This window comes from Deinococcus aestuarii (genome assembly GCF_018863415.1).
GTDB classification, from domain to species: Bacteria; Deinococcota; Deinococci; order Deinococcales; family Deinococcaceae; genus Deinococcus; species Deinococcus aestuarii.
The window spans coordinates 1-56477 of record NZ_JAHKSN010000014.1 but is presented as its reverse complement, the minus strand read 5'-3'; the positions used below and the strand labels follow the sequence as shown (position 1 = coordinate 56477).

Below are 56477 nucleotides of genomic sequence, written 5' to 3'. Positions count from 1 at the left end.
TCGACCCCCGCACCGGCGCACGCCGCGCCGCCGGCACCCTCGCCAACAGCGGCACCCGCAGCTTCACCCCGCCGGGCAGCGGTCGCGGCCAGGACTGGGTGCTCGTCCTCGACTAGCCCAGGCCGGAAAGGGGGGGCATCCATCCGCTGCCCCCGGGGGGTCACCGCCCCTGCGCGCCGGGTGAAAAGCCAGGACGCCGAACACCAGGACCCCGGGGCGAGGTGCCCGTGGAGCCGCCCAGTGCCCTCCCGAGCGCTCTTCCGGCGCCTCACACCCGCTTAACGGGCCCACGCGTGGCCCGGGTGACCAGCCAGAACACCAGCAGGAAAGAAGGCGACATTCACGCTGACGACCAGACCGACCGCCAGGGCAGGGCTCGGGCGCCAGCGTGAGGCCGCGGCGGACCCGAACGGCGCCCCCGCCGTGGGCGTTCGCTCCCTTCAGGAGCAGGGTGGGGACGACTCCCCGTGAGGTGGTCATGGGGGTCCTCCTCCCTCACGGGTCCCGGCGCCGCAGGGCTTCGCGCACGTCCACGTTGGAGACGACCTCCTCGGCGGTGAAGACCGCCCAGGGCCGCCCCTGGTCGAGCCAGATCGCGGCGGCCTCCCTGGGCAGCGTCACCCCGCCGAGCCTTGCCCACGAGAGGTTCTGGTTGATCCACAGCGTCTTTTCCCGGCTCTGTCCATCGTGGTACCGCATCGACTCGAAGAGATGGGGCCGTCCCGTGGCGGGGTCGAACCTCACCACGTACGTCTCGCGCGCCTCGCCGAAGGGCACGCTCAGCAGGGCCGTCTCGTCGTCCACCGCCGCCCACCTCACGCGCGGATCGGTGAGGTAGACGCCCGGCATCCAGATCGTCTCCGACCACATCCCCAGGTTCGCCCCCTGCGCCCCCTTGGGGTCACCGATGCTCGACGGGAACGGCGGGGGCATCTCCTGGCGGCTCACCCCCTCCAGGTACGACTCGTTCACGCGCAGGACCGGCAGGCCGAACCACGTCGCCTCGATGGAATGGCGGTAGTTGCGCCCGGCCTCGTGGATGAAGCGGAAGCGGGCGGGGAAGGCGGGGCCGCCGGGGACGGGTCGCAGGGTCGCGCGCCCGGTGATGACGGCGGAGGTGATCACCGGGACGCGCCCGCCGTAGGTCTGGCGGTAGAAGCGTTCCACGGGGACGGGCAGCCCGGCGGGGAGGGGCACCGTCTCGGGCGTACCCACGGCAGGCGGGTAGGCGGGGAAGGGCCGGGGCTGGACCTGCAAGCCCAGCCGACCCAGCGCGACCACACCGGCGAGGAGCCCTGCACTCCACAGCAGGGGTCGCCAGCCGGGCCGGGCTCGGGCCACGGTTCGGCCCCGTAGAGGGGGGGTGACGCGAAGGTGTCCGGTCTTCATCTGGCCTCCTGGGTCGGCCTGCACCGGGTCCCAGCCGGGTCGTGAGAGCCCCCCGGCGCATGCCGACCGCTCCCTCATGTCTCGCGCGAGGCACCCGGCGGGGTCGCCGTCCATGGGCTCGTGTGCCCCGAATCCTGGGGCCCGTCCGTTACCTGGGCGTTACCGTCAGAGCCGTCAACCCCCAAGGTGGAAATGAAGACGATCAGAAGGATACAGATGGGGTCCGCTCGAACGCGGCGACCGTCAGTCTCCGCCCCCCACCCGCAGCAGGTATTCGCCGGGCGGGAGGGTGGAGGCCGTCAAGAGCTGCACGTCGGTGCCCTGGCCGAGCGTGACCGGGTTGCTGGCGAAGCTCACGCCCAGCCCGGCGGGCAGGGGGCCGCCCCATTCTGTACCTCCAGGCTCAGTTGGGCCTCGCCGGTCGTGGCCGCGCCCTTCCGGACGTTCACGCGGAGTTTGGCGAACTGCCCCTGCGCGACCTCCACGAGGTTGGGCGAGGCGCTCGGCGTGAGGAGGTTGCCGGTGGTGCCTGGCCCGACCCGAGAAGCGCGCCGAGTTCGAGGGAGGCTGCGACGGGCCCGAGGGGTTGACATGAGGCGTTGCTCGTCAGACTCTGGGCGACCGCGGTCACACCCCCAAATACCGCTGCACCGCGTGTGCTGGGGTGTCTTGGGTCAGGCCTCCCTCGACCACCCGGCCCTTTTGCATCACGTAGTAGCGGTCCGCGAAGGCCCAGGCGAAATCGAGGTACTGCTCGACGAGCAGCACGGCCACCCGCAGTTCCCGGCGGACGCGGGTCAGCGCCGCCTCGATCTCCCCCACGATGCTGGGCTGGATGCCTTCCGTGGGCTCATCGAGGAGGAGGTACTTCGGCCGCGTGACGAGCGCGCGCCCAATCGCCACCTGCTGCTGCTGCCCGCCGCTGAGGTTCCCTGCCGGGCGCCCGGCCATGTCCCGGCAGATCGGGAAGAGGTCGTACACCAGTTCAGGAATCTCCCGCCCCGCCAGTTCGCGCCCCGAGAGGGCGGGCAGGCCCATCAGCAGGTTCTCGTGGACCGTCAGGTGGGGGAAGAGGCCGCGTCCCTGCGGCACGTAGGCCAGCCCGGCGCGGGCGCGGGTGAAGGCGGGTTGCCGCTCCACCTGCTCGCCGTTCAGTCGCACCCCGCCCCCGGTCACGGGATGCAGGCCCGTGATCGTCCGCAACAGCGTCGTCTTGCCCACCCCGTTGCGCCCGATCAGGGTGACGGCCTCGCCGTCCGCCACCTCCAGATCCACCCCGAACAGCACCGGGCTCTGCCCGTAGGCGGCGCTGACGTTCTCAAGCTTGAGCATGGGGTTCCTTTGCGGCGGTGTGTTCGTCGCGGGGGCGGCCCAGGTAGATCTCCATCACCTCGGGATCGGCGCGCAGCGTCTTCAACTCCCCCTCCCGGAAGACCTGCCCCTGGTGCAGCACGGTGACCGGCGCCCCCAGCAGCTCCACGAACGCCATGTCGTGGTCGATCACGAGGACGGTGTGCCGCCCCGCCAGCGTGTGGATCAGCCCTGCGGTCTGCGCGGTCTCCTGCGCCGTCATCCCGGCGGTCGGCTCGTCCAGCAGCAGCAGTTCCGGGTCGGCGGCGACGACCATGCCGATCTCCAGCCACTGCTTCTCCCCGTGCGCGAGCGCCGCCGCGTTCACCCCCGCCCGCTCGGAGAGTCCGGTCAGACGCAGCAGTTCGTCCGCGCGTTCCTGTTCGGCAGACGTGGGCCGCGCCGACAGCGTGGCGAGCACCCCCTTGCGGCGCCGGGCGGCGACGAGCAGGTTCTCCCGCACGGTCAGGCCCTCCAGCACGCCGGGCGCCTGGAACTTGCGGCAGATGCCCAGCGCGGCGATGCGGTGCTCGGGCAGCCGGGAGATCACCTGCCCCCGGTAGCGCACCTCCCCGCCCGCGGGCCGCACCTTGCCGATGATGGTGTCGAGCAGGGTGCTTTTCCCCGCCCCGTTCGGCCCGATCAGCACCCGCAGGCTGCCCCGCGGCACCGCGAGGCTGAGGTTTTGGAGGGCCTTGAAACCGTCGAAGGAGACGGTCACGTTCCGCACGTCGAGCAGCGGCTCAGTCCCCGGAAGCGACATTGCCCACCTCCTTGATCCCAGCGGACGACCGGACCGGCGCGGCCCGGCGCCGGGTCAGCAGCCCCGCCACCCCCTGCGGCATCACCAGCACGACGAGGACGAAGAGCGCGCCCATGAGGTAGAGCCACGCGTCCGGCGCCGCGCTGGAGATGCGGTCTTTCGCCAGTTGCCCGAGGACCAGCCCGCCCACCGCGCCCCAGAGGCTCGCGCGGCCCCCCAGCGCCACCCACACGACGAGTTCGATGCCGAAGGCCACCCCGATCATCGCGGGCGAGATCGTCCCCAGGTGCAGGGTGTAGAGCGCCCCGCTGACGCCCGCCAGCACCCCGCCCAGCACGAAGGCCGCGATCTTGAAGGCGGCGGGGTTGTACCCGAGGAAGCGCGTCCGGTTCTCGTTGTCGCGGACGGCGGTGAGCAGCGAGCCGAAGGGGGTGCGCAGGACCCAGGCCGTCCCCGCCAGCGCCAGCCCGAGGACGAGCAGCGTCGCCCAGTACAGGCCGCGCGGGAAGGCCTCGCCGCGCAGGTTGATCCCCAGGAACGTCTGGAAGTCGGTGATGCCGTTCGTGCCGCTCGTCAGGCCCTGCGAGCCGCCCAGCCACGTCACGAAGGCGAGCACGAGCGCCTGGGTGATGATGCTCACGTACACGCCCGTGATGCGCCGCCGGAACATCAGCCACCCGACCAGCCCGGCGGCGAGCGCGGGGAGGACCAGCACCATGCCCAGGGCGAAGGGCGCGCTGGCAAAGGGCTTCCAGAACCACGGCAGCGCCTCGACCCCGTTGTACACCATGAAGTCGGGCAGCTCCCCCCGCGGCGTGGCGGCCAGCTTGAGGTGCATGGCGAGCGCGTACCCGCCCAGGCCGAAGAAGAGGCCCTGCCCCAGGCTGAGGATGCCCGTGCGCCCCCAGATCACGCACACGCCGATGGACGCGATGCTCAGCGCGAGGACCCGGCCCAGCAGCGCGAGCGGGTACGCGCCCAGGAAGAAGGGCGCCAGGACGAGCCCCACGGCGACGAGGGCCAGCGCCGCCGCCCCGCCCCGGCTCACGTCTCCTCCAGGGCGCGCGAGCGGGTCGGGAAGAGGCCGCGCGGCTTCCACTGCAAGAAGGCGACGACGAGCACGAGCAAGATCGCCTGCGCGAGACTCACGCTGGTGAAGCCCTCGGTGAGCGCGGTCACGAAGCCCAGCCCCACCGCCGCGACCGCCCCACCCAGCACGCTTCCCACGCCGCCCACCACGACGACCAGAAAGGCGTTGACGATGTACGCCGCCCCCACCGTGGGGTTTACCGGGGCGAGCAGCGCGAGGCCCACGCCCGCCACTCCCGCCACCCCGCTCCCGAGCGCGAACACCAGCAGGTCCAGCCGCCGCGTGTTCACCCCGAGGGCCGAGGCGACCTCGCGGTTCTGGTTCACGGCCCGCACGTGCATCCCGAAGCGTGAGCGGTTCAGCAGCCACCACATCCCGCCCAGCACGAGCAGCGACAGGCCGATCACGAACAGCCGCACGTGCGGGAAGGTCAGCCCGTCCAGCGCCCCGCCGTGAACGACGAAGGCTCCAGCCAGCCACCCCGGCGCCGTCACCGGGACGCCCGTACTCCCGAAGAGCTGCCGCGCCGCCTGCTGGAGGATCAGACTGACCCCGAAGGTAGCGAGCAGCGTGTCGAGCGGCCTGCCGTACAGCCGCCGGATGACGGTCACTTCCAGGAGGGCGCCCAGCAACGCCGACCCCAGGAAGGCCAGCGGGAACGCCAGCCACAGGAAGTCCGGCCCCAGCCACTGCGACGCGAGGTACGTCAGGTAACCTCCCACCATCAGGAACTCGCCGTGCGCCATGTTGATCACGCGCATCAGCCCGAAACTCAGCGCCAGCCCCAGCGCGGCGAGCAGCAGAATGGATGCCACCGAGAGGCCCGTGAACAGTTGGCCGAAGAGGAAAACGGGGTCCATGTGTGCCTCCTTGGGAGGCGGTAGGCGGTGCGCGGGTTGACCTCACCTCGTCCTGCGCACTGCGCACCACTTCCACCTTACGGGCAGGTCTTCCCCGGGAACGCCAGCTTGTCGTAGGGCTGCGGGGCCACGACGCCCTTGCTCTGGCCGATCACCTTGAACTGGCCGCCCGCGCCGGACTGGCCGGTGTAGACCGTCTGGGTGAGGCTGCCGTTGGGGGCGACGGTGATCTTGCCCAGCGGGCTGTCCATGCTGATGCCCACGATGGCCTTGCGGACGGCGGCGGGGTCGAAGGACTTGGCCTTCTCGACGGCGGCCTTCCAGAGGTACACGTCCATGTAGGCGTGCGCCATCGGGTCGGTGATGGCGGCGTTCTTGCCGTACTTCTTCTGATAGGCGGCCACGAACCGCTTGTTGGCGGCGTTCGGCAGGCTCTGGAAGTAGTTCCAGGTCGCGTACTGCCCGGTCAGCAGCGCCGGACCGATGGCCTGCGCCTCCTGCTCGGCGATGGAAAAGGAGATGACGGGAAGGGTCGCCGCGCTGTACCCGGCAGCCTGGTACTGCTTGAAAAACGAGACGTTGGAGTCGCCGTTGAGCGTGTTGATGATGACCTGGGGCCTGGCCGCCTTGATCTTGTTGATGACCGAGCTGAACTCGGTGCCGCCCAGCGCGACGTACTCCTCGCCCGCGACCTTGGCGCCCCGGTCGGTGATGTGCTTTTTCAGGATCAGGTTCGCGGTGCGCGGGTACACGTAGTCGCTGCCCAGCAAGAAGATGTTCTGGTAGCCCTGGCTCAGCGCCCATTCCAGCGCGGGGAGCGCCTGCTGGTTGGGCTGGGCGCCCGTGTAGATGATGTTCGGGCTGCACTCGTTGCCCTCGAACTGCACCGGGTAGAACAGCAGCCCCTTGTTCTTCTCGAAGACGGGCAGCATCGCCTTGCGGCTGGCGCTCGTCCATCCACCGAACACGGCCGCCACCCTGTCCTGGGTGAGGAGCTTTTCCGCCTTGGTCGTGAAGGTCGGCCAGTCGGACGCGCCGTCCTCCTTGACGACCACGATCTTGCGGCCCAGCACGCCCCCTTTCGCGTTGATCTCGTCCACCGCGAGCTGGGCGGCGTTCGCCACGGTGATCTCGCTGATCGCCATCGTGCCCGTCAGCGAGTGCAGGATGCCGACCTTCACGGTGCCCTGTGCGCCCGCCGTGTTGCCCAGGATCAGGGCGAGGCTGAGGCTTGCGAGACTGAACTTGCGGAGCGTCGTCATGGGGTCTCCCTTCGGCGGCACGCTGGCCGCCGCAACGCGGTCTCCCGGCAGACGTTCGACACGGGGGAAGGAACTGTCTTGACCGGACGCGCCTTGTTGTGCAATTTGTTCAAACTATTTGGAACAAACTGCACGAACGCCAGGAGCATAAGGGGACTTTTCCAAACGTCGATGCAAGTTGTTTAGAAAAACCCAGCGCCCCTGCCTATGGTCGCGTACCCTGGAGCTTGAGGCGCTGTCGCCGGAGACAGGCCCAGGGAGGCGAGCGGGATGCAACTCACCGAACGGGAACGCGACAAGCTGCTGATCTTCACCGCCGCCGAGGTGGCGAGAAAACGCCGGGCCCGCGGACTCAGGCTCAACCACCCGGAGGCCGTCGCCCTCATCACCGCCGAAGTGCTGGAGGGCGTCCGCGACGGGAGGAGCGTGGAGGACCTGATGGGCTGGGGCGCCACGCTCCTCACGCCCGACGACGTGCTGGACGGCGTGCCCGAACTCATCCACGACATCCAGGTGGAGGGCACCTTTCCCGACGGCACCAAGCTGGTGACCATCCACGACCCGATCCGCGGCGGCGCCAGCGCCGTGATTGCCGGGGAGTACCTGCTGGAAGAAGGCGAGGTCGAGCTCAACGCCGGGCGGCCCGTCACACCGCTCACCGTGACGAACACGGCAGACCGACCCATCCAGGTGGGCAGTCACTTCCATTTCTTCGAGGTCAACGCGGGCCTGGCTTTCGACCGCGCCGCCGCCTACGGTCAGCGCCTGAATATCCCCGCCGGAACCGCCGTCCGCTTCGAGCCCGGCGAGGAGCGCGAGGTGGGACTCGTGCCGCTGGGGGGAACGCGCACGGTGTACGGCATGAACGCCCTCGTGAGTGGGGCACTGGACGCGCCGGGAATGCGGGAGGCGGCGCTGGAGCGGGCCAGGGAAGCGGGCTTCGGGGGCAGCCCGTGAGGGTCACCCGCCGCCAGTACGCCGACCTCTACGGCCCCACCACCGGGGACCGGGTACGGCTGGGGGACACGGCCCTCCTCATCGAGATCGAGAAGGATCACACCACCTACGGCGAGGAGGTCAAGTTCGGCGGCGGCAAGGTCATCCGCGACGGGCTGGGGCAGAGCAGCACGGCCACGCGGGAGGACCCGGACGTGCCCGACCTCGTGATCACGAACGCGGTGATCCTCGACCACTGGGGGGTGGTGAAGGCGGACGTGGGGGTGAAGGACGGACGGATCAGCGCCATCGGCAAGGCGGGCAACCCGGGTACCCAGGACGGCGTGAGCCCCGGGCTGACCATCGGCGCGAGCACGGAGATTGTCGCGGGCGAGGGACACATCCTGACGGCGGGCGGGGTGGACACCCACATCCACTTCATCGCGCCTCAGCAATGTTGGACGGCCCTCGAATCAGGCGTCACGACCATGATCGGCGGCGGCACCGGGCCGACCGCGGGCACGAGCGCGACCACCTGCACGCCGGGCGCGTGGCACATCCACCGGATGCTGGGGGCGCTGGACGGCCTGCCGCTCAACTTCGGCCTCCTGGGCAAGGGGAACGCGAGCACGCAGCCGCCGCTGGCCGAGCAGATTCGCGCGGGGGCGCTGGGCCTCAAGCTCCACGAGGACTGGGGCACCACGCCTGCCGCCATCGACGCGGCGCTCGGCGTGGCCGACGAGTTCGACATCCAGGTCGCCATCCACACCGACACCCTCAACGAGTCGGGCTTCGTGGAGGACTCCATCCGGGCCTTCGCGGGGCGCACCATCCACACCTTCCACACCGAGGGGGCGGGGGGCGGGCACGCCCCGGACATCATCAAGGTCGCCGGGCTGCCGAACGTGCTGCCGAGTTCGACCAATCCCACCATGCCCTTCACGGTGAACACGCTGCACGAACACCTCGACATGCTGATGGTCTGCCACCACCTCTCGCCGCGCATCCCCGAGGACGTCTCTTTTGCCGAGAGCCGCATCCGCCCCGAGACCATCGCCGCCGAGGACGTGCTGCACGACCTGGGCGTCTTCTCGATGATGAGCAGCGACTCGCAGGCGATGGGCCGGGTGGGGGAAGTCATCACCCGCACCTGGCAGACCGCGCACAAGCTGAAGGTGCAGCGCGGGCCGCTGACCATCCCCGGACTGGGCGAGGACGGGCGGGCCGACAACCTGCGCGCCCGGCGTTTCGTCGCCAAGTACACGGTCAACCCGGCGATTGCGCACGGCGTCGCGCACGAGGTCGGGAGCGTGGAGGTCGGCAAACTCGCGGACCTCGTGCTGTGGCGGCCCGCCTTCTTCGGGGCGAAACCGGCGATGATCCTCAAGGGCGGGCTGGTCGTCGCCGCGCAGATGGGGGACGCGAACGCCAGTATTCCCACCCCTCAGCCCGTCTACCCGCGCCCCATGTTCGCGGCGCACGGCGGGGCCCTCGCCTCCACCTGCCTGCATTTCGTCTCGGCGGCGAGCCTGGAGGCCGGGAACCTGCCGGAGGTGAGCCGAACATACAGCGCCGTGAAAGAAACTCGTTCCATCGGTAAGAAAGACATGGTGCTCAACGCCGAGACTCCTGATATCGACGTCAATCCCGAGACCTACGAGGTGCGGGTCGACGGCGAACTCATGACCTGCGAGCCGGTGGACGCACTGCCGCTGGGGCAGAAGTATTTCCTGTTCTGAGGCCCGGCCATGCACGAGGCCTCCATCGCCCTTTCCCTCATCGACGTGGCCCGCGAGGTGCTGCGCGAACACGGCGCGGCGCGGGCGCGGGCCGTCACCGTGCGGGTCGGCCAGTGGTCGAGCGTCGTGCCGGAAGCCCTGGAAGCCGCCTTTCCCGCCTGCGCCGAGGGGACGCCGCTGGAGGGGGCCCACTTGAGCATCGTGCGCGTGCCCGGGGTGGGGGAGTGCCCGAACCACGGCCCGGTCGAACTCGACGTGACGCGCGGCCTGCGCTGCCCCCTGTGCGACGCGCCCACGCCGACCCTGCTTCAGGGGGACGAACTGGAGCTGGACGAACTCGAACTCACCTGAAGGAGGACAGATCACCGCCATGCCCCCCCGTATCGTCACTGTCCGGCAGAACATCCTCAAGGCGAACGACCACACCGCCGCCGAGAACCGGGCCGCATTCCGGGCGGCGGGGGTGCGGGCCATCAACCTCGTGTCGAGCCCCGGCGCGGGGAAGACGGCGTTGCTCGAACGGACCTTGCGCGACCTGGGAAGTGAGTTGCGCCTCGCCGTCGCCGTCGGTGACCTCGCCACCGAGAACGACGCGGCGCGGCTGAGGCAGTGGGGCGCGCAGGCCGAGCAGATCGTGACGGGAACGGTCTGCCACCTCGACGCGGCGATGGTGCAAGGTGTGCTGCCGCGCTTCGACCTGTCCGCGCTCGACGTGCTGTTGCTGGAGAACGTCGGCAACCTCGTCTGCCCCAGCAGCTACGACCTCGGGGAGGCGGCGCGGGCGGTCCTGATCTCGACCACCGAGGGCGAGGACAAGCCGCTGAAGTACCCCACGATGTTCAACACGGCGGACGTGGTGGTGATCACCAAGATGGACCTCGCGGACGCGGTGGAGTTCGACCGCGCCCTGTGCCGCGAGAACATCGACCGGGCCAGGCCGGGGGTACCGGTGATTGAGCTGAGCAGCAAGCGGGGGACGGGCCTGGACGCCTGGTCCGCCTTCGTGCGCGGGGAGCGCTTCTGACCCGGCTGACGGGGTTGCGCCGCCCGCTGCTGGGCGGGGACGCGCCTGCCGGGACGGAGGCTACCCGAGTCATCCACATCCCCATGACCGCCGCCGACCGCCGACGGGTGCGCCGCCGCCTGACCGCCCCCGACGGGGTGGAGTTGCGGCTGGCCTTCCCGACGGGGACGGTCCTCCTCCCTGGCAGCGTGCTGGACACGGTGGACGGCGTGGCCTACGTCATCACCGCCACGCCCGAGGACGTGGCCGCTGTCTCGCCGCGCTCGTTAGGGGAGGCAGCGCGGGTGGCGCACGCGGTCGGCAACCTGCACCGCGACCTCGTGGAGGACGGGGGCGCGTTTCTGGTGCTGTGGGACCCACCCATCGAACTGCTGCTGACGCGGCTGGGCGTGCCCTTCGTGCGGGAGGCGCGGCCCTTCCACGGTCGGCCCTCGTGGGAGCATGGGCCGTGACGCAAGTGCTTATCCGCCTGCTGCAACTCGCCGACTCGGCCTTTCCGACCGGGGCCTATGCCTTCAGTGACGGTCTGGAAACGTTGACCCAGCGGGGGGAGGTCCGTACGGCGGCTGATCTCCACGCCTTCCTCTGCGGGCAACTCGCGCACGGCTGGGGCTGTCAGGACCCGCCCGCCTGCGCGCTCGTGTGGGGAGTGGAGGCGGAAGACCTCGCCGACCTAGACGCGCTGCTGGACGACCTGAAGCTGGTGCGCGGTCCCCGTGAGGCGAGCCTGCGGGTGGGGGCGAACCTGCGCCGGGCCGCCGGGCACCTCTGGCCGGACGAACTCGCCCTCCTCCCGCCGACCCGGCACCACGCGACGACGTTCGGGGCCGTCGCGGCGGCACTCGGGGCCGAGCGAGAGGACACCGTGAGCGCCTACGTCAGCGCGTGGCTTCTCGGGCGGGCCACCTCCGCCACCCGGCTCCTCAGGCTCGGCGGATTGGACGCCCAGCGGGCCGCGCGGCTGGCGGAAGACGTGGCGGCCCGTTGTGTTCGGGACGCGCTGCACGCCACACCCGCCGACCTGTGCAGCTTCTGCCCGCTCCTCGACATTGCGGCCAGCGAGCAGGCGGGGCTGGACAGTCGCCTCTTCCAGACGTGAAAGGAGACCGAGCATGATCCCCACCCCCCTCAAGATCGGCGTCGGCGGCCCGGTCGGTTCCGGCAAGACGGCGCTGCTGGAGGCGCTGTGCCGCGAGCTTCGGGACCGCTACGCCCTCGCCGTGATCACCAATGACATTTACACCTTTGAGGACCAGCGCATCCTCACCCAGGCCGCCGCCCTGCCCCCCGAACGCATTCGAGGCGTGCAGACGGGGGGCTGCCCACACACCGCCATCCGCGAGGACAGCTCCCTCAATCAAGAGGCGGCCCAGGCCCTCCAGGCCGATTTCCCCGAAATCGAGCTGCTGTTCATCGAGTCGGGCGGCGACAACCTCGCGTCCTCCTTCTCGCCGGAACTGGTGGACGCCTGGATGTTCGTCCTCGACGTGTCCGGCGGCGAGAAGGTGCCCCGCAAGGGCGGTCCCGGCGTGCGGCAGTCGGACCTGCTGGTGATCAACAAGATCGACCTCGCCCCCTTCGTCGGCGCCCGGCTGGAGGTGATGGACGCCGACGCCCGCGCACAGCGGACGGTCGGCGGGGAGGTGCGGCCCTACGTCTTTACCGACCTCAAACGCGGTCTCGGCGTCGCCGACGTGATCGCCTGGATCGAACACGACCTGCTGTTCCGTGAGGTTGCGCTGCCCAGAATCGGACTTCAGGTGCCTCAGCCTTGAGCCTGCTGCGGCGCACCCGCACCGGCCTCCTCCACCTCCACTTCGGGACGCGGGACGGGCGGACAGTCCTGCTCCGCGACCTGCAAAAGGCGCCGCTGATGATCGTGCGCCCCTTCGAGCTTCCATGCGGCACGCTGATGGTGTTCATGGTGAACCCCACCGGGGGCGTGCTGGGCGGCGACCACAGTGAGGTGCGGGTGACGGTGGACGGCGCCGCCCGCGTGCTGATCCTCACCCAGTCAGCCACGCGAGTTCAGCCCTCACCGGAGGGGGAGGCCGCCACGCAGGACATTCACCTCACCGTCGCGGCGGGTGCGCGGCTGGAGTTCTACCCGGAGCGGACCCTCCCCTTCGCCGGGAGCGTCTTCCGTCAGCATGTCCGCGCCGAGCTGGAGGAGGGCGCCGAGCTGGGCCTCACCGAGACGCTGGCGAGCGGGCGGGTGGGCATGGGCGAGCGGCTGCGCTTCGGCGAGTACACCAGCCGGGTCGAGGTGTGGCGCGAAGGGAGACGGGTCTACTTGGACGCCCTGCGTCTGCGCCCCGGCGAGCACACCCGAACCCCCGGGGTGTGGGGAGCGCACGACTACGCGGCGTCAGGCGTATGGGTCGGCAATGGAGGGGTGCGCGACTGGCCCGCCGTGCCCGGCCTCCTCGCCACAGGACGGTCAGCAGGGGGAGCCGTGTGGCTGCGGGCCTCGGCAGGACAGGGGCCGGAGTTGGACGCGGCGCTCAATGCGGCCCGCGAGAGCTTGCGAGGGCAACTGTTCGGGGCGGCGCCACTGCGGGTAAGGCGTTGAAGACGGTTTTTCTCCTCCCCCTTGAGGGGGGACTGGTACAGCTCGCACCGCGAGAGGCCGGGTGGGGGTGAACCGCGACCGACCCACCAGCGCGGCAGAAAAAAGATGGCCTGGACATTCTCACCGGCCTCAGGACCCACGCCCACTCACGCCCTTCTAGCCTCCCCCCTCAAGGGGAAGAACCTCATCCGCCACCGCTCACACCAAGAAAAAGGCCCGGACCACCGCCCGAGCCCCTTCCCCGCCTCCCCTCAATGTTGCGAGCGGTACGCCCACCCCGTCAGCCTCGACTCGATCAGGGCAAAGACGGCATACAGCAGCACACCCATCGCGCTCACGAGGAGCACCCCACCGAAGACGAGCGGTACCTGGAAGGAGCTCGCCGCCTGATTCATCATCACACCGATGCCCTTGTTGCTGGCGGCAAGTTCGCTGATGATGCTGCCGACAAAGGCGAGCGTGACGGCGACCTTGAGGCTGGCGAAGAAGTACGGCAGCGACCGGGGCAGGCTGACCTTGGTGAAGACCTCCCACGGGGTCGCGCCCAGCGCCCGCAGCACGTCGCGCGGCTCGGGCTCCACCGTGGCGAGGCCGGTGGCGACGTTCACGACCACCGGGAAGAACGAGATCAGGAAGGCCGTCAGCACCGCCGGGACCGCGCCCACCCCGAACCAGATCACGAGCACGGGCACGAGCGCCGCCTTGGGCACCGCGTTGAAACCGATCAGGAGGGGATAGAGCGCCTGGTACGCCGTGCGGTTCAGGCCCACGAGCGCCCCCAGCGCCACCCCGAGGACAACGGTGAGCGCGAAGCCGATCAGGGTCGTCACCAGCGTCTGCCAGGCGTGCCCGGCCACGGCGGGGGCGAACTGGGCGAGCGCCCCGAGCGCCGCGCTGGGAGCGGGCAGGATGAAGGGCTTGATGGCGAAGACCCGGCAGACCAGTTCCCACAGCCCGAAGAAGGCGAGGATGCTCAGCACGGGCGGCGCGAGGTTCCGCAGCCCGGAACGCACGGCACTTCCCCGCGCCGACAGGGTGGGCACGGGCACCGCCTCCACCACCGGGGCCGTCTCCCGCGTCACGACGCCACCTCCATCAATTCCTCGGCGCGGATAGGCGCCCGGACGCCGCCGACGTGTTCGCGGAGGTCCTGCACGATGGCGCTGAACTCGGGGGTGAAGGTGCCCTCCAGGGTGCGCGGGCGGGGCAGGGTCACCTCACGCCGCAGGGTGATCTGACCGGGGCGCGGGCTCATCACGTACACGGTGTCGGCGAGGAGGGTCGCCTCGCGCAGATCGTGGGTGACGAGGAGGACGGTGGGCCGCGCCCCCATCCACAGCGCCTGGAGGGCCAGCCACAGCTCCTCGCGGGTGAAGGCGTCGAGCGCCCCGAACGGCTCGTCGAGGAGCAGGATGCCCGGCTGGTGGATCAGCGCCCGCACCACGTTCGCCCGCTGCTGCATCCCGCCCGACAGCTCCCAGGGGTGCTTGTCCTCGAACCCGCCCAGCCCCACCGCCGCCAGCATCCGCCGGGCCCGGGCCACAAAAGGCGCCCTGTCCTTGCGGTACGCAGCCTTGTGCGCGGGCGAGACCTCCAGCGGCAGGAGGACGTTTTCGAGCACCGTGCGCCACAGGAGCAGGCTGGGATTCTGGAAGGCGAGGCCCACGTTGCCGTTCGGCCTGGGCGGGGCGCCTCCCACCGTGGCTGTCCCCGCCGCCGGGGGAAGCAGACCGGAAACCAGTTTGAGCAGCGTGCTCTTCCCGCACCCGCTCGGGCCGACGATGGCGACGAACTCGCCGGGCTGCACCCCCAGGGTGACGCCCCGCACCGCTTCGACGGGGCCGCTCTTCCCGGCATAGCGCAGGGTCACGCCCTGGATGTCGATGCCCGTCTTCTCCATCACCGCGTCACCTGACCTTGCGCTGGGCGGCGGGCGGCAGGTAGGAGGCGTTGAAGACACTCGTAGGCGAGAGGGTGACGGGCAGGTCGAACGCCTTTTTCACCGTCAGGATGCTTGCCTTGAGGCGGTCGGGACGGACGTTGCCCAGCCCCAGGGCGCGCACGTCCCCCGTCACGACGTTGCCACCCAGGGCCAGTTTTAGCCGCTCGGTCTCCAGCGCCACGTTCGCCAGCCCATTGCGCTTCTGCACGGCGGCGACCCCGGCGGCGGGGTCCTTGATCGCGTCCTGGAGACCCTGGTTGACGGCGGCGAGGAAGCTCCTCACGACCGCCGGGTTCTTCTGCGCGTAGTCGGCCCGGGTGATGATCGCGTTGCCGTACAGGCCGCGCACGCTGGCCGCGTAGGGGAAGACGGTGACCTGATCGGCGCCCACCCCGATCTGCCGCAGGTTGAGGAGGCTGGTGAAGGTGAAGCCGCTGATCGCATCTGCCTGCCCCCGGGCGAGCATGGGCTCACGCAGGGCGCCGTCCACGCTCGTCCACTTGACCTTGCTCTCGTCGATGCCGTTCGCCTCCGCGAAGGCCGAGAACAGGCGGCGGGAGGCGTCCCCCACGGGCGCGGCGATGGTCTTGCCCTCCAGGTCCTTGGGCGTCTTGATGCCGCTGCTCTTCAGCACCGTGATGGAGTGCGGCGGCGCGTTGTAGACCATGTAGACGGCCACCAGCTTCTGCCCGGGGTTGCGCGCGTTGAACTCCATCATCGCGTTGATGTCCCCGAAGCCCAGGTCGTAGGCCCCGCCCGCGATCTTGTTGATGGCGTCCCCCGACCCGAAGCCCCGGTCCACGGTGACGTTCAGCCCCTGCCGGGCAAAGTACCCCCGGTCCACCGCCAGCAGATACGGCGCACTTGGTCCCTCGAAGGCCCAGTCGAGCGTGAACTTGACATTTGTGGTCTGCGCGGAGGCGAGAGGACCCAGGCAAAGTGTCAGGATGGTGCATGTAGGTAGCGCTTTCCGCATATTTTTCTCCCCGAAGGCCTTTAACATCGGCTTTTGATGCAGATTGTCATAAAAATTTTTGACAACCTGCACCAAGATGTAGACATCTCGACGTCCCGGAGACTCCTCCTGGCCTCGCGTCCATCTCCTGCGCTTCGGCGGCGTGTGGCACCTGATCAACGCCCGCCCATGTCCCGGCGGCGAGGGCACGCAGAGCGGCTTTGAGTGTGAAGAACATGGGCTCGGTGGGGTTGAGGTCCGGGGCGTACGGCGGCGGGTAGACCAGTCGAGCCCCCGTCGCCTCGACCGACTCACGGACCTTGGGGTGCACCTGTGCCCCCAGGTTGTTCGGCACGACCACCTGCCCAGGACGCAGCACCGGAACCAACACGTCTCGCACGTCAGTCACGAAGACGTTGCCGTTCACCCCGCCCTCAACGACCAGTGGGACCTGCGGGCGTGAGGGTGCACAGCAGCGTGAGGTTCTTCCCCGGGTGCGCGGCACGCAGGCCTGAAGGCAGGGGCACTGCGGCCCTTTTGGTACAAACCCTCGCCGGTGGTCACGCCCAGCTTGCCCTGATCGAGGTGACCAGACTGCGGACTCCGGGGTGCGCTCGTGGCGCCGCCACCGCCCGTCTCCTTCCTGGCGCGGCACCAGCCGCCGGGCTCCCCCGCACCTTTGCCGTTCCCTTACAATCGCCGCCTACACTGCCGCCATGCGCCTCCTGCTCCTCGAAGACGACCGGCGGTTGCGGGCGCTGATCTCGGCGGGCCTGCAAGAGTCCGGACACAGCGTGGAGGAGGTCGCGTCGGCGCGTGAGGGCTACAACGTGGCCGCCGGGGGCGGGTTCGACGCCCTGATCCTCGACGTGATGCTCCCGGAAGGACCGGACGCGGGCTTCGGGGTCGCCCGGCGGCTGCGGGAGGAGGGGGACGCCACCCCGATCCTCTTCCTGACCGCGCGGGCGGACGTGGATTCGCGCCTGGCGGGGCTGGACGTCGGTGGGGACGACTACCTGAGCAAGCCCTTCGACTTCCGCGAGTTGCGCGCGCGCCTCTCGGCTCTGGTCCGCCGCTCGGCTGGCCGGACCAGCAACGTCATCTCGCTGCCGGGCGGCTTTCGCCTGCACCTGCTCAAGCGGCAGGTAGCCGGTCCCGCCGGCCAGGGCGTTCCCCTCACGCCGCGGGAGTTCGAGTTGCTCGAAGGCTTCGCCCTCCACCCCGAGCGGGCCTACTCCCGCGAGGAGCTGATCTCCCGGGTGTGGGCGGGGCAGCCGGACGCCCTGGGCCGGGTGGTGGACGTGTACGTAGGCAACCTGCGCCGCAAACTCGGGGAGGGGGTGATCCTCACGGTGCGCGGACACGGCTACCGGCTCGGCGAGGTGGACCCTTGACCTTCCGCTGGCGCCTCACGCTGACCTACGCCGCCCTGCTGGGCCTCACGCTGCTGATCGCGGGCGGCTTGAGCTACGCCGCCTTCCGCCACACGCTGTACGCCACCCTGGACGACGACCTGCGGACCCACGCCCAGAAACAGGCCGCGATGGACGCCCGGGCCAGGCGGCCGTCCCATGAGAAGAATCCTGCCCTGGACGCCATCAACCGTCAGCAACCCCTGCGCCTGACGGTGTACGACGCCAGCGGCCACGAGGTGGACTGGGGACCGTCCCGGGTGGGCTTCATTCCCCGGGCGGGGACGTTTCAGGTCGCCTCCGAGCGCGTTTTTATGCTGAGGACGCCCCAGGGCTGGATTCAGGCCAGCCAGCCCGATGGGGGAGTGCGGGCGGCCCTGGGGCAGATTCTGCGCCTGCAACTGCTGGGCGTCCCCCTGCTGCTGCTGCTGGCCCTGGGACTGGGCTATGTCCTCGCCGACCGCGCGCTGCGGCCGGTGGATCAGGTCTCGGACCTCGCCGCCCGCATCGCCCGCAGCGGCCAACCGGGCGAGCGCGTGCCCGTCGCCCCGGGCTCAGATGAACTCGCGCGGCTCACCCGGACCATCAACGACATGTTGGGCAAATTGGACGCGCTCCTGACCCGCGAGCGGCTCTTCGCGCACGCCAGCGCCCACGAGCTGCGCACCCCCATCAGCGTGATCCGGGCCACGGCCTCGCTCGCCCTGGAACGGGAGCGCACCCCGGCGCAGTACCGCGAGGCCCTCGCGCAGGTGCAAGACGTGAGCGAGGACATGAGCGCCCTCACCCACCGGCTGATGGAGCTGGCCCGCGCCACCCGGCCTCCCGAGGGGCAGGCGGTGGACCTGGCCGACGTCACCCTGATGGCCGCCGAGCTTCATTCCCCCGACGCCCGGAAGAACGTGCACCTCCAGGTCACGCTGGGGAACGCGCCCACCACCGGCGACTTCGACGCTCTGGTGCTGGCCGCGAGGAACCTGATCCAAAACGCCATCGACCACGGCTCGCCGGGTTCGACGGTCCGGATCTCCTGCCGGGCCGACGACGAGCACGCCCGCTTCACCGTACAGGACGCGGGCCCGGGCATTCCCGAGGCGGAGATCCCGCGCCTGACCCAGCCCTTCCAGCGCGGGCAGGGAACGCAGCACCTCGGCGGCGCGGGCCTGGGCCTGGCCCTGGTGCAGGCCATCGTGGAGGCCCACGGGGGCCGCCTGGACCTGGCGAACCCACCTGAGGGTGGCCTGCGGGCCGAGCTGATCCTGCCCCGGCGGGCGTGAGCCGCCCCGGCCTTGAGCGGACCTTTATTTACAGAATCGTTACATGGCCCCGGTACTTTGCGAACGGGAACGCCCCCCGACACGAGTCGGACCTGGACGCACCGAAGGGGGGTGGGCCGTGAACTTCTCCGGCACAGGGCACCCAGAACAGGCGACGCGTGCCCGAGGGGTGCTCCCTTCGGCCGAGGCAAAGGAGTCCCATGAAAGCGCCAACACCCACGCCCCTGCTGCTCGCCGCGTTCCTCCTGTCGGCCTGCACGCCATCCCTAGGCGGGAGTCCTCCGAACGCCAGCGAGGCCGCCGCCCTCGTCACGCAAGGGAGGCAGGCCATGGGGCAACAGAACTACACCCTGGCCGTCCAGGACTTCCGACAGGCCGCCGAGGCCGGAAATGCCGACGGACAGACCATGCTCGGGCAGATGTACCAGCAGGGGCAGGGTGTCCCGCAAGATGACGCTCAGGCGCGCTCCTGGTACGAGAAAGCCGCCGCGCAGGGGAACGGCGGGGCGCTGCTGAACCTCGGGCTGCTGTACCGCGAGGGGGTGGGCGTGACCCAGGACGCGGATCAGGCCCTGGAATACTTCATGGCCGCTGACGTGGCAGGACACCTCAAGGCACCCCGCTACATCGGCCTGTCCTACGAAGAGGCGGACGACGACGCGAAAGCCGCGGCCTATTTCCAGAAAGGGGCGAACCTGGGCGACATCACCAGCCAGTACGACCTGGGCCGGGCGTACGAACTCGGGAAGGGTGTGGCCCAGGACTACGCTCTGGCGGCGCAGTGGTACACCAAGGCCGCCCAGCGGGGGGACCTCATCGCTTCCGACGGCATGGTCGGGCTAGCCTCCCTGTATGAGCGTGGCCTGGGCGTCACGCAGGACCTGAACCAGGCCGTCGCCCTGTACCGGCAGGCGGCGGCGGTGGGCAATCAAAGGGCCAAGGCCGCCCTACAACGCCTGGGTGTGTCCACATCGTCGTAAGCCCCTGCACTCTCCCGACCAAAGCGAGGATCGAACGATGAACAAAGCGGTCTGGATGGCCCTCACCCTGAGTCTTTGCGGCGCGGTGGCCGCGCAGGGCAGCACGTCTTCGGGCACGCCCGCCACCAGTCAGTCGAGCACCCCCAGTTCGGGTGACCCGACGGGCGGTGCCGGTCCCGCCGTGAATTCCACCGTCTTCTCCGGGGAACACATCAAAAACGTCACGGCGGTCACCGAGGTGTTCGGGCGCAGTCAGAACATCACGGCGGCCATCGTGGAGTATGACCAGTCCATCCGCAACAGCAGCCTGAGCGCCGCGACCTTCACGGTCTCCGGGCGGACCATCACCCGGGTCTACGCCACCACCCAGGCGGCCAAGGCCACGGCCGGGCGGGACGGGCGGTTCGTCGTCATCGAACTCGACCCGAACGACGCCAGCGCCCCGGTGTTCGCGCCGAATGTCGATAAGACGGCCGAGGTGGTCGTCAACCAGGCCGGAACGGTGCAGACGGTCGGCGGCGCCACGTATGCGGCGACCCCCACCGCGATCATCAACACCCGGCTGAAGAACCTGATCGTGGACGACTTCCAGGTCCTGCGCTTCACCGATCCCGTGACCGGCCAGCGCCTCAGTTACAACCTGTACGTCCCCAGGAACTATGACCCGAAGCAGAACTACCCGCTGGTCCTGTTCATGCACGACTACGGGACGACGGGCACGAACCCGCTGCGGACCCTGGAGCAGGGCCTGGGCGCGGTCTCGTTCGCCTCGCCCGAGGACCAGGCGAAACACCCCGCGTTCGTCCTGGCCCCGCAGTACTCGGTGGGCCTGGCGAACGACGCCAACCAGATCAGCGAGTTCCCGGACATCACCGTGCGCCTCCTGCAAACCCTGACCCGGATTTACAGCATCGACCAGAACCGCCTATACACCACCGGGCAGTCGGGCGGGGCGATGGCTTCCCTCGCGCTGAACCTCAAGTACCCCGACCTGTTCGCCGCCTCGCTCATCGTGGCCGGGCAGTGGGACCCGGCGCAGGTCGCCCCGCTGGCGAACAAGAAGATGTGGGTCATCGCGTCGGAGGACGACCCCAAGGCGTACCCCGTGATGAACCAGATCATGCCCGTGCTGGAGCAGAACGGCGCGAAGATCACCCGGGCGGTGTGGAATGGCCGGGCGAGTGCCGCCGAGTTCCAGAACGACGTGGACGCCGTGCTGAAGGCTGGGCCGGACAGCAATATCTACTACACCGTGTTCCAGAAGGGGACGGTCATTCCGGCAGGCATCACCAACAACCCCGGGGCCGGGCACATCTACACCTGGCCTATCGCGTACACCATCGCGGGGGTCCGAGACTGGCTCTTCACCCAGCACAAGTGAGGCAAGGACGGCTTTACGAACGACTCAATTTCGGCCTTCAGAGCGTTTTCTGGGGGCGGCCTTCCTCAACTCAAGAATGGAAGTGGGTTCGACATGCACAAGATGAAGCTGCTCTCCGGTCTAATCACCGTCGCCCTCGTCGGGGCCTCGCTGCATACCCTCTCGCTGGCCTCGGCCGGTGGGGCCGCCGCGCCCACGACGACCGTTCTCGCCGCCGACGCGCAGACCACGAGGGTCGTGAACGCCGCCAACGCCTTCCTCGCCACCCTCACGGCGGCGCAGAAGAAGGCCGTGCTCTTCGCCTGGACGGACAACACGCAGCGCAAGAACTGGTCGAACTTTCCGCAGGGGGGCGCCGGGGTCAATCGCCAGGGCGTCCCCTGGGGCGACCTGAATGCCACCCAGAAGACCGCGCTCATGACCCTGCTGGGCACCGTCCTCAGCGAGCAGGGGGTGGCGATGGTCCAGGGGCAGATGGATGCGGACGACATTACCCAGGCCACCGATTCCGGCACGCCCGGCGGACGGACCAATGCCGGGACGGCCAGCCCGACTGGGGCCGCGGGCAGCGCCACCGCGGGCGCGCAGGGCACCCCGCCGCCCGCCGGCCAGGTCGGGAACCCCGCCGGCGGCCCCCCCCCGGGCGCTGGCGGTGCCCGCGCGCCGGTGAAGTTCGGCAGCGAGTCCTACTTCGTCTCATTCGTCGGCACGCCGTCCACCACCTCGCCGTGGATGATGCAGTTCGGCGGACATCACCTCGCCATCAATGCCACCGTCGTCGGGCCGAACATCGGCCTGTCGCCCACCCTGACGGGCGGCGAGCCGGTCCGGGTCAGCTTCAACAACCAGACGTTCACGATCATTCCGCAGGTTCCGGTCGAGATGACCGCCGCGTCCGCCCTGCTGAACAGCCTGACGGCGGCGCAGCAGGCGAAAGTCGTGATCAGCACCAACCGCATCGACCTCGTGCTCGGGCCCGGGCACGACGGGCAGACCCTCCAGCCCGAGGGTCTGCCGGGGAGCCAAATGACGGCCGCGCAGAAGACGCTGTTCCTGGCGCTGATCCGGGACCGCCTGGGCATCCTGAACGCGAACGACCTCGCCGCGAAGATGACGGACATCCAGAAGAACCTGAGTCAGACCTATTTCGCGTGGTATGGCCCCACGGCGGCGGGGAGCGCGGCGTACTGGCGGGTGACGGGTCCGACCGCGATCATCGAGTTCTCCCCGCAGGCCACGGACGGGGACCCCACCAACCACCTGCACAACATGTACCGCGACCCCACCAACGAGTACGGCGCCGCCTGGACCTCCCTGAAGTGAGGCCTTGACGTGTGCAAGTTGGCCTGGGGGCTCACGGCCCTGCTGCTCGGCGGCGCCGGGGCACATCCGGTGGACGAGCTGGTGCAGGGCGCGTACCTGACCCTCGCGCCGGGGACCGTGCAGCTTGAACTGGACCTAACGCCGGGGGTACAGGTGGTGGGCGTGATCATCAGGTCCCTCGATCCGAACGGCGACGGAAAGGTGACGGTGGCCGAGGCGCGGGCTTATGCCAGGCTGGTGCTGGCGCAGTCCACCCTTAAGGTGAACGGCGTGGCCGTCCCCTGGGCCCTCGACCAGGTGGAGGTGCCGCCCGTCGCCGCCCTCAAGGAAGGCGGCATCCTCAAGATTTACGCGAGTGCCCAACGCACCGACCGGGCGGGCGCACAGACCCTGACCTACCAGAACCGCTACCAGCCGGCCAAAAGCCAGTGGATGGCAAACGTCTTCCTGCTGCCCGGCGCGGGCTGGCGGTACGGGGTCGTCGGGCAGGGGCACAGCCATGACGGGCGGCAACTCACCGTGAACTTCACGGTCTCCCGCCCATGAACGGACAAAGAGGGACGGAACCTCACCCTGCAACCCGGCAACGGGCTGCGGCTCGCCAGCCTTTCCGCGCGTGGTGGCGAGTTCAACCTGCGCCCGATCCGCGTCGTCGTGCCGGCGAACCGTGAGGGCGACGAGCTGTACCAGCACGACGGCGCGGAATGGCTGTACGTCCTGTAAGGCCAACTCCAGCTCATCCTCGGCTTCGAAGAACATCTCCTGGGCGCTGGGGACGCCGCGCACTTCGACGCCCGCACTCCATACCGCCTCGTCGCGCACGGCGGGGAAGACGCGCACCTGCTGCTCGTCGCCGCCACCTTACCTCGCCCGCTGTTCGGGAGTTACCTGTGACCCCATTCGCCAACTCGTCCACGTCGCACGCCGCATCGGGCGGTCGGATCGACGAAGCCGCCGCGCGCCACATGGAGGTGTCCTCATGAGTCGGATTCAAGTCCTCAGCGTCGGATTACCGCAACCGCTTCCCTACCTCGACGGCAGTGTGCCGAGCGGGTTCGTGAAGACGCCGGTGAGTCGGGTGCTGTATTTGGGTCTTGAGGGGCTGGAGGACGACGGCCAGGCGGACCGGCAAAACCACGGCGGGCCGGACAAGGCGGTGTGCGTCTACCCGAGCGAGCACTACCCCTCCTGGCAGGAGCGGCTGGGCAAACCCCTCGGAGACGCCGCGTTCGGGGAGAACTTCACCACGAGCGGGCTCACCGAGGAAGACGCGTGCATCGGCGACGTGTACCAGATCGAACAGGCCATCGTGCAGGTCAGCCAGCCGCGCAAACCGTGCTTCAAGCTCGCCGCACGGCACGGCGAACCGAAGCTCACGTTATGGGTGCAAGAGACCGGGCTGAGCGGCTGGTACTTCCGGTTGGTATACGTAGCTGGCGTTGGGCCCGCTGTCGTCGGAGAAGTCCACCGTGAAGGTCGTGCCCGTGGGCCCGTGGTCACCTCCGTCACGCCGTTGGCCGTGGCGGGCGAGCTGCCGTAAGACGTAAACAGCGCGTCGGCGGCGGCCGAGGGCCTCACCGATACCGTCTGCTTGTCCAGGAACCAGGCCTTTTCAAGCATGTTCATGGCCGCGAAGGTGCCGGCTCCGCTCGTGGGGTTGGCGGTGACATCGCTGTTCACCTCCACCCACTGAAAGTTGCCCTGCGGATTGTTGGAATTATCCAGGTACACGTTGAAGGTGAAGTTGTCCTGGGCCGTGGAGGTCTGCTGGCCGGGGCCCCGGTAGGTCCCGGTGAAGGTGTAAGGAGTCGTGGGCGTGTAGAAGTAGGTCTTCATGATGAGGTCGGAAGGGATGGGGGTGTCGCGCACCCCGGTCAGGGGCGCACGCAGGCGCGACATCACCAGGTCGGCATAGGCGTTCGTGCTGGCGCTGAGCTGGGCGGCGGGGTCACCCAGAATCCCCGCGGGAAACGGCGTCGTCGTGAGGGCCTCCTGCCCCGTGGGCGCGTCCACGATCCACATCGCCGGGTGGCCGCTCTCGTCCCGGGCCATGCGGACCAGCCACCCGGGGCTCGTGCTCCGGGTGACGAAGCCGAGCCGGTCCCCGAGGCCCGTGCGCTGGTGGGCCTCGCTCACGTCCAGCCCCAGCACCCACTTGCCCGAGCGCAGCGCCCGCTCCACCAGCGGGTCGGCCTGAAGGGTCTGGGGGCTCTGGGCGTCCCCGTCGAAGACGATCAGGTCGTAATCGTCCACCTTTTGACTGCCGGTGTACTGGACGAGATTCAGGTTGGGCTTCAGCGTGTCGAGATAGGGGCTCTGGACGGAGCCCAGGACCAGGGCGTTCACGCCGCCGGTGGGCGGAGCCGTGCCCTGCTGGTTACAGCCCAGCAGCAGGGCGGAGAGAATCAGGGCGGCGGGGGCGAGGCGGGCGGGTGTGGGCTTCCTGGTCATCGGGTTCCCCTTCTGGGACCGTGGGCCTGGTGTGGGCCGGGCGGTGAAGTGGGGCAGTCGAACGTCTGCGGGCGGGCGCACCGGAAGTCGGCGACGGTGAAGAAGAGCGGGAGCGTGCCGTCCCCGTCACCGTGAACTGGGGTAGGCTATCGCCGCCCTCCTGCGCCGCCACCGCCGCCGGGTCCACCGTCCCCGCCAAGGTGTAACGGTCCAGGACGGAAGGGCATGCTGTTGGCGGTCGTGCGGTCGCCGTCGGCGCGAGGTCGTGTCCGGCGGAAGAAGGGGCGGGCTGTTCGGGTCGCTCATGCGCGGGGTTCCTTCCGGGTGACGGGGGGTGCGGGCAGGGAACGGGGCTTACCGGAGGTCCTGCCCCTCCGCTACGGGTTCTGCGCCTGCCAGAGCGCGGCGGCCACCTGCCCGACGTCCTCACCGACCCCGAGCAGGCTGAGAATGTCCGGACTCTTGCCGGGGTTGTTGACCACGATGTCGAACACCTGCCAGGTTCCGTCGGCCGTCTGGAAGTACCCGGCCAGGGCCTTGGTCAGCAACACGATGTCGCCGGTCAGCAGGTCCGCGTCGATCAGGGTCCCGGTCTTGGCGAACACCTTGCCGCGCGCCGGGCTGCCCGTGGCGACGTCGTGGAGGGTGCCGTCCACGCCCAGGACGGGCAACGACTCGCGCCAGCGGCCGAAGTCCGGCTGACGGGTCCACCAGCGCAACAACTGCGTGACGGCCGTGGGGGGCAGGCGGTTGGGCTCGCCCCCGGCCCCGCTGGAGATCACCAGGCTCCCCACGTCGACCCCCGTCCGGGTCAGAAAGGCCCCCAGCGCCGTGAAGCCGTCGGCGCAGCCGTCGCTCCCGGCCCGGACGGCGAGCAGGCAGATGGCCGTGTTGGCCCCCAGGTTGTGACTGACCTTCAGGATGAACCGGGCCTGTTCGGCGTAGCGGGGCGACTCGAACCGGGCGACCCGGGAACCCGCCGGATACCGGGAACTGCGCGGCAGCCGCGTGGCCGGATTCGGGCCGGTGGCCGGGGCGTCCACCTGAACGCCCCTGGCCCTGAGCGCCTGGATAAAGACGGTTCGGCCGAAGGCGGCGGGGTCGGTGATGGGCGCGGTGCGCAGCAGCGGGGCGGAGTCGGCGGCGATGGTGCCTGAAACCGTGATCCGGCCCGGCGCCAACCCGGAGACCGTCACCGCGCTGGGCTGACCCGCCGCCACGGTGGTGACGGTCGACTGCACCGTATAGGCGGCGGCCGGGGGCCGCACTGTCAGGGCCGCCGGTCGCCCGACCGCGCCGGGCTGGACGAGCACGTCGATCACGTTCTCGTTGATCATCAAGGGCGTCGGCGCCGGTTGCAGGTCGGTGGAGAACAGCCGGTCGTCGACCACCACGTTCCCGCTGACCCGGGTGATGCCCGCGGCCCGGACCTGACCGGCGAGGGCGTTGAGTCCGGCCAGCGGGTCCTGCGGGGTCAGCGTGGCCCCGGGGATGACGTTGGCGTCCGTGTGGTCGACGTCAGTGAACGCCACCCGCCCGTCCGGGGTGGTGCGCCCGCCGAAGGTCACGTCCCCCGCGCCCACCAGCACGAGGTCGCCGTCGAGCCGGGACCCGCGCCGGGTGCCCCGCGCGTACACCGGAGTGGTGATCCGGCTGTCGGGTCCCAGGAGCTTCCAGGCCCCGGAGAGGCTGAACAGCTTGGTGGTGGACCCGGGGACGAACATCTCCCCGGCCCGCCGAGCGTGGGCGACCTCTCCCGTGCGGGCGTTCAGGTCGAGCCGGCCCCAGCTCGCGTGCCGGAACTGGGGTCTGTTGATGATCGCGGTGACCGCCGCGGGCAGCGCCGTGTCCCCACCGGCGGGAGGGCCAGCCTACGAGGCCGCCACGGCGGCGGCCCCGAGGGCACCCACCGCCAGCACGCTCGACAGGACGAGGATCGAAGGGGCTTTGCTCCGCATCGGCCGACGTTCTCGGGACATAGCTGCCTTCCTTTCCGTGGTGTGGACGGGGAGTCTCAGGGTCGTGTGAGGAGCAGGAAAGGGGGTGGAGGCGTCCCCACGGTCACCGCCCGGCCTCCTCGCCCACGGTCACGCTGACCTTGTAGTCCTCGCGGCTGGGCGGGGCGCCGAGCACGGCCTGAAAGCGGGCGACCTCCTCCTGAAACCCCCCGCTCGCCTCCAGGGCCCGCAGGTTAGCCTCGCTCTCCCAGAGGGTCAGCATCAGCCCCCTCCCGGTCGCGGCATCGGTCAGGAGCCGTCCCCCCGCGAAGCCGTGAAACCGCGCCAGCGCCGGGGCCACCGACTCGCGGTAGATGTGCACCGCCCCCGCCAGTTTTCCGGGCCGGATCTGGACCGTCACCACCCTCGCGTACATGGGCACCCCCTTCCGGGACAGCCTGTCTGGGACCCTGGCACCCCCCAGGGCAGGCCCGGTGAAGGGGCCCCCACCACCTCACGCTCACTTCGGCGGTTCCGGGAGCTTGGGGAAGCGGTACGGGTGATCCGGCAGGATCGACCCGGTGATCACTTCGGCGAGCTTGGCGGAGGGCGAAATGATGCGGAGGGCGAAATGATGTCGCCGTCCCGCTCCACGTGCGTGTCGGTGTTCGTGACGACAATCATCGTGAGGTCGCGGTCCGGGTCCCGGTACATGGAGCTGGAGAACCCCGGAAGATCCCCGTTGTGTCCGATCCAGACATTCGAGTCGATGACGCCCAACCCGTACCCCACGTTCCCCACATTGCCCGGGATGGGCACGAACTTCAGCCGTTGCGCCTGCGACGCCCTGGAGAGCAGCCGCCCCGTCGTCAGTTCCCCGACCCAGCGGTGCAGATCGTCGGCGGTCGAGATCATGACGCCCGCCGCCCCGCCCCACGAGGGGTTCCAGTTCGTGACATCGGCCTCGTTGCCGTCGGGCGTCTGTTCCGAGTACCCCATCGGGTGCGGGGCCGGAAACTCGCTTCCCCTCGGCCAGAAGGTGTTCTTCAGCCCCGCCGGCACGATCACCTGCTCCCGAACCACGTCCCCGAGGGGCTTGCCGGCCACGGCCTCGACCGCCATCCCGATCAGGATGGTGTTCGTGTTCGAGTAGTTGAAGAACCGGCTGGTGAGCCTCAAGACCATCGCGGACTATCACACGTCGTGGCCGGTGCAGCGGGTCCTGGCGTTTTTCCTCAAATCAGGCGACCTGGAGCGGCACCTGGGGCAAATGCGGCGGGTGTATGCCCGCAAGCGAGCGCTGCTGGTGCGTGAATTGGAGGGGGCGCAGGCCGTCGCGCGGGTGGGCGGCCTGGAGGCAGGTTTCCACGTCCACCTGGAGTTGGACGAGTGTTTGGACGCGGCCGAGGTGGCGCGCCGGGCCGGGGAGCGAGGGGTGCGGGTCCGTGTGCTCTCTGCGTTCTATGTCTCGGACCCGGGGCCGAGCGGGCTGCTGCTGGGCTATGGGGGGCTGGAGCCCGCGCAGGTTGTGCGGGGCGCCCGGGTGCTGGCCGAGGTCATGAACCGTCTGGCCGCCTCCTGACCACAGCGCCCCCCGGCAGCGACCCTGGCCGCGAGCCTGGCTGCGGTGGTCCACGTCATACCAGGCGCCCCGTCGTGGGGACCACCGCGACCGGCCCCGCCACGTCGAGGACCTTGCCCAACATTTCGATGTCCAGCTTCTGCCAGCACCATCCTCCAACAATTAATACATAACAGCTTCCTCCTTGCCCAAACAAAACAAAACACGCGGGAGGCAGCCGCGCAGGCAAGACCACAGCCGACACGCCCTCCACCCCGCTGTCCGTCCGTCCGCGGAGCCCAGCCTTCACTCCTCCACACTCCACCGCGTCCTGCGGGCAGACAGGAGAGACCATCGGCTCTCAAACGGCAACCGCGAAGCGACCGAGGTCAGCTCCGCCTCACTCCCGAGGTTGAGCAAGCCGCTGGAACACGAGTCTTGCTCTACCGGGCGGCCAAGCCTGCGCCAGGTCCATGAACGCCTCAGGATGCCGTGCCACGAATGTGGGTTCACGATCCCTGCATGCCGCACCGTCCGAAAACGAATGCCGGGGTTACAGGATGCGCGTCACCTTACCCGACGTGGGCAACCCTTCCCAGGCTCAGGCCCTCAACCCGGCGCCAGCTTGACTCCTTGCGGTGATGCCCCCTTCGACCACACTCCTCTGGACCTCACGTCGGCGAAAAGGCGTCGGGGGTGAGCCCTTCGGCCACGGGCTACCGGAGCATGAGCATGTCACCACCGCGGCGCAAGCCCCCGCCTGCGCCAGTCACCGAAGCACCCCGCCTGAGAGGAGCCGCACCTTCCTTGGCCGTGAGAGCCAAGAGGGAAAGGGGAGACCGCGCGGTAAGAAATGGGAAGCGCAGGCGATGGCGGGAGCTGGGTCAGGAGCGGAAACGACGTGTAAGGCGGGGGAGGGACTGAGCCTGGCGACAAAGAAAGGAGGGAACTGGGGGGAGAGGGGGACGCGACCTTGCTGACCTGTTTGTATTAATTATCAGCTCTGGGGCTCGTGCGGCGGGCCGTAGAGGCGACGGAAGGCGTCGCGGTGCTGGGCCTGGGCGTGGCGGGTGGGGAGGGATGGGAGGCTGGGCCCGCGGGGAGGGCGGAGGGCCCGGAGGGTCGCAGGCAGGTCGGCGTGCAGCCCGGCGGCGGGCATCGCCAGGAGGGCGGCCCCGTCGGCGGCGCCGGGTTCGCGCGCCGGGCGGTGGGTGGGGAGGTCGAGGGCGCCGGAGACCAGGCCGAGCCACAGGTCGCTGCGCGCCCCGCCGCCGGTCGCCAGCAGCGAGGTCACGCCGCACAGGGGGCGCATCACGTCGTAGGTGTCGCGCAGGGCGCAGGCGGTGCCCTCGAGCAGGGCGCGGACGAGGTGGGATCGCCCGTGCGCGAGGCTGAGCCCGGTCCAGGCGCCCCGCAGGTCGTCTCGCAGGTGGGGGCTGCGTTCCCCGGCCAGGTAGGGCAAGAAGGTCACCCCATCTGCCCCGTCGGGCACCGAGGCCGCCTCGGCAAGCAGGGTGTCGAAGCCGACCCCGGGCGCCAGCTTGTCGCGCAGCCATTGCAGGGCGCCCGCGCAGGCGAGCGTGACGCCGAGCAGGTGATAGCCGCCGTCGGCGTGGGCGAAGAGGTGGACGCGGCCCTCCGGGTCGGGCGTGGGGGCCGCCAGGGGGGCAAAGAGCACCCCGCTCGTGCCCAGGCTCACGCCGCCGACCCCGGGGCGCTCCCCCGTCAGGCCCAGGGCGACGCCCGCCGCCGCGTTGTCGCCCGCACCCGCCACGACCGGCAGGCCCCCGGGGAGGCCGGTGCGCACGGCCCACTCCGCCCGCAGGCGGCCCACCACGTCCCAGGAGTTCACCACCTCCGGGAAGAGGCCGGGAGACAGGCCCAGGGCCCCGAGCACCTCCTCGTCCCAGGCCCTGCGCGTGAGGTTCAGCGCCCCGACCCCCGAGGCGTCGGACGGCTCGGTTCGCAGCTCCCCGGTGAGCACGAAGCCCAGGTAGTCCTTGGGCAGCAGGACGTGGCGGGTGCGGGCGAAGACGTCCGGCTCGGCCGAGCGCAGCCACACGAGCTTGGGAAGCTGGAAGCCGGTCACCGCCCGGTTGCCGGTGCGGGCAATCAGGTCCGCGCGGGGCAGGCGGGCCCCGATCTCCTCCACCGCCGTGCCCGTCCGCTGGTCGTTCCAGAGGGGGGCGGGCCGCAGCACCTCGCCGCGGGCGTCCAAGAAGACGGCCCCGTGCATCTGCCCGCTCAGCCCCAGGGCCAGCGGCACCGCCCCGGCGTCCCGGAGGTGCCCGGCGAGGTCGGCCAGGGCCTCCAGGCTGGCCCGTGCCCAGTCCTCCGGGCGCTGCTCGGTCCAGCCGGGGCGCGGGGTCAGCAGCGGGTAGGTCCGGCCCGACTCGGCGACGGTGCGGCCCGCCGCGTCGAGGGCAACGGCCTTGACCCCGCTCGTCCCCAGGTCCACCCCCAGGGTGACGGGCGTCCCCGTCACGTCGTGACCTCGACTCCGGGCCGGGACCGGGTGGACAGGCCGCCCCGCACACCCAGCAGCAGCTCGGCGGTGAGCTGGTCGAGCTGCTCGAGTCCCGGGCCCCGCTGGCCCAGCATCTCCCGGTCGAAGGTCCGCGCCTTGAGGGTCTGGGCGTTCTCCGGGCTGAACTTCCGGGTGAGGCCCGCCAACTCCTCATCCTCGACCCGGTACGCCGCGAGCGCCGCCTGGATGTCCGGGTCCTCGTGAAACTGCCGCGCCTTGTCCTTGAGGATCAGGTAGGTCCGCATACACCCGCGCGCAAAGGCCCACACGCCGCCCTCGTCCTCGGTCCGCAGGGCGTGGGCGTCGAAATGCCTGGGCCCGTCGTAGCCGCTGTCTTCGAGCAGCTTGACGAGGAAAAAAGCCGCCTTGAGGTTCTCGGCCCCGAAGCGCAGGTCCTGGTCGAAGCGGCCCATCTTCTGGTCGTTGAGGTCGATGTGAAAGAGCTTGCCCGCGTCGATGACCTGCGCGACCGCGTGGGTGAAGTTCAGCCCCGCCATCGTCTCGTGGGCGAACTCGGGGTTGACGCCGAACCGCTCCGGGCGGCCGAGGGTGGCGATGAAGCCCAGCATCGAGCCCGCCGTCGGGAAGAAGAGGTCGCCGCGCGGCTCGTTGGGCTTGGGCTCCAGGGCGAAGCGGTAGCCGTAGCCCTGCGACTCGCTGTACTCGGCGAGGAAGTTCAGGGAGTCGCGGAACCAGGAAAGGGCGTCGAGGAGCTTGCTACTGGCCTCCACCTCGGTGCCTTCGCGCCCGCCCCAGAAGACGTAGGTCTGCGCGCCGAGTTCGTGCCCGAGGTCCATGCTGAGCATCGTCTTTTGCAGGGCGTAGGCCCGCACCCGGGCGTCGGCGGAGGTGAAGGCGCCGTCCTTGAAGGCGGGGTCGGAAAAGAGGTTGGTCGTCGCCATCGGCACGGCAAGCCCGTGATCGGCGAGGGCCTGAGTGAACTCCCGAACGAGGCGGTCGCGTTCGGCGGCGCGGGCACCCGCGGGCACGAGGTCGTTGTCGTGGAGGTTCACCCCGTACGCGCCGAGCCCGGCGAGCTTCTCGACGAGGTGGGGGGCGGAGAGCGGCGGGCGGGTCGGCTCACCGAAGGGGTCGCGGCCCACGTTCCCGACCGTCCAGAGACCGAAGGTGAACTTGTCCGCGCGGGTGGGCTGGAAGGGGTCACTCATGGCGGGTCCTCTCGGGGCGGGGCTGTTTCCCGGCACCCCGGGGGCAAGGGTGGCGGGGAGACGGGGCGGGCCGGGGGTCGCCCGGCGGGGGGGCGAAGCTGATCTTACCCGTCCCGGCGCGGGGCAAGGTCCGGGCGGCTCAGGCCAGCGTCTTGCCGCCGTTCACGGCGAAGGTCTGCCCGGTGACGAAGCTCGCACCCGGCGAGGCGAGGTAGGCGACGAGCGCGGCCACCTCCGCCGGGGTGCCCCGCCGCCCGAGCGGCACGCCCCGTGTGTACGCCGCGAGCGCGTCCGGGTCCGCGCCCGCGTGGCGCTCGACGGGCACCCACCCCGGCGCGACGAGATTCACGGTGACGCCCTGCGGGCCGAGTTCCACCGCCCACGAGCGCGTCAGCCCCACCATCGCCGCCTTGGCCGCCACGTAGTGCCCGAACTCGGGGTTGCCGAGGTCCACCACCTCGCTGCCGATGTTGACCACCCGGCCCCCCAGGGCCCGCAGGTCGGGCAGGGTCGCCTGGAGCAGGAGCAGGGGCGCCTTGACAAAGAATTCGAGCTGCCCCAGGTGGTCTTGCCAGGTCTGCCGCTCGACGGGGACCGTGGGCTGCGGGCCGGTCGCGTTGTTCACGAGCACGGCGACGGGCCCGAGCTTCTCCCGCACCCGCGCCACCCCGCGCGCCACCGCCGCCTCGTCGGTCACGTCGAAGCGGAAGGCCTTCGCGCAGCCCCCCTGCGCCGTGATCTCGTGAACGGTGCGCGCTGCCCCCGCGTCGTCGTGGGCGTAGTTCACCGCGACGGGCCAGCCGTCCGCGGCGAGGCGCAGCGCCATCGCCCGGCCCAGCCCCCGAGACGCGCCCGTCACCAGGGCGCAGCCGCCAGGGGAAAAAGAGCCGGGCATCAAAGAGTCAGACATGGACGTATCCTGCCATCTCGGGCCTGCTCAGGTCGACGTGACATAATCTTGCGCCAGCGTTTCGTTTTTAGCGTAAAATAGCCGCAAGCACGCGGCCCGGGCCGGGCCGGACGACTCGACAAAGGAACGACCATGACCAAGCTCAGCAAGAAGAAAGACACCGCCGCCGCCCAGGAAGACGCTCTGACCACCTTTGCCGCGCTTGTGGCGACCGCCGGGGTGGAGAGTGACGTGCGCGCCCTTCAAGACGGCGGGGCGGACGAGGGAACCCTGAACGAGCAGCTCACCCGCGAGTTGGGGCTCGCCCACGACCGCTGGGGCCTGGGGCTGGGGCACCTGCGGCACGAGGCGCAGCTCGTGCGGGAGGGCGAGCGCCCTGACGTGGCACTGCTCGTGGACGGGGCGGTGCGTGCCCGCGTTTCCGAGGGAGCCCGCGCCCTGGCCGCCACCTACACCCCGATGCAGGCGCTGGGCGCCGAGGGCCTGAGCGAGTGGGGCGTACTGGAAGACGGCCACCGCGTCACCCTGCGCCCGGGCCTGGGGCAGATGCGGGTGCTCGTGGAGGACGCCCGCGACTTCGAGACCCTCTGGAGCGCCGAGCGCGGCGGGGTGTGGACCCGCACCTGGCGAAAGGGCGAGACCCTCGCGGTGGAGGTGCACCGTCCGGCCTCGCCCGCCACGGCGCTCGCGGACGCGGCGTGGGACGTGATCGCCTCGATCAAGGACCGCAAGTTCCAGCGCGAGCTGATGGAGCGCAGCAACTCCGTGGGGATGCTCGGCGCGTTGCTCGGCGCCCGGCACAGCAGCGCGGGGGACGCCCTGGCACAGCTTCCCGAGGCCCACTTCACCGTCAGCGCCGCCGTCGTGCGCGAGACCGGGCGGAGCGCCCGCGACCTGGAGCGCTGGAAGGCGATGGTGCGCGAGGGGCAGGAGAGCCTCGACGCGTTGCAGGGGGCGAACACCAAGCGCCTCGCGGCGGTGCTCAGCGGCGGGCTGCGGTAGGGGGCGCGCCTCTTCGCCGGTTTCGTCTCCTCCGGTTTGAAGCTCCGATCCCACGGCCACGCCCTCCCCGGGCGTGGTTTTTTGTTGGGGCCGGGGATGAACCTCCCGGCAGGCCCGCTCCTCCCCCCCGCCTACGATAGGGGCGATGAGCGCCGAACCCCCCCTCGACCACGCGGCGATCCTGAGCGTGCTGCGCTCGGCCTACGGGCTGGCCGCCGACACCCTGACCTTCATCCCGGACGGGACAGCCCCCGCCTACCGCGCCGAGGGGCCGGAGGGGCGGTCTTTCGTCAAGGTGCTGCCGAGGACGCCCTCCGGTCAGGTGATGGCGGGGCGGGTCGCGGCGGAGGTCCCGCTCCTGCGCGCCCTGTGGGAGGGCGGTGTGCTGGCCCGCGTGCCTCGTCCCGTGCCCACCCTCGCCGGGGCCGATCTCGCCGACGTGGAGGGCCATCCGCTCGTCGTCTCCGGATGGATCGAGGGGGGCGCGCTGGGGGAGGGGTGGGAGGCGGCACTGGGGGACCTCGCGCCGCTGCTCGGTCGCCTGCATGCCGGGACAGCGGGGGTGCTGGGCCGGGTAGACCGCCTCCCCGTCTCACCGGAGGATTTCGACCTCCCCTTCGAGCGTGGATTTCTGGAGGACCTGCGGTTCCTGCGGGCGCTTCCCCGGGATGCCCGGCCCGGGGTCCACGCCCTGCGCGACCTCCTGCTGCCGCGCGAGGACGAGGTGCGGCGGCTTCTGGAGCGGGCCCGGTCCTTTCAACAGGCGGCCCAGTCCCGGCCCCGCCCCCTCGTGGTCTGCCACACCGACGCGCACGGCGGGAACGTCATGCGGGACGTGGCGGAGAGGCTATGGATCATCGACTGGGAGACGGCCCGGCTCGCACCCCCTGAGCACGACCTGTGGATGCTGGGCGGCCGGCTGGCCGAGGTCCTCCCCGCCTACGAGGAGGGCGCAGGTCGGCAGGTGGCACTCGACCCCGACCTGCTCGGCTTCTACCTCTGCCGCCGGGTGCTCGAAGACCTCGCCGCCGACGTGGACTGGGTGCTCCACGAGAACACGCGGGCCGAGGAGGACGCGGCCAACCTCGCCGTCGTGGAAAGGTACGTGCTGCCCAGCCTCAGCCGCGTGGGGGACGACCTGGACGGGTTGAGGCAGGCGGTGGGCTGAGGCGCCCTCCCAGGCTAGTCCCCCACGATCAGGATGTCGAGCGCGCGGGGGCCGTGGACGCCCTCCACGCGGCTGAGTTCGATGTCGGAGGTGGCGCTCGGGCCGCTGATCCAGGTCAGGGGACGGCCCGCGCGCACGCTCTCGGCCAGCCGCGCGACCGCTTCCGGCACGCCGTCCACGACCTGCGCCTCCCACACGACGCACACGTGGTGGTCGGGCACCAGGGTCAGGGCCCGCCGCCCCTGCCCGGGGCCGTGGTCGAGGACCACCGTGCCGCTCTCCGCGACCGCCGCCGCGCACCCCGTGACGACCGCCTGGAACGCCGTGAGGTCGGTGGTGCCGGGCTGGTCCCCGGTCACAGGCAGGTGGGCGGGCAGCCAGGCGGTCGGCAGGTCGGGCGGGATCACCACCCGTTCGCTCCCGCGCGCCGCGAGGGCGTCCCGGATCGCCCCCGGCAACCCGCCCGCGTCCACCCGCACGACGTTCGCGCGGTACTCCGCCGCGTACTCGGCGAACTGCTCCACCACGTCCCCGTGCGGGCGGGTGGAGGGGCGGACGGGGACGCGAACGAAAGGTTGCGCCTCACGCGCCCTCGCCCGGTTGATCCGGGTCAGGATGTCCAGCCTGGATTCGGCGCTCATATCGACCGCTCTTCCCGCTGCGGGGCGAGGGGCTGACCCTCGCTGGCCTGGGCGTTGCCCTCCGTGCCCCGCATCGCCGGGGCGGGCCGCCCGCGCCACCACTCGCGGAACGTCTGCGGCGGGAAGGCGGGGAGGTCACGCGTGTCCGTCCAGCCGCCCAGCATCCCGGGCAGGGCGTGGATGGCGCCCTGTTTCACCAGCGGTCCCTGCCCGGTGCGAGCCAGTTTGATCGCCCCCTCGAAGCGGTGCGGCTCGCTCATCACCCAGGCGGCGGTCTTGAACAGGGTGTCCTCGGCGCTCAGGGGCCTATCCTCCGTGATCTTGCCGCGCAGGTAGAGCAGCACCTCGGGGATGTTGATCTTCACCGGGCAGGCGTCGTAGCACGCGCCGCACAGGCTGCTCGCCCAGGGGAGGGTGTTCGCGTTCTTGTTCTCCAGGTGCAGCAGTTGCGGGGTGAGGATCGCGCCGATGGGGCCGGGATAGACGCTCCCGTAGGCGTGGCCGCCCGCGCGCTCGTAGACGGGGCAGACGTTGAGGCACGCCGAGCAGCGGATGCAGCGCAGGGTCTGCCGCCCCACCTCGTCGGCGAGGACGTCCGTCCGCCCGTTGTCGAGGAGGATCAGGTGGAACTCCTGCGGGCCGTCCCCCGGCGTGACGCCCGACCAGAAGGAGGTGTAGGGGTTCATGCGCTCGGCGGTGCTCGACCGGGGCAGGAGTTGCAGGTACACGGCCATGTCCTGCCACGTCGGCAGCACCTTCTCGATGCCCATGACGCTGACGAGCACTTCCGGCAACGTGACGCACATGCGCCCGTTGCCCTCCGACTCCACCACGCAGATGGTGCCCGTTTCCGCGACGGCGAAGTTCGCGCCGGAGACGGCGACCTTGGTCGTCAGGAACTTCTCGCGCAGGTAGAGGCGGGCGGCCTCGGCGAGCTGTTTCGGCTCGTCGGTCAGCAGCTCCGCGCCGAGCTTGCGGCGGAAGAGGTCCCTGATTTCGGCCCGGTTGCGGTGGATGGCGGGCACGAGGATGTGGCTGGGCAGGTCTTCCGAGAGCTGCACGATGAGTTCGGCGAGGTCGGTCTCGATGGCGTGAATGCCGCGCTCGGCCAGCCCGCCGTTGAGTTCAATTTCATCGGTGGTGATCGACTTGACCTTGATGACCTCGCGGGCACCGTGGGAAGAAGCGATGCCCGCCACGATCTCCCGCGCCTCCAAGGCGTCCCGCGCCCAGTGGACGTGGCCCCCGCGGGCCTTGACGGCGGCCTCCAGGTCGAGGAGATAGTCGCCGAGGTTCGCCATCACGTGGTCCTTGATCGCCGCCCCCTGGATGCGCAGGTCCTCCCAGTCGGGGAGTTCGGCGACGGCCCGCAGGCGCTTCTCGCGGATGGTGGTCGTGGCGTGCTGAAGATTGCGGCGCATCTGGGCGTTTGCCAGCGTGGCGCGGGCCGCTTCCTGAAAAGTCCGCTGCGGAACGATGCCGCCTGCGCTCATGAGGACCCCTCGCGCGCTACCGGCCCACGCCCGAACGGGCAGGCCGACCTGCCCGGCAACGACTGACTCATGCGAAGACCTCCCCTTCGGTGCTCGCCAGAATCTCGGCCAGGTGGACGGTGCGGGTGCCCGCTTGCAGGCGCGAGAGCCCACCCCCGATGTGCATCAGGCAGGAGTTATCGCCCGCCGTACAGGCCTCCGCCTTCGTGCTCAGCACGTTCTGCACCTTGTCGGCGAGCATGGCGGTGCTCGTCTCGGGGTTCTTCACGCTGAAGGTGCCCCCGAAGCCGCAACACTGCTCCACGGCGGGAAGTTCGACGAGCCGCAGCCCGCGCACGTTCTTCAGGAGCCTGAGCGGCGCATCGCCGACCCGCAACACCCGCATCGCATGGCAGGTCTGGTGGTAGGTGACCCGGTGCGGGTAGTAGGCCCCCACGTCCTCCACGCCGAGGTACCGCACCAGAAACTCGCTCAGCTCGAAGACGCGCGGGGTGAGGGCGTTCACCTCCGCGAGCAATTCCTCGTCCCCGGCCCACTCCGCCGCCCTCGGGTAGAGGTCACGGACCATGCCGACGCACGAGCCGCTGGGGGCGACGACGGCCTCGGCGTCCCGGAAGGTCTCGACAAAGTGGCGGACGAGCCGCAGGGCGTCGTCCTGGTAGCCGGAGTTGAAGTGCATCTGGCCGCAGCAGGTCTGGCGTTCGTTGAAGCGGACCTCGTGCCCGAGCCGCTCCAGGAGTTTGACGGTCGCCTCGCCCGTGCGGGGAAACAGCGCGTCGTTGAGACAGGTGATGAAGAGATCGATGGTCAAGGTGGTTTACCTCTGGACGCGGTGGGGATGGATGCCCAACTTTAGCCCTGCGAGACGGCCTCATCCGTCGCACGGTGAACAGTGAGGCGGCGAAACCGCTCGCGCTGGGCCGTAGGAACGGAGCCGCCCGGCGTGAAGGTCGTCAGGGCCTCCGAGGCCCGCACGACCTCCCGCACGCCGCCCTTCGGAATGTCCCCGCCCGCCTCCGCCTGCACGAGCAGGTTGCCCATCAGCGTCGCCTCCACAGGTCCGGCAACGACCGTGCGGCCCGAGAGGTCGGCGGTGAGTTGATTGAGGAAGTGACTCTGGGCGCCCCCGCCCACCACGTAGACGGTGTGGATGGGCCCGCCCTGCACGGCCTCAAGCTGTTCCAGCACGTCCGCCGTCCGGTGGGCGAGGCTCTCCAGCACACAGCGCACGATCTCCGCCGGGGACTGGGGGACGTGCTGGCCGGTCTCGGCGCAGTACGCCTGCACCCGGGCGGGCATGTCGAGGCCGGGTGGGAGGAAGCGGGCGCCGTTGGGGTCGATCAGGGGGCCGCCCGCCGGGACGCCCGCCGCCCCCTCGTACAGCACGGCGAAGTCGGGGTTGCCCCAGGCGCGGCGGCATTCCTGCACGATCCACAGGCCCATGACGTTCTTGAGCAGGCGGGTGGTGCCGTCCACGCCCGCCTCGTTCGTGAGGTTGGCGGCGCGGGCGGCGTCGGTCAGAACGGGCTCGGGCGTCTCGATGCCGACGAGGCTCCACGTCCCGCTCGACACGTAGGCCCAGCCCGTCTCACCTGCCGCAGCGGGAACGGCGGCGACGGCGGAGGCGGTGTCGTGCGTGGCGGGGGCGATCACGCGGGTGCCGTGCAGGCCCGTCTCACGCACGACCTCGGGGCTCAGTTCGCCCAGGTCCGTACCTGGCTGGACGATGTGGGGCAGGAGATGGGTGGGGAGATCGAGAGCGTCCAGCAGCGAGGTCGCCCATTCCCCCGTCCGTGGATCGAAGAACTGCGTCGTGCTCGCGTTCGTCCGCTCGGTCACCCGCGCGCCGCACAGCCAGAAGTGTAGAAGGTCGGGGACCATCAGGAGCGTCTGTGCCTGGGCGAGCCGTTCGGGCCGTTCCGCCGCAAGCTGGTACAGGGTGTTGAAGGGCAGGAACTGGATGCCCGTCGCCCCGTAGATCGCCTCGTCCCCGAGGTGTGCCCGCACCCGCTCCATCACGCCGTTCAGCCGCGGGCTGCGGTAGTGGTGCACGCCGCCGAGGAGTTCGCCCTCGTCGTCCAGCAGGCCGTAATCGACCGCCCAGGAGTTCACTCCGACGCTGGCGACCGGGCCGCGCGAGGAGGCGAGCTTCAGGCCGTGCAGAATCTCGCGCCACAGGCCGAGGATGTCCCAGTACAGGCCGCCGCGCACGGGGACGCCGCCGTTGGGGAAGCGGTGCAGCACCTCGACGCTCAGGTGCCCGCCTTGCAGGGTGCCGAGGGCCACCCGCCCGCTCGACGCCCCGAGGTCGATGGCGACGTGCCGGGAGACCCGCCCCTCAGCGGACATAGGCGATGGGGACGCCGCCGTCCACCGTCAGCACGCCGCCCGTCGTCTTGCCCGCGGCGGGCGAGCCGAGGTAGGCGACCGCCTCGGCGATGTCTTCGGGGAAGACGTTGACCTTGAGGGTGGTGCGGTTGCGGTAGAACTCTTCGAGCTTGTCGGGCTCAATGCCGTACGTCGCCGCCCGCTCGGCGCGCCACTTGCCGTCCCAGATCGCCGAGCCCGCCAGCACCCCGTCGGGGAGGACGCTGTTCACCCGGATTCCGGCGGCGCCGCCCTCCTCGGCCAGGCAGCGGGCCAGGTGCAGTTCCGCCGCCTTCGCCGCGCTGTAGGCCGCCGCGTTCTTGCCCGCCGCGACGGAGTTCTTGGAGCCGATAAAGACGAGGTTCCCGCCCGTACCCTGCGACTTCATGACCTTGAACGCTTCCCGCGCCACCAGGAAGTACCCGGTCGAGAGGATGCTCTGGTTCTTGTTCCACATGTCGAGGCTGGTCTCCTCGATGGGGGCGCTGGAGGCGATGCCCGCGTTGTTCACTACCATGTCCACGCCGCCGTAATTCAGCACCGCGTGCGTGTACGCGCCCTGCACCTGCGCCTCGTCGGTCACGTTCATGCCCACGCTGGTGGCCCGGTGGTAGCCGCGCGCCTTGATCAGCTCCCCCGCCACCTCCGCCCCGCCGTCCGCGTTGAGGTCCGCGATGACGATGTGCGCCCCATCCTGCGCGAGCCTGCGGGCGATGGCGCGACCGATCCCGCTCGCCGCGCCCGTCACCAGGGCGACGTGACCCTCGAACACCTTCGGCGCGGGCTTGAGGCTGAGCTTGTACAGTTCGAGCGGCCAGTATTCGACCGCGTAGCTCTCGGCGGCGGTGAGGGAGACGAAGCCGCCGAGCGCACTCGCACTCTTCATCACCTGAATCGCGCGGAGGTAGAGCTGCCGGGACACGTCCGCCCCCTGCGCGTCGGGGCCGCTGTTCACCATGCCCAGGCCGGGGATCAGCACCACGCGCGGGCTGGGCGTGAACATCACGTCCCCTTCCGTCTTGTTCTCCTCGAAGTAGGCGGCGTACTCGGCCTTGAAACGCTCGACGCCCTCTTTCGCCGCCTGGATCAAGGCGTCCTGACCCTGCTCCGGGGTCCAGTCGAGGAAGAGGGGCACCCGCTTGGTGTGGACGAGGTGGTCGGGGCACGCCGCGCCGACTTGGGACAGTTCCGCCGCCGCGTTCGAGTTGACGAACTCCAGCACCTCGGAGCTGCGGTCCACGTTGAGGATCACGGGTCGCTCCCCCTTCATCGACCCACGCAGGATGGGGAGGACGGCGGCGAGGAGCGTCTGGGCCTCCTCGTCGGACACGCTCTGGACCCGTGCCCCGCCGAAGGCCGGGTCCTGCCGGTGCGCGTCGAGGTACGCCTGCGCCTCGCCGATGATGCGTAGGGTGGTCTCGTAGCTCTCCTTCGAGGTGTCACCCCACGTCACCAGGCCGTGCTTGCCCATCACGACGGCTTCCAGGTTCGGGTTCTCCCGCACCGCCGCCCCGATCTGCTGGCTCAACGTGAAGCCGGGGCGGATGTAGTCCACCCACGCGGCCCGGTCGCCGTAAATCTCGCGCATGAGCTCCTGCCCGTTGGGGGTGCAGGCGATGGCGATGATGGCGTCGGGGTGAGTGTGGTCCACGTGCTTGGCGGGCACGAAGGCGTGCAGCAGCGTCTCGATGCTCTGGCGGGGGCGGCCCGGCTCGAAGGTCGTGCGGTCGAGGTAGGCGGTCATCTCCTCGTCCGTCATCGAAGGGCGGTCGAAGAGGGGCAGCACCTCATCCAGCTTCAGGCCCGCGAAGCCCTTCTCGGTAATGGAGGCAATGTCGGAGCCCGAGCCCTTCACCCACAGGACCGTCACGTCGCGGCCCAGGTGGTCCTTCTCCACGCTCTTGGTGCTCGTGTTGCCGCCGTAAATATTGACGAGCGTGCGGTCGGCGCCGAGCAGGTTGGAGCGGTAGGTGAGGGAGGCGAGGCCGTCGCCCTGGGGCGCCTCGGCGTCGTTCCAGCGGTTCTGGATGGTGGTCTTGGACTGGGTGGTGGTCATGGTCGGGCTCCTTGAAGAGAGGGGCGTTTACTTGTCGGCGAGCACTTTCTCTTTGACGGGGTAGCCGCCGCCGCCCGCCGCCGTGCCGCGTTCCTGAGCGACCTTCTGCTGATAGCTGCTGGCCCGGTAAGTGGCGATGGGGTCTGCGGGCACCCCCATCTCCTCCCGCACCTCCGCGAGGAGGGAACGTACGTCGGTGCGGAAGGCGTCGGCGAGGACGCGGTGGGCGCCGAGCACGTCTCCGGCAGCTTGCGCTTCCCTCAACAGGTCGCGGTCGATCAGCAGCGCCTTCGCATACGCCTCCTGGCAGTTCAGGACGCTGTAGAGCATCGCCTCCACCTTGGGCTCGATGTTGTGGCTCTGGTCGATCATGTAGGCCACGTTCTGCGCGGTGGTGCGGGTGAGGTCGTCGCTGCTCTGCTCGGCGGCCACGAGTTCCGCGTAGATGGCGAACAGCTCGAAGGGGTTGGTCGTGCCCACGATCAGGTCGTCGTCGGCGTAGCGCCGGGCGTTGAAGTGGAAGCCGCCCAGCCGCCCCTCGTCGAGGAGGAAGGCGACGATGCCCTCGATGTTCACCCCCTGCGCGTGGTGGCCGAGATCCACGAGCACCTGCGCCTTCTCCCCGACCGCGAGGCAGTGCGCATACGCCGCCCCCCAGTCGAAGAGGTCCGTGTAATAGAAGGCAGGCTCGAACAGCTTGTACTCGACGAGCATCCGCGCGCCGTCGGGGAGGGCGTCGTGCACCCGCTTCAGGGCCGCCCGGAGGTGCCGCTTACGGGCTCTCAAGTCATCCTGCCCGGGGTAGTTCGTGCCGTCCGCGAACCACAGGGAGAGGTCGCGGCTGCCCGTCTGCTTCATGACCTCCACGCAGTCGAGGAGGTGCCCTATGGCCTGCTCGCGTACCTCCTCGAAGGGACTGGTGACGCTGCCGAGCTTGTACACGTCCTCTTGGAAGACATTCGGGTTGATGGCGCCGATGCTCAGGCTGCGCTCCTCGGCGTACCGCCGCAGCTCCCCGTAGTCCTCCACCTCGTCCCAGGGAATGTGCAGGGCGACCGAGGGCGCGATCCCGGTGAGCCGCTGGACCTCGGCGGCGTCGTCGAGCTTCTCCCAGACGGTGCGGGCGGCGCCGGGCGCGGCGAAGGTCTTGAAGCGGGTGCCGGAGTTGCCGTAGCCCCACGAGGGCGTCTCGATCCTCTGTTCCCGAAGGGCGGCCTTGACCTGATCGATGTTCATGCGGACTCCTTGGGCGCGGTGACGAGGGGCGGCACGTCGGCGAGGGCAACCCCCAGGGCCAGCCCCCGGCGAGCGCGCCCAGGCTGACAATCGACGTTGACCATACCCGGAAGCTAACACGAAAAGAACATGACTTTGCAAGACCTTGTTGCGTCGTCACCCACCGGACCTGTCTAGCCGTTCCAAGTCGTCTTCAGAGAGGATGACTGGGATGAACTTCGGTTCTGGACGCTTGAGAACGACGCGAAGCGACCCTTCGGCCCCGGGTTGACAGCCCACGCCCCGCCCCCTATAGTCCGAGTCACAACGTTTACATTCTAACAACGACGTGCTCGCTTCTTGGCGGGCAGGGAGGTGAGGAATTGAGTCGCGCGACGATCAAGGACGTGGCTTCTGAGGCGGGTGTGAGCTTCAAGACGGTTTCGTACGTTCTGAACGGCGGCGACAAGGTGAGCGACAAGACCCGGGCGGCGGTGCTGCGGGCGGTGAAGGCGCTGGACTACCAGCCGCATCGGGCGGCCCGCGCCATGCGGCTGGGGCAGGCCTTTTCCATCGCGCTGGTCGCCTACGGCAACGAGGACAAGCCCCCTTACGGCAACCTCGCCGACCCGGCGGTCGCCGTGATCGTCGCGGCGATGGCGGCCACCGCCGAGGCCAACGGGTACAGCCTCAGCCTGACGAACTTCACGAACGCGGACCTCTCGGCCTACCGGCGCGGCCTCGCGCAGGGCCAGTTCGACGGGGGCATCTTCATCCCCTTCGCCAGCAACGCCGCCGCGCTTTCTCCCTTCGTCGCCTCCCCGCTCGTGGTGATCGACCAGCCCGACCTGCCCGCCGGGGTCCCCGTGATCTGCGTGGACTACCGCTCGGGGGTCCGGCAGGCCGTCGAGCACCTGCACTCCCGCGGACGGCGCCGGATCGGCTTCGTGGGCGGCCCGCGCGACCTGGAGGCCTACCACAACACCGAGCGGTACGGGGGCTACTTCGACGGCCTCGCCGCGTGCGGACTGGCCCGGGACCCCGCCCTCGTCGTCGCGGCGGACTACTCCTTCGAGGGGGCGCGGCGGGTGTTCAACGCCCTCATGGCAGCTTCCCCCGATGCCGTCGTTGCCGCCTCCGACCGGATGGCGATTGGCGTTCTCCGGGAGGCCCGCGCCCGCGGCCTGCGGGTGCCGGAGGACCTCGCCGTCGTGGGTTTCGACGACCTGGAAATCACCCAGTACGTGGACCCGCCCCTCACCACCGTCCACCACCCCCTCACCGAACTCGGCCAGCGCTCGACCGAGATGATCCTCGCTCGGCTCGCCGGAACCCTTCCAGAGGACGCCGAGCGGGTCACCCTGCCCACCCACCTCGTCCTCCGAGGTTCGAGCTAGGCCCCTGCCAGGCCGCGCCCCATCCACACCCTCGATCACAACGTTGACATCCACCCGCCGTCCGTTCGCCCGCCCCGTCACGACCCGCCAGGAGTCCCCATGAACAAGACCGCCCGTTTGGCCCCGCTCTCCGCCCTGCTGGTGCTCGGCGCCGCGCTGTCGGGCGCCCAGGCGCAGGGGAACAAGACCATCGTCTACCTCACCCCGCAACTGGAGGACCAGGGGTACACGAAGACGCTGCTCGACCTCTCGCAGGCGTACTCCAAGACGCGCCCCGGCGTGAGGGTGCAGTACCAGAACGCGCCGCAGACGGAGCTGTCGCAGAAACTGCAACTGCTGGCCGCGAGTGGCAACCTCCCGGCGCTCTTCGCCATCGACCAGCCCACCCTGCTCGCCCAGTTGCAGGGGCGGGGGCAGGTCGCCGACCTGGAGGCCACCTTCAAGCGGCTGGGCATCTACAACCAGCTCAACCCCGCCGCCGTCACGCTGCAAAAGAAACTCAACGGGGCAAGCTCGTCGCGCTGCCGCTGGAGATGAACATCGAGGGCTTCTGGTACAACAAACAGATCTTCGCGCAAAGCGGCGTCAAGGAACCCCGGACCTGGGACGAGCTGGTGCGGGCCGCCGACACCTTCCAGAAAAAGGGCGTCCAACCTTTTGCCGCCTCCGGGGAGCAGAAGTGGCCGCTGACCCGATTGATCGGCGGCTACGTCGCCCGCAAGTACGGCGCGGACGCGATGGACCGGGTGAAGGCCGGGACCCTCAAGGTCACCGACCCCGGCTTCGTGGAGGCCGTGACCGCCGTGCAAGACCTCGGGAAGAAGGGGTACTTCGGCCGGGGCGTGAGCACCATCGACTACCAGACGGCGCTGGACACCTTCCTCGGGGGCAAGGCCGCGATGTTCTACATGGGAGGCTGGGCGCTCGGGAACTTTAACGACGCCAAGCAGAACAAGATCGGGGCGCAGAACATCGGCCTGTTCAATTTCCCCACCGTGCGGGGCGGCAGGGGCACCGCGAACGACTGGTCGGTGAACACCGGCCTGGTGGTGGCGGTGAATCAGGGGCAGAACGACGCCGCGCTGGGGGAGTGGATGAAGTACGTCTTCTCCAACTTCGGCAACCGGGCCTTCGCCGACCAGGGCCTGATCACCGGCTTCAAGGTGACGAGGACGCCCGCGAACACCCCCGCGCTGACGCGGCTGGTGCAGCAGAAGATCGGCGGGGTGAAAACCCCCTACCTGTGGTTCGAGGCCAACTTCAGCCCCAAGGCGACCTCGGTGGCGACGGACAACGTGCAGCCCCTGGTGACGGGGGACCTCAGCCCACAGGACTACCTCCAGCAGTTGCAGGCCGCGCTGCGCTGAGTTGAGGGGGGCTGGCCCCGGCGACAGAGCCAGCCCCCACCTCCCAGGACGTGCCCAGGAGAAGGTATGGAAAGAACGCTGCGTGACTGGCGGGCGGTGCTCGTCTTCGTCGGCCCGGCTCTACTGCTCTACGCGCTGGTGGTGCTCGTGCCGATCCTCTGGTCGCTGGGCTACACGGTCTACGAGGGCTCGCCTATCGCCGGGTTCAAGTTCGTGGGCCTGGACAACTACGTGCGGCTCGCACAGGACCCCACCTTCTGGAAGGCCCTGTGGTTCGGCACGAAGTACGCCCTCTTCGTCTCGGCCGGGCAGGTGATCCTCGGCCTCGCGCTCGCGCTGCTGTACGCCTTTTATCTCAGGAAGTCGTCGGTGCTCGTGCGGACGCTGGTGTTCCTGCCCGTCGTGCTGCCCACGGTGGCGGTCGCGCAGATGTTCGCCAAGCTCTTCGCCATCGCGCCGCAGTACGGGCTGGACGGCGCGGTGCAGGCGTGGCTGGGGCAGGGCTCGACCGCCTTCTGGGTGATCGGGGTGATGGACATCTGGAAGGCGATGGGCTTCTACGCGATCCTGCTCTACACCGGCCTGGTCGATATCCCCGAGGAGACCATCGAGGCCGCGCGGCTCGACGGCGCGCAGGGCTGGACGCTCGCCCGCTTCGTGGTCCTGCCGCTGCTCGCGCCCATCACGGTGGCGTCCCTGATCTTCAGCCTCAACGGGACCCTCAAGGTATTCGACTCGATCATGGCGCTGACGGGCGGCGGCCCCGGCACGGCCACCACGCCGCTGACGCTGTACATGTACAAGACCTCGTTCAGCTACGGCGAGTACGGCTACGGCAGCACGCTCGCGCTCACGCTGGCCCTCCAGTGTTTGCTCGTCACGCTGCTGATCTTCTGGCGGGCGCGGCGCGGCGCGTCCAGGGAGTAACCCATGCAACGTTCCGCCTCCCTCCCCCTTCCCGGCAAGACGCACCCCGGCGGCCGCCTGGCCTGGCTCTCGCGGCTGCCCATGATCCTCCTCGTGCTGCTCGTCGTGTTCGTGGCGGTGTACCCGGTGGTGTGGATTTTCCTGTCCTCGCTCAAGGGTGCGGACGAGTTCTCCAGCGCGCCGATGTGGGCGCTCCCGCAGGCGCTGCACTGGGAGAACTATGCCCGCGCCTGGACGGAAGGGAACATGAGCCGTTACTTCGTGAACAGCGTCCTCTCGGTGATCCCGGCCCTCGCGCTGGTGATCGTGCTGGGGACGATGGCGGCCTTCGGGCTGGAGATCATGCGCTGGCGGCTCAGCGGCGCGGTGTCGATCCTGTTCCTGGCGGGGATCATGGTGCCTGTCCAGATCGCGCTGCTGCCCCTCTTCACGATGTTCTTCCGGCTGCACCTGCTCGATACGCGTCTCGCGCTGATTCTCGCGTACACGGCCTTCGGGTTGCCGCTGGTGGTGTTCTTCCTCGCCGGGTATTTCAAGACCTTCGCGCGGGAGGTCATCGAGGCGGCCATCGTGGACGGGGCGAGCATCTATCAGGTCTTCACGAAAGTCGCCCTCCCCATGACGATGAATGCCATCGTGACGGTCGCGCTCGTGCAGTTCTTCTTCATGTGGAACGACCTGCTCTTCTCGCTGACCTTCATGCAGAATCCCGAGATGCGCACCGTCCAGTCGGGCCTGCTCGCCTTCACCGGGCAGTACGGGCAGCGCGAGTGGGGGCCGACCTTCGCGTCCATCGCGCTCGCCGTCGCGCCCACCGTGCTCGTGTACCTGCTGCTCAACCAGATGGTGATGAAGGGCATGGCCGCCGGGGCCGTCAAGGGCTGACGCGACCGCCGCCCCTCCCTACGACCTCACCCCCAAGCGCGTGCGGGCAACGCCCCCTTACCGTTGCCCGCACGTTTCGTCTTCCCACCCACCTGTGGAGTCCACCCCATGACCGTTTACCTCCATCCCGAGACCCCCACCCTCCCTGTCCTCCATATTCGCGACCTGCGCGCCGAGCACCACCGCGAGGCCTTCGGCATCGGCGAGGCGGCCCCGCGCCTGAGCTGGCGCACCGAGACGGGCCTCCCGAACTGGCGGCAGCGGGCCTACGCCATCGAGGCCTTCGGCGCGGACGGCCGCCTGCTGGGAGAGACCGGGCGCGTCGAGTCGGGCGAGTCCGTGTTCGTGCCCTGGCCGTTCCGTCCCCTGACCTCCCGTGAGCGCGTCCAGGTGCGCGTGCAGGTCTGGGGCGAGGAGGGCGGCCCCTCCGGCTGGAGTGACCCCCTCGGCATCGAGGTCGGGCTGCTGACGCCGGACGACTGGAGCGCGGCGTTCGTCTCGCCCGACTGGGAGGAGGACACCGGCCAGGCCCAGCCCAGCCCCCTCCTGCGCCGCGAGTTCGACGTTCGCCCCGGTGTCGCCTCCGCCCGCCTGTACGTCACCGCCCTCGGCGTGTACGAGGCGCAGCTCAACGGCGAGCGGGTCGGCGATTACGTGCTCGCGCCCGGCTGGACGAGTTACGACCACCGCCTCCGCTACCAGACCTTCGACGTGACGGGCCTGCTGCATGGGGGGCGCAATGCCCTCGGCGCCCTGCTCGGGGACGGGTGGTACCGGGGGCAGCTGGGCTTTGGCGGAGGAAGGCGCAACCTCTACGGCGAGCACCTCGCCCTGCTCGCGCAACTGGAGATCACGTACACCGACGGCACGGTCGAGCGGGTCGTGACGGACGAGACGTGGCGGGCCTCGACCGGCCCCATCCTCGCCGCCGACCTGTACGACGGGGAGACGTACGACGCGCGGCTGGAGGTGACCGGCTGGGCCACCGCGGGCTTCGACGACTCCGGGTGGACGCCCGTTCGGAGGATCGAACGCGACCTCGCCACCCTCGTCGCCCCCGACGGGCCGCCCGTGCGGAGGATCGAGACGCTGAGGCCCGTCGGTATCACGACCTCTCCGAGCGGCAAGACCCTGGTGGACTTCGGGCAGAACCTCGTCGGCTGGGTCCGCCTCACCGTGCGGGGCGAGGCGGGCCAGACCGTCACCCTCCGTCACGCCGAGGTCCTGGAGCACGGCGAACTCGGCACCCGTCCCCTCCGGACCGCGCAGGCCACCGACCGCTACACCCTGAAAGGCGGAGCGCCGGAGACCTGGGAGCCGAGATTCACCTTCCACGGCTTCCGCTACGCCGAGGTCGGGGGCTGGCCGGGTAAACCCGGCCTGGATGATCTGGAGGCGGTCGTCGTCCATTCCGACCTGGAGCGCACCGGCTGGTTCGAGTGCTCCGATCCCCTCGTCAACAAGCTGCATCAGAACGTGGTGTGGGGAATGCGGGGGAACTTCCTCGACATCCCGAGCGACTGCCCGCAGCGCGACGAGCGGCTGGGGTGGACGGGGGATATTCAGGTGTTCGCGCCCACCGCCTCCTTCCTCTACGACGTCAACGGCTTCCTCTCCTCCTGGCTGGGGGACCTCGCGGCGGATCAGGAACCGAACGGGGCGGTCCCGGCGGTGATCCCGGTGGTGCCCCCCGCGACCGTCGCCGCCGCCGTGTGGGGTGACGCCGCGACCCTCGTGCCCTGGGTGCTGTATGGGCGATACGGGGACCGGGACGTGCTGGAGCGGCAGTGGGACAGTATGCGGGCGTGGGTGGAGTACATCCGGGGCCGGGCGGGCGAGTCCCTGCTGTGGGATCAGGACTTTCAGTTCGGCGACTGGCTCGACCCCACCGCGCCGCCCACCAACCCGGCGGCGGGGCGCACCCTGCCCGGCGTGGTCGCCACGGCGTACTTCGCCCGGTCGGCGGAGGTTCTGGGGCTCACCGCCCGCGTTCTTGGCCGCCACGAGGCGGCACAGAGGTACCTGGCCCTGGCGGACGAGGTGCGGGCGGCGTTCGCGCGGGAGTACGTGACGCCCAGCGGGCGCGTGCTGAGCGATTCGGGCACCTCCTACGCCCTCGCGCTGGAGTTCGCATTGCTGCGGGACGAGGGCCAGCGGGGTCACGCCGCGCGCAGGCTGCGCGCCCTGGTGCGCGAGAACGGCTACCACATCGCCACCGGCTTCGCGGGCACGCCGCTGATCTGCGACGCGCTCACCCACGTGGGCGAGACGGACGCGGCCTACCGCCTGCTGATGCAGCGCGAGTGTCCTTCCTGGCTCTACCCCGTCACGATGGGCGCGACGACGATCTGGGAACGCTGGGACTCGATGCTGCCCGATGGCTCGATCAACCCCGGCGAGATGACCTCCTTCAACCACTACGCCCTCGGCGCGGTGGCGGACTGGCTGCACCGCACCGTCGCGGGCCTCGCTCCTGCTGAACCGGGTTACCGGCGGATGACGATTCAGCCCATTCCGGGAGGGGGCCTCACCTTCGCCTCGGCGCGGCACGTCACCCCCTACGGGGAAGCGAGCGTGGCGTGGGTCATCCGGGACGGGCAGATCGAGGTGAGGATCGTGGTCCCGCCGAACACCCGCGCCGAGGTGATCCTGCCGGGCGGCGGGACGCACGAGGTCGGGTCGGGCGAGCACCGCTGGGCGTCCCCGTACGCCAACCCGAACGCCGCCCGCCCCCCCGTGACGCTCGACAGCGATTTCGACACCCTCAGCGGCCATCCGGAGGCGTATGCGGTCGTCACAGGCCTCGTCCGGGAGCATTCGGCGGACCACCTCGACGGGTTCCGGCGCTCCTTGCAGGGGGGCACCGCCGGGGCGAGCCTCCGCACCGCCGTGTGGGGTATCCCGCACCGCGAGGAGCTGCTGCGCAAGCTGGAGGGGGCGCTGCGGGCCCTCCAGGCCTGAGCCCCCGGGGACACTCGCCGATCCAGTCTCGGCGCGCAGACGCTCGACGCCCGGGACCATGCCCCGGGGGGCCTGCGGCTGAGGGAGGAGGCCCAGGAGGCGCCGGGCCGCCCGTCCCCTTCGGGCGTTTCCGAAAGGTTCGGGGCTCAGGTGCCCCCGTTCCCGGCCGCGACGATGAGCCCCACGTCCGCCTCGCGCAGGGCCTGGAGGGTTTCGGCGGGCGGGGGCTGGTCGGTGATCACGGTATCCACATGGTCGAGGGTGGCGATGGTGGCGAGCGCCCGGCCCCCGAACTTGGAGTGGTCGATCAGGGCGGTGACGGTGCCCCCGGAGCGGATCAGCGCCTGCTTGGCGCCCACCTCCGGCAGGTGCGGGTCGGTGAAGCCGAGGGCGGGGGAGTACGCCTTGGCCGAGAAGAACACCCGGTCGGGGTGCAGGCGGCTCATCATGTCCATGAAAAAGGCGCCGACGAACGAGCGCGCGGGCGCGTGGAAGTTGCCGCCCACGAGCGCGAAGGGCACCCCGTTCGCCGCCAGGGTGTTCGCCGCGTCAAGGCTGGTGACGATGGCGGTGACCTGCCGGGCGTGCAGGATGCGCGCCAGAGAGAGGGCCGTCGTGCTCGCGTCGAGGCCGATCACCTCGCCGTCCTGAATGAACCCCAGGGCGGCGCGGGCGATCTGCTCCTTGGCCCCGGTGTTCTTGGCGGCGCGCAGGTGGTGGGAAAGTTCCTCGCTCGTCTTTTCCAGCACGCGGGCCCCGCCGTGGATGCGCTCCAGCAGGCCCTGCTCGGCGAGGGCGTCGAGGTCGCGCCGGACCGTCATCTCGTGGACCCCCAGCTCGGCGGCCACGTCGCGGATGCGGACCACCCGCTCGGCCAGGGCCCGGCGCAAGATGAGCTGCTGGCGCTCGCTGCCGGTGGGCGCGGCGGTGTTGGTCATACGAGAATCTAACATCAATCCAACACAGATTGACAAGGGCTTGCAAATTCCTGTCGCGCGGTATTAGATAGGTCACAGAGTTCCCCACCCAGCCGCCGCCGTGACCCCCCGGGGGTGACCCGGCCTGCCCCGCGCCCACCGCGCCGCCCCCCTGTCTGGAGACCCATGCCCGAGACCTCCGCCCCCCGTCAGCGCGTCTGCTTCCAGCTCCAGGTCCGGCCCGAGCGGTTGGGCGAGTACCGGGCCCGGCACGCCGCCGTGTGGCCGGAGATGCTGTGCGCCCTGCGCGAGACGGGGTGGCACAACTACTCGCTCTTCCTGCGCGGGGACGGCCTCCTGATCGGCTACTTCGAGACCCCCAGCCTGGACCGGGCGCGGGCCGGGATGGCCGCCCGCGAGGTCAACGCCCGCTGGCAATCGGAGATGGCCCCCTTCTTCGCGGAGCTTCAGGGCACGCCCGACCAGGGCTTCTTGCGGCTGGAGGAGGTGTTTCACCTTGACTAGCCCCGCCGACCCCGCGCCGATGCTGACCCTCCGCCACGCGAGCAAAGCGTTCGGGCCCGTCCGGGCGCTCGTGGACGTGAGCCTCGAACTCTACCCCGGCGAGGCGCACGCCCTCCTCGGGGAGAACGGGGCGGGCAAGAGCACCCTCGTCAAGATCCTGGCGGGTGTCCACAGCCCGGACGGCGGGGTCCTCACCGTGGGCGGGCGGGAGCGCCACTTCCGGCACCCCGCCGAGGCGCGGGACGCGGGGGTGGCGGTCATCTACCAGGAGCCGACCCTCTTTCCCGACCTGACGGTGGCGGAGAACGTGCTGATGGGCCGCCAGCCGCTCGGGCGGGGCGGGCGCATCGACGCGGCGGCGATGAACACCCGCGTCACCACCATCCTGGGGGACCTGGGGGTGGCGCTCGACCCCACCCGCGTCGTGCGCGGCCTGAGCATCGCCGACCAGCAGATCGTGGAGATCGCCAAGGCGCTGTCGCTGAGCGCCCGCGTCCTGATCATGGACGAGCCCACGGCGGCGCTGACCCTCCAGGAGACGGCCCGGCTCTTCCGGGTGGTGCGGTCGCTGCGGGCGCGCGGGGCGGCCGTTCTCTTCATCACGCACCGGCTGGAGGAGGTCTTCGCCCAGTGCCAGCGGGTGACGGTCCTGCGGGACGGCACCTGGGTCAGCGCCGGACCCACCTCGGACTACACGCCCGACCGGGTGGTGCGGCAGATGGTGGGCCGGGAGCTGGGCGAGCTCTACCCGCGCGGCGAGGCGCACGCCGGGGAGGTCGTGCTCGACGTGCGGGGACTGACGCAGCCGGGCGTCTTCCGGGACGTGAGCCTCACGGTGCGGCGCGGCGAGATCGTCGGGCTCGCGGGGCTCGTCGGAGCGGGCCGCAGCGAGGTCGCGCGGGCCATCTTCGGCATCGACCCGCGCGGGGGGGGCGAGGTGCGGGTGAACGGGCACGTCGTCCCGCCGCTGAGTCCCCGGGCGGCCATGCGCGCGGGGGTCGGCCTCGTGCCGGAGGACCGCCGCCAGCAGGGGCTGGTGATGGACCTCTCCATCGAGCGCAACGCGAACCTCGCCGTCCTGAACCGGCTGCGGCGCGGCCCCTTCATGGACCGGGGCGCCGAGGAGGAGAATGCCCGGAGCTGGACCTCCAGGCTCCGGCTCAAGGCGCACGGCCTCCACGACGCGGTGAGCACCCTGTCGGGCGGCAACCAGCAGAAGGTGGTGCTGGCGAAGTGGCTGGCGACGGGCCCCAGCGTCCTGATCGTGGACGAGCCCACGCGCGGCATCGACGTGGGGGCCAAGGCGGAGGTCCACCGCACCCTGGCCGAGCTGGCGGGCGGCGGGCTGGCCGTGCTGATGATCTCCAGCGACCTGCCGGAGGTGCTCGGCATGGCCGACCGCATCCTCGTGATGCGCGAGGGCCGATTGGTCGGCGAACTCGCCCGCGAGCAGGGCAGCGAGGAGAGCGTGATGTCCCTGGCGACCGGACAACGCGCCGCCGTGGAGGGTGCCGCATGACGAGCCAGACCGGACCCGACGTGCTGGCGGGGCCGCCCCGCCCGGGCATCCTGACCCGAGTGCTGCGGGCCCGCGAGTTCACCCTCGCCCTGCTGCTGCTGCTGATCACGCTGGGGACGGCGGCGGTCAATCCCCGCTTCCTGGGGGTGGGCAGCGTCCGCGACCTGCTGCTGAACGTCTCGGTGATCGGCCTGCTGGTGGTGGGGCAGACGGTCGTGCTCCTGATGCGCCACGTGGACCTCAGCGTGAGCAGCGTCGTGGGCCTGACCGCCTTCCTGACGGGCTCGCTCTTCATCGCCGTGCCGGGGCTGCCGGTGCCCGTCGCGCTGCTGTTCGGCCTGCTCCTCGGGGCCGGGCTCGGGGTGGTCAACGGCCTGCTCGTCGCGTACGGGCGGGTCCCGGCGCTCGTCGCCACGCTGGGCACCCTGTACGTGTTCCGGGGGGTGACGTACGCGGTCGTGAGCGGGGGGCAGGTCAATGCCTCCAACCTCCCCGCCGCCTTCCTGGGGTTCGGGACGGGGAGCGTGCTCGGCATCCCCAACCTCGTCCTCCTCGTGCTCGCCATCATGGTCGCGTTCGGCGTCTACCTGGGGTCGTACCGGGGCGGGCGGGAATATTACGCGGTCGGCTCGAACACGGACGCGGCGGTCCTCGCGGGGATCGACGTGACCCGGCGGACCCTCACCGGGTTCGTGATCAGCGGGGCCATCGCGGGGCTGGCGGGGGTGCTGTACCTCGCGCGCTACGGGACGGTGGACGCGACCGCCGGGACGGGCCTGGAACTTCAGGTCATCGCGGCGGCGGTCGTGGGCGGGGTGAGCATAGGCGGCGGGGTGGGGACGGTGGCGGGGGCGGGGATCGGGGCGCTCCTGCTCGGCGTGATCGGGAGCGCGCTCGTGACGCTGCGGGCGCCCGCCTTCTACCAGCAGGCGATCCAGGGGGCGCTGCTCCTGCTCGCCATCTCGGTGGACATCATCGTGTCGCGGCGCACCGCCCAGCGGCTCCAGATCGAGGGGCAGCACCACACGCCCCAGGCTGGAACGACCCAGACGGGAGGCCCGGCGTGAGGCGTCTGCGGCTCGGGTGGGAGGCCACCATCCTCGGGCTCGTCGTGGTCGCGCTGCTCGTGGGGGCGCTGCTGTCGCCGGACTTCCTGACGGCCTCCAACCTGTCCTTCCTGACGGCCAACTTCAGCGAGATCGCCCTGATGGTCCTCACGATGACGCTGCTGATCATCGTGGCGGAGATCGACCTGTCGGTGGCGAGCATCCTGGGGATGTGCAGCGCCCTGCTCGGCGTGCTGTGGGCGGCCCGGGTGCCCATGCCGCTGGCGATCCTGCTCACCCTCGGGGCGGGCGGGCTCGCCGGACTCTTCAACGGGCTGCTCGTCACCCGGCTGGGGCTGCCGTCGCTGGCGGTGACCATCGGCACGCTGGCGCTGTACCGGGGGCTGGCGTACGCGCTGCTGGGGGACCGCGCGGTGGCCGACTTTCCGCCCGCATACACCAACCTGGGTTTCGGGACGGTGCCGGGCACGATGATCCCGATTCCCATCGCGCTCTTCGCCGTGCTGGCGGTGATCACGGCCCTGGTGCTGCACGCCACGGCCTTCGGGCGCAGCCTCTATGCCATCGGGGCGAACGAGGTCGCGGCCCGGTTCGCGGGGCTGCGGGTCGAGCGGGTCAAGCTCATCCTCTTCGTGGGCTCGGGGCTGATGGCGGCGCTGGCGGGGGTGGTGTACACCTTCCGCTTCTCCAGCGCGCGGGCGGACAACGGGGTGGGGCTCGAACTCGGGGTGATCGCGGCGGTGCTCCTCGGCGGGGTGAGCATCTTCGGCGGGCGCGGGAGCGTGGTGGGCGCGGTCGCCGCCGTCTTCCTGATCGGGATCATCAACGGGGCGCTGACCATCGTGGACGTGCCGGGCGAGATTCTGACCATCGTGACGGGCCTGCTGCTGATCGGCTCGGTCCTCGTGCCCAACCTCCTCGCCCGCGTTCGGGCACGGCGGCGGGGGAGGGAAGCCGTGGGGTAGCTCGGAGCGGTCAGCCTTCAGCAATCAGCCGTCAGCCAGAAACAGCCCTCTTCATCTCACCTCACTCGCCCTTGGAGGTTCTCTATGAAGCACCGCGCGCTCATGTTCTCCGCCCTCTCGGTCACGCTGGGGCTCGGGGCCCTGGCCCTGGCTCAGACGCAGACCCCGGCCCTGAAAAAGGGCCTGAAGATCACGCTGCTGCCCAAGAACGTCAACAACCCCTACAACGTGATCCAGACGGGCGGCGGCCTCGCGGCGGCGAAGGAGATCGCGGCGGACGCCAAGGTGGTCGGGCCCTCGGACGCGGGGGCGAGCAGCCAGGTGAGTTACATCAACACGGCCATCGCCCAGCGCCAGGACGTGCTCGTGCTCGCGGCGAACGACGCCAATGCCCTCTTGCCCTACCTCAACCGCGCCAAGCAGCAGGGCATGAAGATCGTCACGATGGATTCGGACACCGCGCCCGCGGGCCGCACCCTCTTCATCAACCAGGCGAACTCCGAGGGAATCGGGCGGGCGCAGGTGCAACTGCTCGGCAAGCTGATCAATTACAAGGGCGACATCGCCATCCTCTCGGCCACGCCGAACGCGACGAACCAGAACACCTGGATTCGCTACATGCAGGAGGAACTCAAGAAGCCCCAGTACAAGGACATGAAACTCGTCAAGATCGCCTACGGCAACGACGACGACCAGAAGTCCTTCACCGAGATGCAGGGGTTGATTCAGGCGTACCCCAACCTGCGGGGCGTGATCTCGCCGACCACGGTGGGCATCTCGGCGGGGGCGCGGTACCTGTCCACCAGCCCGAGCAAGGGCAAGGTCGTCCTGACGGGGCTGGGCACGCCGAACCAGATGCGGGCCTTCGTCAAGGACGGCACCGTGCAGGCCTTCCAACTGTGGAACCCCGCCGACGTGGGCTACCTCGCGGTGTACGCGGCGGCGGCGCTCGCCTCGAACCAGATCACGGGCAAGGAGGGCGAGTCCTTCGCGGCGGGCAAGCTCGGGCGGCGCACGGTGGGCAAGCAGGGCGAGGTGATCCTGGGCCCGCCCTTCACCTTCGACAAGAGCAACTGCGGGTGACCCGATCTGGCGTAGATGGAGATAAGCCTCGAAGATAGGAGGCACCATCATGATCAATCGCCGAATCCACAGCGCCGAGTTCAAGCGAGATGCGGTCCAGCTCGCTCGCACC

Annotated in this window: 54 protein-coding genes and 1 pseudogene (1 of these 55 running past the window's edge); 31 read left to right on the top strand and 24 right to left on the bottom strand. The window is 70.1% G+C overall.

Features of this window, described 5'->3' with window-relative positions; genetic code table 11:
* Positions 1 to 116, top strand: partial view of an apiosidase-like domain-containing protein gene (locus IC605_RS16080; protein ID WP_216326420.1) — the 3' portion only. Its footprint begins 1741 nt before the window's first position; only the last 116 of its 1857 coding nucleotides appear in the window; the start codon falls outside the window, past its left edge; it ends in the stop codon at positions 114 to 116.
* Positions 117 to 495: 379 nt separating this feature from the next.
* Here IC605_RS16080 and IC605_RS16075 read toward each other — a convergent pair whose 3' ends face one another.
* The 7 genes from IC605_RS16075 to urtA form a co-directional block, all read right to left on the bottom strand.
* Positions 496 to 1389 (bottom strand): DUF6544 family protein, encoded by an 894-nt coding sequence (locus IC605_RS16075; protein ID WP_216326419.1) that lies wholly within the window; start codon positions 1387 to 1389, stop codon positions 496 to 498.
* A 353-nt stretch (positions 1390 to 1742) separates the two neighbouring features.
* On the bottom strand, positions 1743 to 1982 hold the full coding sequence (locus tag IC605_RS16070; RefSeq protein ID WP_216326416.1) for a hypothetical protein: 240 nt from the start codon (positions 1980 to 1982) through the stop codon (positions 1743 to 1745).
* Positions 1983 to 2016: 34 nt separating this feature from the next.
* Positions 2017 to 2721, bottom strand: a complete 705-nt coding sequence (gene urtE / locus IC605_RS16065) for an urea ABC transporter ATP-binding subunit UrtE (RefSeq protein WP_216326413.1) — start codon at positions 2719 to 2721, stop codon at positions 2017 to 2019.
* Positions 2708 to 3502 (bottom strand): urea ABC transporter ATP-binding protein UrtD, encoded by a 795-nt coding sequence (gene urtD, locus IC605_RS16060; RefSeq protein ID WP_216326410.1) that lies wholly within the window; start codon positions 3500 to 3502, stop codon positions 2708 to 2710. The genes urtE and urtD overlap by 14 nt, the downstream gene beginning before the upstream one ends.
* On the bottom strand, positions 3483 to 4550 hold the full coding sequence (gene urtC, locus IC605_RS16055) for an urea ABC transporter permease subunit UrtC (RefSeq protein ID WP_216326407.1): 1068 nt from the start codon (positions 4548 to 4550) through the stop codon (positions 3483 to 3485). The genes urtD and urtC overlap by 20 nt, the downstream gene beginning before the upstream one ends.
* Entirely contained in the window at positions 4547 to 5452 is a 906-nt protein-coding gene (gene urtB / locus IC605_RS16050; RefSeq protein WP_216326404.1) for an urea ABC transporter permease subunit UrtB, read from the bottom strand. Before urtB ends, urtC begins: the two co-directional genes overlap by 4 nt.
* A gap of 77 nt (positions 5453 to 5529) precedes the next feature.
* Positions 5530 to 6714, bottom strand: coding sequence for an urea ABC transporter substrate-binding protein (gene urtA / locus IC605_RS16045; protein ID WP_216326400.1), 1185 nt, complete (start codon positions 6712 to 6714; stop codon positions 5530 to 5532).
* A gap of 270 nt (positions 6715 to 6984) precedes the next feature.
* Here urtA and IC605_RS16040 point away from each other — a divergent pair, with 270 nt between their 5' ends.
* Genes IC605_RS16040 through IC605_RS16005 form a run of 8 tightly spaced genes read left to right on the top strand, consistent with a single transcriptional unit; the run spans position 6985 to position 12985 of the window.
* Positions 6985 to 7671 (top strand): urease subunit gamma, encoded by a 687-nt coding sequence (locus IC605_RS16040; RefSeq protein WP_216326396.1) that lies wholly within the window; start codon positions 6985 to 6987, stop codon positions 7669 to 7671.
* The gene (ureC, locus tag IC605_RS16035) at positions 7668 to 9389 is read left to right on the top strand and encodes an urease subunit alpha (RefSeq protein ID WP_216326393.1); all 1722 of its coding nucleotides are present in this window, start codon (positions 7668 to 7670) and stop codon (positions 9387 to 9389) included. The genes IC605_RS16040 and ureC overlap by 4 nt, the downstream gene beginning before the upstream one ends.
* Before the next feature lie 9 nt (positions 9390 to 9398).
* Positions 9399 to 9740, top strand: a complete 342-nt coding sequence (locus IC605_RS16030) for a hydrogenase maturation nickel metallochaperone HypA/HybF (protein ID WP_216326391.1) — start codon at positions 9399 to 9401, stop codon at positions 9738 to 9740.
* Positions 9741 to 9759: 19 nt separating this feature from the next.
* Entirely contained in the window at positions 9760 to 10413 is a 654-nt protein-coding gene (hypB, locus tag IC605_RS16025; RefSeq protein WP_246580934.1) for a hydrogenase nickel incorporation protein HypB, read from the top strand.
* Positions 10414 to 10427: 14 nt separating this feature from the next.
* Positions 10428 to 10865 (top strand): urease accessory protein UreE, encoded by a 438-nt coding sequence (gene ureE, locus IC605_RS16020; protein ID WP_281416338.1) that lies wholly within the window; start codon positions 10428 to 10430, stop codon positions 10863 to 10865.
* Entirely contained in the window at positions 10862 to 11512 is a 651-nt protein-coding gene (locus IC605_RS16015) for an urease accessory protein UreF (RefSeq protein WP_343216638.1), read from the top strand. The genes ureE and IC605_RS16015 overlap by 4 nt, the downstream gene beginning before the upstream one ends.
* A 13-nt stretch (positions 11513 to 11525) precedes the next feature.
* Entirely contained in the window at positions 11526 to 12188 is a 663-nt protein-coding gene (gene ureG / locus IC605_RS16010; protein ID WP_216326384.1) for an urease accessory protein UreG, read from the top strand.
* Entirely contained in the window at positions 12185 to 12985 is an 801-nt protein-coding gene (locus tag IC605_RS16005) for an urease accessory protein UreD (protein WP_216326381.1), read from the top strand. The genes ureG and IC605_RS16005 overlap by 4 nt, the downstream gene beginning before the upstream one ends.
* Positions 12986 to 13236: 251 nt before the next feature.
* Here the strand turns inward: IC605_RS16005 and IC605_RS16000 are convergent, their stop codons facing one another.
* The 4 genes from IC605_RS16000 to IC605_RS15985 are packed head-to-tail and all read right to left on the bottom strand — an operon-like array spanning position 13237 to position 16537.
* Positions 13237 to 14067: an ABC transporter permease gene (locus IC605_RS16000; RefSeq protein WP_343216637.1), complete on the bottom strand. Its 831-nt coding sequence runs from the start codon at positions 14065 to 14067 to the stop codon at positions 13237 to 13239.
* Entirely contained in the window at positions 14064 to 14885 is an 822-nt protein-coding gene (locus tag IC605_RS15995; RefSeq protein ID WP_216326377.1) for an ABC transporter ATP-binding protein, read from the bottom strand. The genes IC605_RS16000 and IC605_RS15995 overlap by 4 nt, the downstream gene beginning before the upstream one ends.
* A gap of 7 nt (positions 14886 to 14892) precedes the next feature.
* Positions 14893 to 15903 carry an ABC transporter substrate-binding protein gene (locus IC605_RS15990; protein WP_216326372.1) on the bottom strand — a complete coding sequence of 337 codons (1011 nt, stop codon included), beginning with the start codon at positions 15901 to 15903 and terminating at the stop codon, positions 14893 to 14895.
* Positions 15904 to 15949: 46 nt separating this feature from the next.
* Positions 15950 to 16537, bottom strand: coding sequence for a transposase (locus IC605_RS15985; RefSeq protein WP_216326368.1), 588 nt, complete (start codon positions 16535 to 16537; stop codon positions 15950 to 15952).
* 61 nt (positions 16538 to 16598) lie between these two features.
* Here IC605_RS15985 and IC605_RS15980 point away from each other — a divergent pair, with 61 nt between their 5' ends.
* The 8 genes and pseudogenes from IC605_RS15980 to IC605_RS25590 all read left to right on the top strand — a co-directional run bounded on the left by IC605_RS15980 (position 16599) and on the right by IC605_RS25590 (position 23795).
* Entirely contained in the window at positions 16599 to 17276 is a 678-nt protein-coding gene (locus tag IC605_RS15980; RefSeq protein WP_216326365.1) for a response regulator transcription factor, read from the top strand.
* Positions 17273 to 18571 (top strand): sensor histidine kinase, encoded by a 1299-nt coding sequence (locus IC605_RS15975; protein ID WP_216326363.1) that lies wholly within the window; start codon positions 17273 to 17275, stop codon positions 18569 to 18571. Before IC605_RS15980 ends, IC605_RS15975 begins: the two co-directional genes overlap by 4 nt.
* 200 nt (positions 18572 to 18771) lie before the next feature.
* The gene (locus IC605_RS15970) at positions 18772 to 19551 is read left to right on the top strand and encodes a tetratricopeptide repeat protein (protein ID WP_216326360.1); all 780 of its coding nucleotides are present in this window, start codon (positions 18772 to 18774) and stop codon (positions 19549 to 19551) included.
* A 37-nt stretch (positions 19552 to 19588) separates the two neighbouring features.
* Positions 19589 to 20932, top strand: a complete 1344-nt coding sequence (locus IC605_RS15965) for an alpha/beta hydrolase-fold protein (protein ID WP_216326358.1) — start codon at positions 19589 to 19591, stop codon at positions 20930 to 20932.
* Between the two features lie 93 nt (positions 20933 to 21025).
* Positions 21026 to 22255, top strand: coding sequence for a DUF3500 domain-containing protein (locus IC605_RS15960; RefSeq protein ID WP_216326354.1), 1230 nt, complete (start codon positions 21026 to 21028; stop codon positions 22253 to 22255).
* Positions 22256 to 22264: 9 nt separating this feature from the next.
* Positions 22265 to 22801: a hypothetical protein gene (locus IC605_RS15955; RefSeq protein WP_216326352.1), complete on the top strand. Its 537-nt coding sequence runs from the start codon at positions 22265 to 22267 to the stop codon at positions 22799 to 22801.
* Positions 22802 to 22990: 189 nt separating this feature from the next.
* Positions 22991 to 23149: pseudogene (locus IC605_RS25595) on the top strand (cupin domain-containing protein); the annotation flags it as partial.
* A gap of 85 nt (positions 23150 to 23234) precedes the next feature.
* Positions 23235 to 23795, top strand: a complete 561-nt coding sequence (locus IC605_RS25590; RefSeq protein WP_216326349.1) for an MOSC domain-containing protein — start codon at positions 23235 to 23237, stop codon at positions 23793 to 23795.
* Positions 23796 to 25083: 1288 nt separating this feature from the next.
* On the opposite strand, the gene dacB is transcribed toward IC605_RS25590, so the two are convergent.
* The 3 genes from dacB to IC605_RS15935 form a co-directional block, all read right to left on the bottom strand.
* Positions 25084 to 26547 carry a D-alanyl-D-alanine carboxypeptidase/D-alanyl-D-alanine endopeptidase gene (dacB, locus tag IC605_RS15945; RefSeq protein ID WP_216326579.1) on the bottom strand — a complete coding sequence of 488 codons (1464 nt, stop codon included), beginning with the start codon at positions 26545 to 26547 and terminating at the stop codon, positions 25084 to 25086.
* A 220-nt stretch (positions 26548 to 26767) separates the two neighbouring features.
* Entirely contained in the window at positions 26768 to 27079 is a 312-nt protein-coding gene (locus tag IC605_RS15940; protein WP_216326346.1) for an antibiotic biosynthesis monooxygenase family protein, read from the bottom strand.
* Positions 27080 to 27228: 149 nt separating this feature from the next.
* Complete coding sequence (locus IC605_RS15935; RefSeq protein ID WP_216326343.1) at positions 27229 to 27822, bottom strand: serine hydrolase domain-containing protein; 594 nt, start codon at positions 27820 to 27822, stop codon at positions 27229 to 27231.
* On the opposite strand from IC605_RS15935, the gene IC605_RS15930 reads away from it, so the two are divergent.
* Positions 27812 to 28225, top strand: a complete 414-nt coding sequence (locus IC605_RS15930) for an aminotransferase-like domain-containing protein (protein WP_246580932.1) — start codon at positions 27812 to 27814, stop codon at positions 28223 to 28225. The genes IC605_RS15935 and IC605_RS15930 overlap by 11 nt on opposite strands.
* 976 nt (positions 28226 to 29201) lie before the next feature.
* On the opposite strand, the gene xylB is transcribed toward IC605_RS15930, so the two are convergent.
* From xylB to IC605_RS15915, 3 genes are all read right to left on the bottom strand, one after another.
* Positions 29202 to 30689: a xylulokinase gene (gene xylB / locus IC605_RS15925; protein WP_216326340.1), complete on the bottom strand. Its 1488-nt coding sequence runs from the start codon at positions 30687 to 30689 to the stop codon at positions 29202 to 29204.
* On the bottom strand, positions 30686 to 31900 hold the full coding sequence (gene xylA, locus IC605_RS15920) for a xylose isomerase (protein ID WP_216326337.1): 1215 nt from the start codon (positions 31898 to 31900) through the stop codon (positions 30686 to 30688). The genes xylB and xylA overlap by 4 nt, the downstream gene beginning before the upstream one ends.
* A 139-nt stretch (positions 31901 to 32039) precedes the next feature.
* Positions 32040 to 32810 (bottom strand): SDR family oxidoreductase, encoded by a 771-nt coding sequence (locus IC605_RS15915; RefSeq protein WP_216326334.1) that lies wholly within the window; start codon positions 32808 to 32810, stop codon positions 32040 to 32042.
* 132 nt (positions 32811 to 32942) lie between these two features.
* On the opposite strand from IC605_RS15915, the gene IC605_RS15910 reads away from it, so the two are divergent.
* Complete coding sequence (locus IC605_RS15910) at positions 32943 to 33812, top strand: DNA repair protein (RefSeq protein ID WP_216326331.1); 870 nt, start codon at positions 32943 to 32945, stop codon at positions 33810 to 33812.
* A gap of 145 nt (positions 33813 to 33957) precedes the next feature.
* Positions 33958 to 34980, top strand: a complete 1023-nt coding sequence (locus tag IC605_RS15905; RefSeq protein WP_216326328.1) for a phosphotransferase enzyme family protein — start codon at positions 33958 to 33960, stop codon at positions 34978 to 34980.
* A 14-nt stretch (positions 34981 to 34994) separates the two neighbouring features.
* Here IC605_RS15905 and IC605_RS15900 read toward each other — a convergent pair whose 3' ends face one another.
* The 6 genes from IC605_RS15900 to rhaI all read right to left on the bottom strand — a co-directional run bounded on the left by IC605_RS15900 (position 34995) and on the right by rhaI (position 42773).
* On the bottom strand, positions 34995 to 35621 hold the full coding sequence (locus IC605_RS15900; protein WP_216326326.1) for a LutC/YkgG family protein: 627 nt from the start codon (positions 35619 to 35621) through the stop codon (positions 34995 to 34997).
* Positions 35618 to 37114 (bottom strand): LutB/LldF family L-lactate oxidation iron-sulfur protein, encoded by a 1497-nt coding sequence (locus tag IC605_RS15895; RefSeq protein ID WP_216326323.1) that lies wholly within the window; start codon positions 37112 to 37114, stop codon positions 35618 to 35620. Before IC605_RS15895 ends, IC605_RS15900 begins: the two co-directional genes overlap by 4 nt.
* A gap of 67 nt (positions 37115 to 37181) precedes the next feature.
* Positions 37182 to 37925: a (Fe-S)-binding protein gene (locus IC605_RS15890; RefSeq protein WP_216326320.1), complete on the bottom strand. Its 744-nt coding sequence runs from the start codon at positions 37923 to 37925 to the stop codon at positions 37182 to 37184.
* Between the two features lie 41 nt (positions 37926 to 37966).
* The gene (locus IC605_RS15885; RefSeq protein ID WP_216326317.1) at positions 37967 to 39463 is read right to left on the bottom strand and encodes a rhamnulokinase; all 1497 of its coding nucleotides are present in this window, start codon (positions 39461 to 39463) and stop codon (positions 37967 to 37969) included.
* Positions 39453 to 41537 (bottom strand): bifunctional aldolase/short-chain dehydrogenase, encoded by a 2085-nt coding sequence (locus IC605_RS15880; RefSeq protein WP_216326315.1) that lies wholly within the window; start codon positions 41535 to 41537, stop codon positions 39453 to 39455. Before IC605_RS15880 ends, IC605_RS15885 begins: the two co-directional genes overlap by 11 nt.
* Before the next feature lie 27 nt (positions 41538 to 41564).
* Positions 41565 to 42773, bottom strand: coding sequence for an L-rhamnose isomerase (gene rhaI, locus IC605_RS15875; protein WP_216326312.1), 1209 nt, complete (start codon positions 42771 to 42773; stop codon positions 41565 to 41567).
* A gap of 362 nt (positions 42774 to 43135) precedes the next feature.
* On the opposite strand from rhaI, the gene IC605_RS15870 reads away from it, so the two are divergent.
* The 6 genes from IC605_RS15870 (at position 43136) to IC605_RS15845 (ending at position 50289) form a co-directional block, all read left to right on the top strand.
* On the top strand, positions 43136 to 44149 hold the full coding sequence (locus IC605_RS15870; RefSeq protein ID WP_216326309.1) for a LacI family DNA-binding transcriptional regulator: 1014 nt from the start codon (positions 43136 to 43138) through the stop codon (positions 44147 to 44149).
* A gap of 99 nt (positions 44150 to 44248) precedes the next feature.
* Positions 44249 to 44686: an extracellular solute-binding protein gene (locus IC605_RS25175; protein WP_216326307.1), complete on the top strand. Its 438-nt coding sequence runs from the start codon at positions 44249 to 44251 to the stop codon at positions 44684 to 44686.
* Positions 44683 to 45516: an extracellular solute-binding protein gene (locus IC605_RS15860; protein WP_216326305.1), complete on the top strand. Its 834-nt coding sequence runs from the start codon at positions 44683 to 44685 to the stop codon at positions 45514 to 45516. Before IC605_RS25175 ends, IC605_RS15860 begins: the two co-directional genes overlap by 4 nt.
* 66 nt (positions 45517 to 45582) lie before the next feature.
* Positions 45583 to 46443 (top strand): carbohydrate ABC transporter permease, encoded by an 861-nt coding sequence (locus tag IC605_RS15855; protein WP_216326303.1) that lies wholly within the window; start codon positions 45583 to 45585, stop codon positions 46441 to 46443.
* A 3-nt stretch (positions 46444 to 46446) separates the two neighbouring features.
* Positions 46447 to 47328 carry a carbohydrate ABC transporter permease gene (locus IC605_RS15850; protein WP_216326301.1) on the top strand — a complete coding sequence of 294 codons (882 nt, stop codon included), beginning with the start codon at positions 46447 to 46449 and terminating at the stop codon, positions 47326 to 47328.
* Positions 47329 to 47436: 108 nt separating this feature from the next.
* Positions 47437 to 50289 carry a glycoside hydrolase family 78 protein gene (locus IC605_RS15845; protein ID WP_216326300.1) on the top strand — a complete coding sequence of 951 codons (2853 nt, stop codon included), beginning with the start codon at positions 47437 to 47439 and terminating at the stop codon, positions 50287 to 50289.
* Between the two features lie 146 nt (positions 50290 to 50435).
* On the opposite strand, the gene IC605_RS15840 is transcribed toward IC605_RS15845, so the two are convergent.
* Positions 50436 to 51227, bottom strand: coding sequence for a DeoR/GlpR family DNA-binding transcription regulator (locus IC605_RS15840; RefSeq protein ID WP_216326298.1), 792 nt, complete (start codon positions 51225 to 51227; stop codon positions 50436 to 50438).
* Between the two features lie 165 nt (positions 51228 to 51392).
* On the opposite strand from IC605_RS15840, the gene IC605_RS15835 reads away from it, so the two are divergent.
* The 5 genes from IC605_RS15835 (at position 51393) to rhaS (ending at position 56365) form a co-directional block, all read left to right on the top strand.
* Positions 51393 to 51731: an L-rhamnose mutarotase gene (locus IC605_RS15835; protein WP_216326296.1), complete on the top strand. Its 339-nt coding sequence runs from the start codon at positions 51393 to 51395 to the stop codon at positions 51729 to 51731.
* Positions 51724 to 53250 (top strand): sugar ABC transporter ATP-binding protein, encoded by a 1527-nt coding sequence (locus tag IC605_RS15830; protein ID WP_246580931.1) that lies wholly within the window; start codon positions 51724 to 51726, stop codon positions 53248 to 53250. Before IC605_RS15835 ends, IC605_RS15830 begins: the two co-directional genes overlap by 8 nt.
* Positions 53247 to 54317, top strand: a complete 1071-nt coding sequence (locus IC605_RS15825) for an ABC transporter permease (RefSeq protein ID WP_246580930.1) — start codon at positions 53247 to 53249, stop codon at positions 54315 to 54317. Before IC605_RS15830 ends, IC605_RS15825 begins: the two co-directional genes overlap by 4 nt.
* Positions 54314 to 55282, top strand: coding sequence for an ABC transporter permease (locus tag IC605_RS15820; RefSeq protein WP_216326293.1), 969 nt, complete (start codon positions 54314 to 54316; stop codon positions 55280 to 55282). The genes IC605_RS15825 and IC605_RS15820 overlap by 4 nt, the downstream gene beginning before the upstream one ends.
* A gap of 84 nt (positions 55283 to 55366) precedes the next feature.
* Positions 55367 to 56365, top strand: a complete 999-nt coding sequence (rhaS, locus tag IC605_RS15815) for a rhamnose ABC transporter substrate-binding protein (RefSeq protein WP_216326290.1) — start codon at positions 55367 to 55369, stop codon at positions 56363 to 56365.
* Positions 56366 to 56477: the final 112 nt, after the last annotated feature.

Excerpts from the sequence above, each read along its gene's own strand:
- urtD (WP_216326410.1), bottom strand. The coding sequence starts at position 3,502 with ATGTCGCTTCCGGGGACTGAGCCGCTGCTCGACGTGCGGAACGTGACC.
- urtA (WP_216326400.1), bottom strand. The coding sequence starts at position 6,714 with ATGACGACGCTCCGCAAGTTCAGTCTCGCAAGCCTCAGCCTCGCCCTG.
- IC605_RS15825 (WP_246580930.1), top strand. The coding sequence starts at position 53,247 with ATGACGAGCCAGACCGGACCCGACGTGCTGGCGGGGCCGCCCCGCCCG.
- IC605_RS15880 (WP_216326315.1), bottom strand. The coding sequence starts at position 41,537 with ATGACCACCACCCAGTCCAAGACCACCATCCAGAACCGCTGGAACGAC.
- IC605_RS15940 (WP_216326346.1), bottom strand. The coding sequence starts at position 27,079 with ATGTACGCGAGGGTGGTGACGGTCCAGATCCGGCCCGGAAAACTGGCG.
- IC605_RS15970 (WP_216326360.1), top strand. The coding sequence starts at position 18,772 with ATGAAAGCGCCAACACCCACGCCCCTGCTGCTCGCCGCGTTCCTCCTG.
- urtB (WP_216326404.1), bottom strand. The coding sequence starts at position 5,452 with ATGGACCCCGTTTTCCTCTTCGGCCAACTGTTCACGGGCCTCTCGGTG.
- IC605_RS15845 (WP_216326300.1), top strand. The coding sequence starts at position 47,437 with ATGACCGTTTACCTCCATCCCGAGACCCCCACCCTCCCTGTCCTCCAT.
- IC605_RS15995 (WP_216326377.1), bottom strand. The coding sequence starts at position 14,885 with ATGGAGAAGACGGGCATCGACATCCAGGGCGTGACCCTGCGCTATGCC.
- IC605_RS15990 (WP_216326372.1), bottom strand. The coding sequence starts at position 15,903 with ATGCGGAAAGCGCTACCTACATGCACCATCCTGACACTTTGCCTGGGT.
- xylA (WP_216326337.1), bottom strand. The coding sequence starts at position 31,900 with ATGAGTGACCCCTTCCAGCCCACCCGCGCGGACAAGTTCACCTTCGGT.
- IC605_RS25175 (WP_216326307.1), top strand. The coding sequence starts at position 44,249 with ATGAACAAGACCGCCCGTTTGGCCCCGCTCTCCGCCCTGCTGGTGCTC.
- IC605_RS16075 (WP_216326419.1), bottom strand. The coding sequence starts at position 1,389 with ATGAAGACCGGACACCTTCGCGTCACCCCCCCTCTACGGGGCCGAACC.
- IC605_RS15855 (WP_216326303.1), top strand. The coding sequence starts at position 45,583 with ATGGAAAGAACGCTGCGTGACTGGCGGGCGGTGCTCGTCTTCGTCGGC.
- IC605_RS15960 (WP_216326354.1), top strand. The coding sequence starts at position 21,026 with ATGCACAAGATGAAGCTGCTCTCCGGTCTAATCACCGTCGCCCTCGTC.
- urtE (WP_216326413.1), bottom strand. The coding sequence starts at position 2,721 with ATGCTCAAGCTTGAGAACGTCAGCGCCGCCTACGGGCAGAGCCCGGTG.
- IC605_RS15980 (WP_216326365.1), top strand. The coding sequence starts at position 16,599 with ATGCGCCTCCTGCTCCTCGAAGACGACCGGCGGTTGCGGGCGCTGATC.
- rhaI (WP_216326312.1), bottom strand. The coding sequence starts at position 42,773 with ATGAACATCGATCAGGTCAAGGCCGCCCTTCGGGAACAGAGGATCGAG.
- IC605_RS15905 (WP_216326328.1), top strand. The coding sequence starts at position 33,958 with ATGAGCGCCGAACCCCCCCTCGACCACGCGGCGATCCTGAGCGTGCTG.
- hypB (WP_246580934.1), top strand. The coding sequence starts at position 9,760 with ATGCCCCCCCGTATCGTCACTGTCCGGCAGAACATCCTCAAGGCGAAC.
- IC605_RS15895 (WP_216326323.1), bottom strand. The coding sequence starts at position 37,114 with ATGAGCGCAGGCGGCATCGTTCCGCAGCGGACTTTTCAGGAAGCGGCC.
- IC605_RS15840 (WP_216326298.1), bottom strand. The coding sequence starts at position 51,227 with ATGACCAACACCGCCGCGCCCACCGGCAGCGAGCGCCAGCAGCTCATC.
- IC605_RS15850 (WP_216326301.1), top strand. The coding sequence starts at position 46,447 with ATGCAACGTTCCGCCTCCCTCCCCCTTCCCGGCAAGACGCACCCCGGC.
- IC605_RS15915 (WP_216326334.1), bottom strand. The coding sequence starts at position 32,810 with ATGTCTGACTCTTTGATGCCCGGCTCTTTTTCCCCTGGCGGCTGCGCC.
- IC605_RS15835 (WP_216326296.1), top strand. The coding sequence starts at position 51,393 with ATGCCCGAGACCTCCGCCCCCCGTCAGCGCGTCTGCTTCCAGCTCCAG.
- ureG (WP_216326384.1), top strand. The coding sequence starts at position 11,526 with ATGATCCCCACCCCCCTCAAGATCGGCGTCGGCGGCCCGGTCGGTTCC.
- IC605_RS16030 (WP_216326391.1), top strand. The coding sequence starts at position 9,399 with ATGCACGAGGCCTCCATCGCCCTTTCCCTCATCGACGTGGCCCGCGAG.
- IC605_RS25590 (WP_216326349.1), top strand. The coding sequence starts at position 23,235 with ATGAGTCGGATTCAAGTCCTCAGCGTCGGATTACCGCAACCGCTTCCC.
- rhaS (WP_216326290.1), top strand. The coding sequence starts at position 55,367 with ATGAAGCACCGCGCGCTCATGTTCTCCGCCCTCTCGGTCACGCTGGGG.
- IC605_RS15910 (WP_216326331.1), top strand. The coding sequence starts at position 32,943 with ATGACCAAGCTCAGCAAGAAGAAAGACACCGCCGCCGCCCAGGAAGAC.
- IC605_RS16070 (WP_216326416.1), bottom strand. The coding sequence starts at position 1,982 with ATGTCAACCCCTCGGGCCCGTCGCAGCCTCCCTCGAACTCGGCGCGCT.
- IC605_RS15965 (WP_216326358.1), top strand. The coding sequence starts at position 19,589 with ATGAACAAAGCGGTCTGGATGGCCCTCACCCTGAGTCTTTGCGGCGCG.
- IC605_RS16040 (WP_216326396.1), top strand. The coding sequence starts at position 6,985 with ATGCAACTCACCGAACGGGAACGCGACAAGCTGCTGATCTTCACCGCC.
- IC605_RS15860 (WP_216326305.1), top strand. The coding sequence starts at position 44,683 with ATGAACATCGAGGGCTTCTGGTACAACAAACAGATCTTCGCGCAAAGC.
- IC605_RS15900 (WP_216326326.1), bottom strand. The coding sequence starts at position 35,621 with ATGAGCGCCGAATCCAGGCTGGACATCCTGACCCGGATCAACCGGGCG.
- IC605_RS15885 (WP_216326317.1), bottom strand. The coding sequence starts at position 39,463 with ATGTCCGCTGAGGGGCGGGTCTCCCGGCACGTCGCCATCGACCTCGGG.